Source organism: Lentzea sp. NPDC092896, assembly GCF_044754905.1.
GTDB lineage: Bacteria > Actinomycetota > Actinomycetes > Mycobacteriales > Pseudonocardiaceae > Lentzea.
In genome coordinates this window covers 334659-390137 of the sequence record NZ_JBIVPX010000010.1, presented here as the reverse complement: position 1 = coordinate 390137, position 55479 = coordinate 334659, and the positions used below count along the sequence as shown (strand labels likewise).

Sequence of the window (55479 nt, the reverse complement as noted above, 5' to 3'; positions counted from 1 at the left end):
CGAACGGCACGTGGTCGACGTGCTGGTCCGCGCGATCGCGGGCGTGACCGACGTCGAGTTCACCACCGAAGCCGTGCGCGCGGGGAGCTGACGATGGCAAGGAAGAGGTGGAGTGATCTCACCCCGTTGCAGCGGAGATCTTTCACGTGGCCGGCCGTCTTGCGGGTGACGGTCGCGCCGGCCGAGTGGGCTGTCCACATCGGAGTGAGGAGTTCGCCATCAGCGTGGAAGCAGCCGGACCACCGGCCGCGACGCGCCCGGTTCGGGAAGCGACCGGCCACGCCCGTCCAGATTCGGCCTGCCTGATGCGCATCGTCGTCGCACTCGGAGGCAACGCCCTGCTCATGCGCGGCGAACGCGCCGACGCCTCCGTTCAGCTCCACCACGTCGAAACAGCGGCACGAGCACTCGCACCGCTGGCCGAAGAACACGAACTCGTCGTGTGCCACGGCAACGGCCCCCAGATCGGCCTGCTCGCACTCGAGAGCGAGGCCGACCTGTCGTTGAGCCGTCCTTACCCGCTCGACGCCCTCGGCGCCGAGACCCAGGGCATGATCGGCTACTGGCTCGCGCAGTCGCTGCGCAACGCGGGCGTCCGCAAACCGGTCCTCGCCGTCGTCACCCAGACCGTCGTCGACGCGTCCGACCCGGCGTTCTCCGCGCCGACGAAGTTCATCGGCCCGATCTACGACCGCGCCCAGGCCGACCGGCTGGTCGCGCGGAACGGCTGGACCGCGGCGGCGGACGGTCCGCACTGGCGCCGCGTCGTCCCATCGCCCGAGCCGTTGCGGCTGGTCGAACAGGAGTCCGTCGAGCAGCTCGTGAGCAGCGGGACGATCGTCGTGTGCGCGGGTGGTGGGGGAGCGCCGGTGGTCGACGACGGCCGGCTGCACGGTGTCGAGGCGGTGGTGGACAAGGATCTCACCTCGGCCGCGCTGGCGATCTCGTTGAAGGCGGACCATCTGCTCCTGCTCACCGACGTGCCCGCCGTGATGTCCGACTACGGCTTGCCGACCGCTGAGCCGTTGCGCCACCTGGACGTGGCGGAACTCGGGGACCTGAGCTTCCCCGCCGGTTCGATGGGACCGAAGATCGAGGCGTGCCGCCGGTTCGTCGAAGCGACGGGATCGACCGCCGCGATCGGGGCGCTGGCCGACGCCGAAGGACTCCTGCGGGGCACCGCCGGCACGACAGTCGGCCGGCGAGCACACCGCGGTTGACGGAGTCGTAGAGTGTCGAATTGAAGAATTCTTCAATTCGACAGGTCGTGGTCTCGTGAACGAGTTCGAGGACAGTCTGCTCATCCGCGTCGAGCAGGCGGAACAAGCGGTGCGGCAGGCGGTGGAGCAGCAGGACGAGTACGCGGCGGACGTGCACCGCGCGGATCTGGCCAACCTGAGGCGCCTGGCGGCCGAACACGGCGTGTCGGTCGACGCTCCAGAGGAGGGCTGAGCGGTGCCGGTTCCGCTGTACCAGGCGAAGGCCGAGTTCTTCCGGATGCTCGGCCACCCCGTGCGCATCCGGGTGCTGGAGTTGTTGCAGGACGGCCCGAAGGCGGTGCGTGATCTGCTGGCCGAGATCGAGGTCGAGGCGTCCAACCTCTCCGCGCAGCTGGCCGTGCTGCGCAGGTCCGGCATCGTGACGGCCACCCGTGACGGTTCGACGGTGGTGTACGCGCTCGCGGGCGCGGACGTGGCCGATCTGATGAAGGCGGCGAGGAGGATCCTCACGGAGTTGCTGGTCGGGCAGAACGAGTTGCTCGCGCAGCTGCGCGAGGACTCCGCATGAGAGCTTTCCTGCCCGCGAAGGCCGACTGGACGGCCGCCAGGCCGAGAGACGTCGTCGCGGGTCTGACGGTCGCCGTCGTGGCGTTGCCGCTGGCACTGGGATTCGGCGTGGCGTCGGGCCTCGGCGCCGCCGCGGGACTGGCGACCGCGATCGTCGCGGGCACCCTGGCCGCCGTCTTTGGCGGCTCCAGCCTGCAGGTGTCCGGGCCCACCGGTGCCATGACGGTGGTGCTGGTGCCGATCGTCGCGACGTTCGGGCCGGGCGGCGTGCTGACCGTCGGCCTGCTCGCGGGCGTGCTGCTCCTCGCGTTGGCGGCGGCCCGAGCCGGGCGCTACATGCGGTACGTGCCGGCTCCGGTGGTCGAGGGCTTCACCCTCGGCATCGCCGCGGTCATCGGGCTGCAACAGATCCCCGCGGCACTCGGCGTGCCCACACCCGACGGGCACAACGTCGTGGTGAACGCCGTCCGCGCGTTCGGATCCGGCCCCGCTCTGCCCGCCGTCGCCCTCGCCGGCGGAGTCGTCGTGATCATGCTCGTCGGCGCGCGCTGGAAACCGGCGATCCCCTTCTCGCTGCTCGCCGTCGCGGCGGGCACGGTGGCGGCGGAGATCTGGTCCCTGCCCGTGCCCCGGATCGGCACGTTGCCCGCGTTGCTCCCCGCGCCGTCACTGTCCTTCCTGGACCTGAGCGCGCTGTGGTCGCTGCTGCCGTCCGCGATCGCCGTGGCCGCGCTCGCCGCCCTGGAGAGCCTGCTGTCCGCGACGGTCGCCGACGGCATGAGCGTGAACCAGCGGCACGACCCGGACCGCGAGCTCTTCGGCCAGGGCATCGCGAACGTCATCACGCCGATGTTCGGCGGCGTGCCCGCGACCGCGGCGATCGCGCGGACGGCGGTCAACGTCCGATCCGGCGCGAGCTCGCGACTGGCGGCACTGGTGCACGCGGTGACGCTCGCCGTGATCATGCTGGCGGCGGCGCCGGTGGTCGGACGCATCCCGTTGGCGGTGCTGGCCGGTGTTCTGCTCGCCACCGCGGTGCGGATGGTCGAAGTCGGTTCGGTCCGGGTCCTGATGCGCGCGAACCGTTCCGACGCGGTGGTGCTCGCGCTCACCGCGATCGCGACGCTGGCACTCGACCTGGTCACGGCCGTCATCATCGGCCTCGTCGTCGCGGGAGCGCTGGCGCTGCGAGCCGTCGCCAGTTCGGCGAGGATCGACGAGGAACCGCTGGAGCCCGGCGACCACACCGCCGAGGAGCACGCACTGCTCGCCCAGCACATCGTCGCCTACCGGTTGGACGGACCGCTGTTCTTCGCCGCGGCACATCGCTTCCTGCTGGAGCTCACCGAGATCGCGGCGGTCTCCGTGGTGATCCTGCGCATGTCCCGGGTGTCCACGATGGATGGCACCGGCGTGCTGGTCCTGCGCGACGCCGTCGAGAGACTGGAGCACCGGGGCATCACCGTGCTGCTCTCCGGAGTGCGCGACGAGCACCGGCACCAGCTGGAAACCCATGGCGTGCGCGCGTTCGCCAGCACGCCCGAGGCCATCGAGCACGCGCGGAACCACCTGCGCCGCAACGGCACACTGCCGTGACGGATCCACTGCCCGGCTCAGTGAAGTGGACCCGCCAGAACGTCACTTCCTCCAGAACAGGTGGTGGGTCACACCGCTCGCACTGGGCACGACGTCGACGTGGAACCGGTCCAGCAGCTCGTCGGGCGACTTCCACAGCGGTACCCCGTGGCCGAGCTCGACCGGCGCCACCGCGACGTGCAGCGTGTCGATGAGGTCGGCGTCGAGGAACGCGCGGATGGTCGTGGCGCCGCCGCCGATCCGGACGTCCTTGCCCTGCGCGGCCTCGAGTGCGAGCGCGAGAGCCTCGGCCGGGTCGCCGTTCACGAAGTGGAACGTCGTGTCGGAGAGGGTGAACGACGGCCGTTCGTGGTGCGTGAGCACGAAGACCGGGGTGTGGAACGGCGGTTCGTCGCCCCACCAGCCCTGCCAGTCGTGGTTCTCCCAGGGGCCGCGGTGCGGGCTGAACTTGTGGGCGCCCATGATCTCCGCGCCGATGTTGTGCGCGAAGTCGCGGGTCAGGTAGTCGTCGAGGCCGCGGCTGCCACCGGGGTCGGTGCGGTTGGGCCAGCTCGCCGTGGCGCCCGCCCACGCGAACATGGTGCCGGGGTCGGCGTGGCCGAACGGCCGGTCGAGGGTCTGGTCCTCACCGGCACCGAATCCGTCCCGCGACACGACGAAGTTCTGGACCTTCACCAGCTGGGTCATGGGCTTCCTTCCGCTCTTGGTCGGCATGTGGACCACGGGGGCCGCGTGAACTCATCGGTCCCGCCGGAAGATCATGCTCCGGACGGACGGAAGCGGCGCGGTGTGAGACCGGCGCCGCTTCCGTTCGACGATCACCCGAGCGTTACGGCGTGGCCGGTACGGGGTGACCTTCCGACGCCTGCACGACGACGATGCCCTGACCCTGCAGCGCGAGCTGGTAGGCCTCGCCCGAGCCGCGGCCGATGACGGCGCCGAGCTTGGCCGTCTTGCGGATCGAGGACTGCAGCGAGGTGGACCACAGCACCGCGGACTGCATGTCGACGAACGTCGGCACGTCCACGTTCAGCACGACCGGCGTCCCGTAGGCGGTGACCGCCAGCGCGCCGGTGCCCGTGAACGTGGTGTTGAACAGGCCGCCGCTGAGCATCGACGCGCCCTCGGTGCGGTTGATGTCCCACTTCAGGCTGCTGTCGAAGGCGAGCACGTTCTTGCCGTTGACCGTGACGCCTTCGTTCTCCAGGTACAGCACGAAGATCTCGTCGGCGTCCTGGGCGAGGAACACGTCGCCGCTGCCCGACACCTTCATCAGCGACATGCCCTCACCGGTGAAGGCCTTCTTGAACAGCTTGCCGAGACCACCGCTGCCTTCGTAGGCGAAGTCGACGTCACCCTGGTAGGCCACCATCGATCCCTGCTTGGCGAAGAAGAACCCGCCGCTGCCGGTGAGGTCCACCTTGAGCATGCGTTCGTTCTGCAGTTGGAAGCTTCCCGGCTCGACGGGCCGTTCCGCGTGGTTGAACAGTGAGCTGCGCATGGACAGATGATGCAGGTGATCATGGCCTCACGCATCCGTGGGGGTGGTCTTCCGCGCCGGCGGCACCTCACGGGTCGACCTTGTAGTAGCAGTACCCGTCCTCTCTCGGGGTCCAGGTGGCGAAAGTGGGGAACACGGCGAACGCGAAGCCGCCCTGTCGTGTCTTCGGGCCGTACCGGCCGTCGACCGCGAGACCGGCGTTGTACCACTCGTTGAGCTTGGCCTGGACGTACTTCACCGCCTGCTCGGTCTTCGGGCCGAAGTCGCGGTCGTCGGCGATGTTCTGGCTCATGCACCGCCGCATCGACACCTGGATGACCCGGACGGCGTCGCCGAAGTTACCCCTGCCCAGATCGCAGTTGTAGGCGCCGGTGTCCCATCCGATCGTGGGCACCCGCATGAACCCGCCGGGGACGGAGTACGACGTGAAGCTGTTGCAGGACGCCGCCGCCTGCGCGACTCCCGGCGACGCCGCCGAGATCACCGCGGCCAGAACCGCTGTGGCGGCGAGTGTTGCTCGGATCGATCTCATCGGTCCCCCGATCAGTTGGCGAAGTAGAGCGAGGCGCCCTGGCACGAGTACGGGCAGTGCAGCTCCACCCGGTAGTTCCCGGGCGTCCAGTTCTTGCCCCAGAAGTCGTGTTCGTCCCCCCGCCTCTTGTTGTCGCGGAGGATCTCCGGATCGCCGGGGGCGTCGAGGTACAGGACGCGGACGAACGAGTTGATCGGGTCCGGGGTGCCCGGCTCGTACGGCGCCGTCCACGGGATGTTCGCCGTCGCGACGTGAGGGTTCACGCCGCTGCCGACCCACAGCGACGCGGTCACGCACGTCCACTGGGTGGTGACGGTGCACGACCTGACGGCCATCGCGCCCGGATCCGCGGTGGCCGGTTGCCCCGCCGCCAGAGCGGCGCCCAGTGCGGCCACGACCACGCCGGCGGTCCTGAGTTTGTGTGCGACTTTCCCCGTTCGCATGTAATTCCCCCTCCTGGTGCGTTGTCCCGCGCTCCCGCGGTTACGCCAACACCGTGAACCCGAGCGGTTTCACGACGGTTTCATCGGGCGTGGTGCCACCGTCGTCCGGCGGGAGGCGACCATGAAGACGGCGTTCGGCGTGCTCGGCCCACTTCGCGTTGCGGTGGAAGGGGAAGACGTCGATCTGGATCAACCGATGCTCCGACGTCTGCTGGCCCTGTTGCTCTGCGCCGCCAACTCTCCGGTGTCCGCCGAGGCGCTCGCGGACGCGTTGTGGGAGACGAAACCGCCCGCGTCCGCAAGGAAAACCCTGCAGCTGTACGTGCATCGGCTGCGCAGGAAGCTCCGGGATCCGGCGCGGATAACGCACGGCCCCGCCGGTTACCGGCTCGTCGTGGAACCGGGCGAGTGCGATGCCGACGAGATGCGGCGGCTGGTCGTGGACGCCCACGCGACCGTTGATCCGGGCCGGCGTGCCGCGGTGCTGCGCGACGCGTTGGCGTTGTGGCGCGGTGTGCCACTCGCCGAGTTCGCCGGTGTACCCGCCGTGCTGACGACGTCGGACGCGCTGACCGACCGATGGCTCGCACTGCTGGGGGAGCGCTTCGACGTCGACCTGGAACTCGGCCGGCACGACGATCTCGTGGCGGAGCTGACGGAGGTGGTGGCGCGGCACCCGTTGCACGAACGGTTCCGCGCTCAGCTGATGGTGGCCCTGTACCGGTGCGGCCGGCAGGCGGACGCCCTGGCGACCTACCACCAGGCGAGGGAGGTGCTCAGCGACGAGCTGGGAGTCGATCCGTCCGACGCCCTGTGCGCCCGGTACCAGGAGGTGCTGCGGGCTGATCCGGCACTGGACCTGCCGGCGCGGCCGAGCCGTCCCCGGCCGGCGCAGCTGCCCGCCGCGCCACGCGACTTCAGCGGACGGGTGGACGAGCTGAAGGAGCTGGACGACGTGGTCGCGGGCGGAGCGGGGCTGGTGACGATCTCGGCGATCGCGGGTGCCGCCGGTGTCGGCAAGACCGCGCTGGCACTGCGATGGGCGCAGCAGAGGCGTGACGACTTTCCCGACGGCCAGCTCTACGTCGACCTGCGCGGAGCGGCCACGGCGCACCCGGTCGACGCGGCGCACGCGCTGGGGGAGTTCCTGCGCGCACTCGGCGTTCCGGCCGAACACGTTCCGCAGGAGCTCGAAAGCGCCGCCGGGCTCTACCGGTCGCTGGTGGCCGACCGCAGGATCCTCGTGCTGCTGGACAACGCGCACAACGTCAACCAGGTCCGGCCGCTGCTGCCCGGCACGTCCACGACCGTGACCCTGGTGACGTCGCGGAGCCGGCTCGCCGGTCTGGTCGCGATCAACGGCGCACGCCGCCTCCTGCTGGCTCCGCTGCGCCCGCAGGAGTCACACGAACTGCTCGTGACCCTCCTCGGCGGCGAACGGGTGGACGCCGAACCGGACGCCGCGGCCGAGATCGCCCAGGCCTGCGGCCACCTGCCACTGGCACTGCGGATCGCCGCCGCGAACCTGCTGGACCAGCCGCGTCGCCGGCTCGCCGCCTTCGCAGCCGACCTGGCCCGCAACCGGCTGAGCACGCTCACGGTCTCCGACGACGACCAAGCGGCCGTGCGGTCGGTGTTCGCGCTGTCGTACGAGCGCCTCGTACCGGCGGCGCGCAGGCTGTTCCGGCGGCTCGGCCTGGTGCCGGACCTCGACGTCACCCCCGAGGCCGCCGACGCACTCGACGCCGAGGGCAGCACTCGCCTGCTGGAAGTGCTGCACGACGCGCACTTGCTGGACTGCCGGACACCCGGCCGTTACTCCTTCCACGACCTGATCGGGTTGTACGCCAGGGAACTCGCCGAGGCGGAGGAGGACCGGCCGGGCCGTGAGGCGGCGCTCGACCGGCTCTGCGCCTGGTACGTCGGCAGGCTGGCCGCGGCGGACCGGTTGCTCGTGCCCTACCGCCCGGCCGTGGTCGATGCCGATCCGGTGGCGCCGTTCGACACCGCGCTGGACGCGTTGGCGTGGCTGGACGCCGAGAAGTCCAGCCTTTCCGCGGTGGTCCACCACGCCGTGTCGACGCGGCGGCACGAGGCGGCGTGGCAGATCCCGTTCCTGCTGAGCGGCTACTTCGAGCACCGCGGCACGTGGTTGCTCGGCGTGCGCCTGCTGCGATTCGCGGTCGACGCCGTCATGGAGTTCGACGACCCCGACCTCGAAATCCTGGCCAGAGCGCAGGTCTCGATCGCCCTCGTCCACGCGGGACGGGTCGCCGAGGCGGTGCGGGAGCAGCAACGGTGCCTCGCCATCGCCAGGGAGGCCGGGAACACGCGACGGGAAGCGGCGACGCTCAACAACCTCGGCTGGATGCACCACGAACAAGGCGACACCGCCGGCGCGCTCGCCTCGTACGAGGCGGCGTTCGCGCTGTTCGCGTCCCTCGACGACCGCGGCTACATGGCCATCGTGTTGCAGAACATCGGCGACGCGAAGTCGTTGCTCGGTGACTTCGCCGGGGCGGTCGAGCACCACGAACGGTCTCTGGCCATCGCCCGCGAGGACGATCTCGTCGGCCAGCAAGGGGATTCCCTGCTGTCCCTAGGCCAGGCGCACGCACGGGCGCAGCGGCACGACGAGGCGGTCCGGATCTTCCGTTCCGCGCTGCCGCCGGTCGTGGAGGCCGGCAACAAGATGAGCGAGGCCCTCGCACACCGCGAGTTCGGCCACAGCCTGCGCGCCGTCGGCGACACCGCCGCCGCGGCCGACGAGTTCGCCCTGGCCGCCAGGCTCTACCACGACACGGACGACGTGCACCTCGCCGTCGCCGCCTATCTGGACCTGAGCGGCGTTCGCGCCGAGGCAGGTGACCGCTGTGCGGCACAGCGAGCGTTCGACTCGGCACGGCAGCTGCACCTCCGCGCCCCCGACCCGATCAACGCCCGCCGGCTCGACGCGATGTCGGTGGAGCCGGCGTCGAGGATCGAGTAGTCGGCGTGATCACGCCCGCACGCCGTCGAGCACCGGCGCGCCCGTCCTCGCCACCACGTCCTCGACCGTGCTGCCCGGTGCGAGCTCGACCAGGTGGAAGGCCCCGTCCGCGACGTCGAGCACGGCCAGGTCGGTGATGACGCGGGAGACGACCCGGCGTCCGGTCAGCGGCAGGGTGCAGGTGGCGACCAGTTTCGGGTCGCCGGCGCGGGAGACGTGGTCCATCAGGACGATGATCCGGCGGGCGCCGCTGACGAGGTCCATCGCGCCGCCCATGCCCTTGACCATCGCGCCCGGCACCATCCAGTTGGCGAGGTCGCCGTGCGCGGAGACCTGCATGCCGCCGAGCACGGCGGTGTCGATGTGGCCGCCGCGGATCATCGCGAAGCTGGTGGGGGAGTCGAAGAACGAGGCTCCCGGCAGCACGCTGACGGTCTGCTTGCCCGCGTTGACGAGGTCGGGGTCCACCTCGTCGTCGTAGGGGAACGGGCCGACGCCGAGGATGCCGTTCTCCGCGTGCAGCGTGACGGTGGAGCCGGCCGGCAGGTGGTCGGGGATCAGCGTGGGCAGGCCGATGCCGAGGTTGACGTACTCGCCGTCGCGCAGTTCGAGCGCGGCGCGGGCGGCCATCTGGTCGCGGGTCCAGGCCATGTCAGTTCGCCTCCTGGCGGGCGCGGGTCGTGCGCTTCTCGATGTCCTTGCGGGCGGCCTGGTCCGGGGTGAGCGCGACGACGCTCTGCACGAACACGCCGGGCAGGTGCACGTGGTCCGGGTCGATCTCGCCGACCTCGACGACGCGTTCGGCTTCTACGACGGTGAACCGGCCCGCCATCGCGGCGGCCGGGTTGAAGTTGCGGGCGGCGGCGTGGAAGACGCAGTTGCCCGCGCGGTCGGCGATCGCGGCGCGCACGAGTGCCACGTCGGTGACGATCGACTCCTCCAGCACCATCTCCTTGCCGTGGAAGGTGCGGACTTCCTTGGGAGGGGAGGAGAGTGCGACGGTGCCGTCCGAGTTGTAGCGCCACGGCAGGCCGCCCTCGGACACGAGCGTGCCGACGCCGGTCGGCGTGTAGAAGGCGCCGATTCCCGAACCTCCGGCGCGCAACCGTTCCGCGAGTGTCCCTTGTGGAGTGAGTTCCACGGTCACTTCGCCCGCCAGGTACTGCCGGGCGAACTCCTTGTTCTCGCCGACGTAGGACGCGACGACCCGGCTGATGCGACGGTGTTCGAGCAGCAGCCCCAGACCGGCGCCGTCGACGCCGCAGTTGTTGGAGACGATCGTGAGGTCGTCCGCGCCCTGCTCCAGCAACGCCTCGATGAGGAACCACGGGATGCCCGCGAGCCCGAACCCGCCGACCGCGACGCTCGCGCCGGACCGGATGCCCGCCACGGCTTCGGCCGGTCCGCCGGCCACCTTGTCCAGGCTCATGAACGGCTCCCCTTCGTGAGGTGGTCGACGAGCGCCGCCGTGACGACGTCCGGCTGCTCGGCGTTGGCGAGGTGGGCGGCGCCGGGGACGACGAGTATCCGACCGTCCTGGACCGAGGTGGCGATCTCCTCGAGGTGGTGGGGCGGCGTCGCCGGATCGTCCGCTCCGGCGATCGCGAGCGTCGGCGCGCTGATCCTGGCGAGGTCCGCGCGCTGGTCCATGGCGGCGATCGCCTCGCAGCAGCCCGCGTAGCCCTCCGCCGGGGTGGCGGACACCATCGCCTCCCACCGCGCGCGGTCCTGGTGCGCGGGGGTGAACCAGCGCTCGACGACGGCCTTGGCGACCGCCTTCGTCCCCTGTGCGCGGACGAGGGCGGCCCGGTCGGTCCAGTTCGCCGCCGGTCCGAGGCAGGCGCTGGTGCACAGGACCACGAGCCGGTCCACGCGTTCGGGAGTGCGGGCGGCGACGCGCAGCGCGGTCATGCCGCCGAGCGACAGCCCGACGAGGTGCGCCTTCTCCACACCCAACCGGTCGAGCAGCCCGACGAGATCGCCGGCCAGCGCGTCGATGGTGTGCGGGCCGGGCACGACGGGGGAGCGGCCGTGGCCACGGGTGTCGTAGCGGACCACCCGGAAGTGCTCTTCGAGCGCGCCGGCGTTGGCGTCCCACATCTCCAGCGTCGACCCGAGCGAGTTGGACAGCACCACGACCGGGCCGTCCGGCCTGCCCGTGACGACGTGGTGCACCATCAGCGCACCGCCTCGAAGACGGCCGCGAGTCCCTGGCCGCCGCCGATGCACATCGTCTCCAGCCCGTAGCGGCTGCCGCGGCGGCGCATCTCGTGCGCGAGCGTCGCCAGGATCCGGGCGCCGGTCGCGCCCACCGGGTGGCCGAGCGAGATGCCGGACCCGTTGGGGTTGAGCCGTTCGTCGCCGGCGTCGACCTTCCACTCGCGCAGGCAGGCGAGCACCTGGGCGGCGAACGCCTCGTTGAGCTCGATCACGTCCACGTCGTCGAGGGTGAGCCCGGCCCGGTCGAGCGCGGCGGCCGTGGCGGGCACCGGTCCGATGCCCATCACCTCGGGCCCGACCCCGGCGACGGCCCACGACCTGAGCGCGAGCACGGGCCGCAGCCCGCGCTTCTCGGCCTCGTCGCGAGTGGTGACCACGCACAACGCGGCGCCGTCGTTCTGACCACTGGCGTTGCCCGCCGTGACCGTGGACTCGGGGTCGAGCTTCAGCCGGACCGGACGCAGCGCGGCGAGGTCTTCGAGCGTCGTGTCCGGTCGGGGGTGCTCGTCGCGGTCGACTGAGACGTCAGGCTTGCCGCGGCGGCCGGGGACGGTCACCGGCACGAGCTCGTCGGCGAACCTGCCCGCCTGGTCGGCGGCACCCCAGCGCTGCTGCGACCGCACCGCGAACTCGTCCTGCTCGGCCCGCGAGATGCCGTACTCGCGGCGGAGGTTCTCGGCCGTCTCCAGCATGCCGCCGGGTACCGGGTGGAACCGGCCACCGGCCGTCTCCCTGGCCCGGTCGAGCCGGTCGACCAGCTGGATGCCGCCGCTGCGGACACCCGTGCGCAGCCCCAGCGCGTAGTGCTCGACCTGCGACATCGACTCCGCGCCGCCCGCCACGACGACCTTCGCCGCACCGGTGGCGACCTGACCCGCCGCGTAGAGCACGGCCTGCAGCCCGGATCCGCAGCGCCGGTCGATCTGGAGGCCGGGAACGCCGACGCCGAGGCCCGCGTCGAGCGCCGCGATCCGGCCGATCGCCGGTGACTCGCCGTTCGGGTAGCTCTGGCCGAGCACGACGTCGTCGACATCGCCCTCCCTCAGCCCCGTGCGGCGCACCAGTTCCGTGAGCACGGCGGTGGCGAGGTCGGCGGCACTGAGCGAGGCGAGCGCCCCGCCGAACCGTCCGACCGGGGTCCGGAGGGGTTCGCAGATCACGACGTCGGTCATGCCCTCGACACTAGGGCGGTCCGGTGATATCGAGAAATACTCATTTCACGTCTACTGAGACTCTGGGAGTATCAGTCGGTGGAACTTCGTCATCTGCGGTACTTCGTGGCGGTCGCCGAGGAACGGCACTTCGGGCGTGCCGCCGAACGCCTGCACATGGCGCAACCACCGCTCTCGCAGCAGATCCAGCAACTGGAGGCCGAACTCGGGGTGACGTTGCTGCACCGCACCACCCGCAGGGTCGACCTCACCGACGCCGGGCTGGTGTACCTGGACCGCGCGCGAGCCGTGCTGTCCGCTGTGGACGACGCGGGGGCGGAGGCGCGGCGGGTGGCCGAGGGCAGGCAGGGCCGGCTGGTCGTCGGGTGCGTCGGCTCGGCCACCTACAGCCTGCTGCCCGCGTTCGCCCGAGTCCTGCGCGACGAGCTACCGGCCGTCGACTTCGTGTTCCGCGGCGAGATGCTGGCACCGGACCAGCTGGAATCCCTGCTCGCCCGGCGCATCGACCTCGCACTGCTGCGCCCGCCGGTCGAGCACGCCGGGCTGCGGGTGACCGCGGTGCGCCGCGACCGGCTCATCGTGGCGTTGCCCGAGGACCACCGCCTCGCCCGGCGGAAGCGGCTGAGGATCGAGGACCTGCGCGAGGAAGACCTGATCGTGCACGCGTCCCACGGCCGTTCGGTCATGTACGGGATCGTCACGGACCTGTGCCGCTCGGCGGGGTTCGAGCCGCGGATCCGCCACGAGGTGGCGGAGACCTCGACCCTGGTCACGTTCGTCGCCTCCGGGCTCGGCGTGGCCGTGGTTCCGGAACCGGTGGCGGAACTCGGCGTGCCCGGCACGACCTACCGTCCGCTGGCCGGAAAGCAGGGCATCGACCTCGTGGCCGCCGTGCGCGCCGACGACGACTCGCCGGTGCTCGCGAGGGCGCTCAGGTTGCTGGCGCGGTGGCAGGAACGGGTGCTCTGACTCAGGTCTCCAGCCACTCCGGCCGGGTGGACGAAGCGGGGTCGAGCCGGTCGAGGATGCGTTCGTGGGCGGCGTGCAACTGGTTCAGCTGCTTGGCGTCCAAGGGATCCACGACCAGCTCGCGGACCAGGGTGACGTGACCGGGCGCGGCCTGCTCGACGGCGGCCATGCCCGCGTCGGTGAGGACCGCGCGGCTGGCCCGGCCGTCGGCGGGATCGGGCTCGCGGCGCAGCAGGTCGCGAGCCTCCAGGCGCTTCACGACGTTCGACAGGCGCGAGAGCGAGGAACTGGTCAGCTGCGCGAGGCGGCTCAGGCGCAGGGCGTGGCCGGGAATCTCGGAGAGCATCGACAGCACGTGGTACTCGAAGAAGGTCAGCCCGGCGTCGCGTTCCAGCTGGGCGCCGAGCGTCGCGGGCAGCCGCGTCAGCACGCGCACCATGTCGAGCCAGGCCAGCCGTTGCTCCGCCGTCAGCCAGCGCGGTTCCTGCGAGTCCGGGGTCACACCCCCAATTTACTTGACGCTTGAACCATTCGCTCCTAGTGTCGGCGCCAGAAAGTTCAAACTTGAACTATTTGGAGGCTGTCATGCGCGTCGCGATCATCGGTGCGGGCAACGTCGGATCCGGGCTCGCCGGCGCTGCCGTCGCCGCGGGACACCAGGTCACCGTCGCCGCCGCCCACGAGGAGAACGCGGTCAAGGTGGCCGAGCAGGCAGGCGGAACGGCAGCGGCGTCCGTCGTGGACGCCTCCCAGGGTGCGGACGTGGTGGTCCTCGCGGTGCCCGCCGGCGTCGCGGCCGACGTGCTGGCCGAGATCAAGGGCACGGGCGCGGTCGTCGTGGACGCCACCAACCCCCTCAACGAGACCTACAGCGACCTGACGACCGGCGGCACCAGCCAGGCGGAGCAACTGGCCTCCGCAGTGCCGGGAGTGAAGCTCGTCAAGGCGTTCAACACGCTCTTCGCGTCCCGGCTGGGTGCCGCGAGCGAGGACGGCCTCCCGCTGGACGGGTACTACGCCGGCGACGACGAGGCGGCCAAGCAGGTCGTGGCGGAACTGCTGACCTCGCTGGGCTTCCGGCCGATCGACGCGGGCGGCCTGCGGATGGCCCGGTCGCTCGAGGAACTGGCCTTCCTGAACATCTCCCTCAACGCGCGCAACGGCTGGACCTGGCAAAGTGGCTGGCGTCTGACCGGGCCGACCGTCTGAAAAGGACGACCGACTTCCCGTTGCGGCTGAAGGAGAACCATGTTCGCGTCCTGGTACGACCGGCAGGGCTCCGCCGCCGACGTGCTGCACGTCGGCGAGCTACCCGATCCCGAGCCCGGCCCCGGTGAGGTGCGGGTCGAGGTGCGACTGTCCGGGGTGAACCCGGGCGACACGAAGAAACGGCGTGGCTGGCTGGGTTCCTCGATGCCTTACCCGAGGGTCGTCCCGCACAGCGACGCCGCCGGAGTGGTGGACGCGGTCGGCGACGGTGTCGACAAAAGCCGGCTCGGACGGCGCATGTGGGTCTACGGCGCGCAGTCCTACCGGGCGTCCGGCACGGCTGCGCAGTACGTGGTCGTGCCTGAGCATCTGGCCGTGCCGCTGCCCGATCACGTGAGCGACGAACTGGCCGCGAGCCTGGGCATCCCCGGCATCACGGCCCACCGCACGGTGTTCGCCGACGGACCGGTCGACGGACGGACCGTGCTGGTGCAGGGCGTGCTCGGCGGCGTCGGCTCGCTCGCCGCGCAACTGGCGCGCTGGGGCGGCGCCACCGTCCTGGGAACCGTGACCAGGACCAGCGACCTCGACCTCGTCGACCCCGGGTTCGTCTCGCACGCGGTGGCCCTCGACAGCCCCGGCGCGGCCGACGAGATTCGCGCGAACGCGCCGGACGGCGTGCACCGGATCATCGAGGTGTCCTTGTCCGACAACGCGGACCTGGACGTCGCCGTCCTCGCGAACGACGGCATCATCGCCGCCTATGGCACCCGCACGGACCGCACGGAGATCCCGTTCTGGCCGCTGCTGTTCGCCAACGCCACGGTCAGGCTGTTCGGCAGCGACGACTTCCCCGCCGCCGCGAAACGCGCCGCGGCCCGCGACCTCACCGCCGTGGCCGCCGTGGGCGCACTGCGGGTGCAGGTCGGACAGCTGTTCCCGCTCGCCGAGATCGCGGCGGCCCACGACCGGGTCGACGCGGGCGGTCGCGGCCGCGTGCTCGTCACCGTCCCGTGAGCCCCGAACGCGGGCAGGCTAGTTTGCCCCGGTGAGTCTCCTCGACGACGTGGCCGAACGCGACGGCTGGCGATGCTGGGTGTGCGACGAACCGGTCGACCCGGGAATGTCGGTGAACGACGCGCGCGGGCCCAGCGTCGACAGCCGGACCGCCGACCGGAAGGCGAAGATCGCCGAACGGCTCGCGCACCGCGGGTGCAACAGCCGCAAGGGCGCGGTCAAGGTCGTCATCGCCTGGCCGGACCGCCTGCACGTCGCCGAACCCGCGCCCCTGATCACCGTGGCCGGCCGGCTGGAGCGCAAGGGCGGCCGCGAGATGGTGGCCCGCTGCCCGACGAAGCAGGACGCCCAGGAGACGGCGGACTGGCTGGCGGACCGGTTCTCCCGGCTGGTGCCGGGGCTGCCCGTGACCGCCACCGTCGAGGCGGGCGGCGGCCAGTTCCTCGTCGTTCTGGCCACCGGACGTCGTTGAGCAATTCCTCGTGGGGCAATTCCCAGAACTCCCGCTGCGCATTCCTGTGCGCGTGATGCGCATCACCTATCGCCGAAGGTCGGAACGGGTTTCCCGGCCTGAGGGGTAAATCAGGCGGAGGTCAGGGGAAAACCCTGATGGCACGGCAGCTGAACACGGGCACGCTGGAAGTCGTCAAGGGGATGTCCCAGTTCGAGGAGAGACATGAGCGAATCCAAGTCCGAGCCCACCCGCAACCCCGTCGACTCGGTGGTCGACGCCGTGCGCGGACTGGTCAGCGAGGGCCTCAACCGTCGTGTCGTCGTGCGGGACAGCAAGGACGACGTGGTGCTCGAGGTGCCGGTGGCCCTCGGGTTGGTGGCGGCGTTCGCCGCCCCGGTGGCCACGACGATCGGTGCCGGTGTCGCGCTGGTCGGCAAGTGCGGAATCGCGCTGGAGGACCGCAGGACGCCCAGCAGCGCGCCCGCGCCCGCGACGAAGGTCGACGCCGAGCGGGTGTAGTCAGCAGCGGGGGACGCAGTGGGCCGGCGCCGTCACCAGGGGGTGGCGGCGCCGGCCCGCGTTTCGGTGCCCGGCTTCAGGGTCGGGGTCTCGTTCTTCGGACGGATCTGCGGCGGCCCTTGCTCTCGTACGATGACGTCGTGTTCGCCTATCTGCGGTCGGTGTGGGACGAGCCCCGGCCGCCGCGCGGGGCGGCGCGGCTGTGGTGGGACTGGGCGCTGGTCGCCGTGCTCCTGCTGGTCGCGGTGCTCGAGACGGTGCTGCGGACGGACCTGGGCTCACGAGTCGGCTCGCTGGTCGTCGCGGCGGTGCTGCTGCCTCTGCTGTTGCTGCGCCGGAGCAGGCCGCTGCTCGCGGTCGCCGTCGCGTTCGGCGTGGCCGCGGTCGCCTCGCTGGTGTTCGGGGGCGAGCCAGAGCTCAACGTGACGGTGTTCATGGTGCTCTTCCCGTTCTCGCTGTTCCGGTGGGGTTCCGGGCGTGAGGCGGTGCTCGGGCTGGCGATCATGCTCGGCAAGGTCGGGCTGTCGGCGGTGCTCGGATTCATCAGCGCGGGCGAGGCGGTGGGCGGGATCGCGGTGCTGGGAACGGCGTGCGCCGTCGGAGCCGCCGTGCGGTATCGGGGACGAGCGCGGGCACGGGAGCTCGACCAGGTCAAGCTGCTGGAACGGGAACGGCTCGCACGAGATCTGCACGACACGGTGGCGCACCACGTGTCGGCGATGGCGATCCGGGCCCAGGCGGGGCTCGCGACGGCGGCGTCGCGACCGGAGGCGGCGACCGAGGCACTCGGCCTGATCGAGTCGGAGGCGTCGCGGGCGCTCGCCGAGATGCGCACGATGGTGCGAGCCTTGCGGCACGACGAGTCCGCGGACCTGGCGCCCAGCCCGACGGTCGCCGACGTCGCACTGCTCGCGAGTCCCGGCAGGCCGGGGCCCGAGGTGGAGGTGCGGATCGACGGGTCCGTCGACGACCTCCCGAAGTCGGTCGGAACCGCGATCTACCGGCTCGCCCAGGAGTCGGTCACCAACGCGCGCCGGCACGCCCGGCACGCCACGCGCATCGAGGTGTCGGTGGTCGTCGGAGACTCGTCGGTGCAGGTGAGGGTGAGCGACGACGGCGACACCGGTGGTACCGCCGTGCCCGGCCACGGGTTGATCGGCATGATGGAACGCGCCGACCTGCTCGGCGGCAGTTGTGATGCGGGCCCGAACGCCGGCCGGGGCTGGACCGTGACCGCCGTGCTGCCGCTCACCGGGGCGCGCCGATGAGCGTCCGCGTCATCGTCGCCGACGACCAGGAGATCGTCCGAACAGGACTCTCGATGATCCTCGACGCCCAGCCCGGCATCGAGGTCGTCGGTGCGGCACCGGACGGACGGCAGGCCGTGGAACTGGCCCGGCGCCTGCGGCCCGACGTGTGCCTGTTCGACATCCGGATGCCCGGGATCGACGGCATCGAGGCCACCCGCCTGCTCGCGGGACCCGGCGTCGCCGACCCGATCGCCGTCGTCGTGATCACCACGTTCGACCTCGACGAGTACGTCTACGCCGCCCTTCGCGCCGGTGCCAGGGGATTCCTGCTCAAGGACGCCGGACCCGCGCTGCTCGCCCAGGCGGTCCACGCCGCGGCCTCCGGTGACGCCCTGATCGCCCCCAGCGTCACCGCCCGGTTGATCGAGGCGTTCGCGGACGTCGAGCCCGCCGGCCGCGTCGTGCAGCCGATCGAGCCCCTCACCGAACGGGAGGAGCAGGTCCTCGCCGCCGTCGCGGGCGGGCGCACCAACAGCGAGGTCGCCGGGGAGCTGTACATCACGCTGAGCACCGTGAAGTCCCACATCGCCAGCCTGATGGCCAAGATCGGTGCCAGGAACCGGGTCGAGATGGCCATCTGGGCCTACGAGACCAAGCGGGTCAGGAGCGGATTCCGGTCGCGGTCAGCCGAAAGTACGACGAGCGCACCGGACCATCGGCCAGGCTGATCGCGGCCCTTCTTCCGATGAGGTGGCACCACCGCGAGCGCCACGATCTGGTGCATGACCTCCTCGACCAAGTGGGACAGGCTGATCCCGGCCGCGATCATCGTGTTCAGCGTGATCCCGGTGCTCGGTGGCGCCCTTCGGCTGGGTGAGCTCGGCGGCGGCGCGGAGATCACGCCGGACAACGCGCGGTTCTTCGCCTCACCCGTTCCCGTGGTGATTCACGCCGTCACCGTCAGCGTGTACTGCCTCCTCGGGGCGTTCCAGTTCGCTCCGGGCTTCCGCCGCCGCAGACCGGCGTGGCACCGAGCGGCAGGGCGCATCCTGGTCCTTTGTGGACTCCTGGGGGCGCTGTCGGGCCTGTGGATGACCGTGTTCTACCCCAAGCCCGCCGACGTCGGCGCGCTGCTCACCGGCATCCGGCTGGTGTTCGGCACGGCCTGGGCGGCGTTCATCGTCCTCGGGTTCACCGCCATCCGCCGCCGGGACGTCACCGCGCACCGCGCCTGGATGATCCGCGGTTTCGCGATCGGGCTCGGCGCCGGCACCCAGGCGGTGACGCTGAGCGCGTGGCTCGTGGCCGTCGGCCCGCCCGACCGGCTCGCGAAAGCGTTGCTGATGCTCGCCTCCTGGCTCGTCAACCTCGCCGTCGCGGAGTGGATCATCCGTCGCCAGGCGAGACCGTCCCGCGCGACCGTCCAGGTCGGCGCCACGCTCAGGGAGACCCGATGAAGGCGATCGTGCAGGACCGGTACGGATCACCGGACGCGCTGGAGTTCCGCGACGTGGAGCCGCCCTCGGCCTCGGGCGACGAGGTGCTCGTGCGGGTGCGCGCGGCCTCGGTCAACGCGTACGACTGGCACGTCATGCGCGGAGATCCTTACCTGGCAAGGCTCACCGGGGTCGGCGTCACCGGTCCCGGCAGGAAGATCCGCGGCCGCGACTTCGCGGGCACGGTGGAGGCGGTGGGCCGGGACGTGCGGCGCTTCCGGCCCGGTGACGAGGTGTACGGCGACCTGGGCACGGCCGACGGGGCGTTCGCCGAGTACGTGTGCGCGCCGGAGGACCTCGTCGAGGCCAAACCTGCCAACCTGACGTTCGAGCAGGCCGCCGCGGTGCCGCTGGCCGGTCTCACCGCGCTGAAGGGGCTGCGCGACGCCGGAAAGCTCCAGGCGGGACAACACGTTCTGGTCAACGGAGCGTCCGGCGGCGTCGGCACGTTCGCCGTGCAGATCGCGAAGTCCATGGGCGCCACGGTGACTGGTGTGTGCCGCACGAGGAACGTCGAACTGGTGGCATCGCTCGGCGCTGACCACGTCATCGACTACACCGAACGCGACTTCACCAAGAACGGCAAGCGCTACGACCTCGTCCTCGACCTGGTCGGCAACCACTCGCTGACCGGGCTGCGGCGCGCGCTCGCCCCCGGCGGGACGATCGTGCTGTCCGGCGGGGGAGTGTTCCGCGGCGGCAGCCTGGTCGGGCCGATGTGGCTCATGATCAGGGCGAAGCTGCAGGCGCCGTTCGTCCGCGACCGGCTGCTCGTGCTCACCACGGCGCCGGACGGGGAGGTCCTCGCGACGCTGCGGCACCTCGCCGAGTCAGGAGGCTTCACGCCGGTCGTCGACCGCACCTACGCGCTGGCCGAGGTGCCCGACGCGGTCCGCTACGTCGAGACCGAGCACCCCCGCGCGAAGGTCGTCATCACCGTGTGACCCCGCGCTTCCACACGCCGGCGATGTCGCGGCTGGCGGTGATGTCCTCGAGCGGGCTCCGGTTGAGCAGCAGGAGATCCGCGCGTTTGCCCTCGGCGAGAACGCCGCGGTCGTGCAGCCCGAACACCGCCGCGGCACGAGACGTCGCGGCGGCGAGCGCGTCGGCGGGGCTGAGTCCGGCGTCCACGAGCAGGGCGAGTTCCTCGTGGACGGCGCTGCCGTGGGCGACGCGGGCGGGTGAGGTCTCGTCGGCGTTCGCGTCGGTGCCGAGGACGATCGTCGCGCCCGCGTCGTTCAGCGCCGCGGTCGAGGCGAGCGTCTGGCCGAAGTGCAGCGACTTCGGCCGGAACGGCATGCGCAGGTTCTCCAGGACACCGCGCATCATCACGAGGGTGGGGGACACGGCGGTGCCCGAGGAGGCGACCCGGCCGGCCAGGTCGGCGGACAGCGTGGCGCTGACAGGCGCGTGCGTGATGACGTCGGCGCCCGCGTCGAGCGCGGTGGCGTAGGCCTGCGGTGACGTGGCGTGGACGACGACCTTCTTCCCGGCCCGGTGCGCTTCGGTCACGAGGGCGGCGACCGTGGCGGGGCTGAGAGGCTTCGGCTGGAACGGCAGCACCTTGTCCTCCAGCACGATCTTGAGGTGGTCGGGTTCCTGGCGCAGCCGCTCGGCGACCCACCGCGAGGCGTCCTCAGGCCCGCTGACCGCCGTGGAGGCGGGGAAACCCATCTTGCGCACGGCCCGGCCGCGGACCGCGCACGCCGGGTAGGAGACGCCGCGGACGTCGGCGCGGTCGTCGGACTCGTTGTCCCGCAACGCGCGGAGCTCGTCCCAGCGGGTCGTGGCCATGTCGAGCATCGTCGTCACGCCCCAGCGGAGTCCGGCGGCGAGCTCGTCGGCGTGCCCGATGTGGACGTGGGTGTCGATGAGTCCGGGAAGCAGGTAACCGCCCCGCCCGTCGACGACCTCGCCGCCGGTGTCGTCGGTGATCACGCCGTTCTCGACGCCGATCGAGGTGAGCGGCCCGAAGGTGTGCTCAGGGGTGAACAGGTGGACGTTGGCGAGCGTGAACCGCGACATGTCACACCTCCCGGCCGTCGAGTGGCTGCAGGACGGCGGCAAGTGCTGTCACGGCGGCCTCGACGTCCGCGTCACCGGCCTTGCCCAGCAGTGCGTGCTGAGCGGCGACGACCTCGCGGACCACTCGGTCCGCCACGTTCTTGCCCTCGGCGGTCAGGGCGACACGCCTGCTGCGCCCGTCCGACGCGTCCGAGGTCAGCGAGGTGAGACCGCGGCGCTCCAGCGACCGCAGCACGTTGCTCAGCCCGCCGGTCGTGAGCAGCAGCCGGGACGACAGCTCTGACGGCTTCAGGTGCGGGTCGCCTGCTGTCAGAAGCGTGCCGAGCACGTCGTACTCGGCACGGCTCAGGCCGAAGCCCGTCAGCACGGCGACCGTGACCCGGTCGGTCAGGGCGTGCATCCGCGCGACGCGCTTCGTGAACTCGATCGTCCGCAGCGGCAGCTCAGGAGCGTGTCGTGCCCACCACGCCACCACTCCGCCGACCAGGTCTGTCTCCTCGCGTTCTGCCACCAAGGCAACCTAGCTTTGGAGATAGCTTTACGTAAAGGCATCTCCTGTGATCGGGAGCACCGCCAGTTTTGTTGAAGTTTCAATACTGAAGTTGCACACTCATATGTGAAAGTTCAACAACGCGGAGGCCCGGATGACGAGCACGGAGCTGAAGGCGACGGTGCGCACGCAGGTCACGGTGCCGCTGGAGTTCCCGGACGGGTACGCCACCACCGCGGAGGTGTTCACCTTCAGCGGTCTCGCTGACGGCCGTGAGCACCTGGCGCTGGGACTGGGCGACTGGCGGACCGCGGTGGCCGGCAGCGCTGCAGGGGAGACGGCGCCACTGGTACGGCCGCACAGCGAGTGCCTCACCGGCGACGTGTTCGGCTCCCAGCGCTGCGACTGCGGTCCTCAGCTGCGCGAGGCGGTGGAGCGCATCGCCGACGTCGGCGGGTTCCTGCTCTACCTGCGGCAGGAAGGCCGCGGCATCGGCCTGTACGCCAAGCTCGACGCCTACGCCCTGCAGGACGCCGGCCTCGACACCTACGAGGCGAACCTGGCCCTCGGGCGCGGCGAGGACGAACGCGACTACTCGGCGGCGGCGCAGATGCTGCGCGCGCTGGGCGTCGACCGGATCCGGTTGCTGAGCAACAACCCCGACAAGGCGCTGCAGCTCGACGCGCTCGGCGTGCAGGTCACCGACCGCGTGCCCACGGGCGTGCACCTGACCGGCGCCAACGCCGCGTACCTGGCCGCCAAGGTCAGCCACACGCACCACACCCTCGACCTGCCGCTGGCCGGCTGACCCTCCCGAGAGGACTGACATGAGCACGCTGGAATCCACTGTGGACAAGGCCGCGTCGACGGTGGTGCCACTGCATCCGCTGCTGGCGCGGCGATGGAGCTCACGAGCGTTCGACCCGGACCACGAGGTCACGGACGAGCAGCTCACCGCGTTGCTGGAAGCCGCTCGCTGGGCGCCGAGCGCCTCGAACACCCAGCCGTGGCGGTTCGCCGTGACCAGGCGCGGCACCACCGAGCACGCCATGGTGCTCGACACCCTGGCCGGCGGCAACCAGACGTGGGCGCGGGACGCGTCGGCGCTGGTCGTCGTGGCGGCGCGGACCACGGGCACCGATGGCGCCGCCCAGCCGTGGGCGGTCTACGACGCCGGTCAGGCCGTGGCGCACCTGTCCGTGCAGGCCCAGGCCGAGGGGCTGGCGGTGCACCAGATGGGCGGCTTCGACCGCGACCGCCTCACCACCGTGCTCGCGGCGGCCGACGTGACCCCGCTGGTCGTCGTCGCCGTCGGCCTGCGCGACGAGCCCGCCCGGCTGGCCGAACCCTTCGCCCAGCGCGAAACCGCCGAACGCGTCCGCCTGTCCGTCGGCGAACTCCTGCTGCCGGTGCGGCCGCAGGAGGGAGGATGACGTGGTGACCGAAGCCCGACCTCTGCCCGACACCGCCGCGGAACCACGATGGCTGACCGCCACCGAGATGAACGCCTGGTTGAACGTCACGCAGGTGCTGATGCTGCTGCCGACCGCGCTGGACCGGCAACTGCGTGACGACGCGGGCCTGACGCACGCCCACTACCGCATCCTGGCCATGCTCAGCGCCGAGCAGGACGGGAGCATGCGCATGACGCGGCTCGCCCGCAGCACGGGCACGACCACCACCCGGCTCTCGCACGCGGTGTCCGTGCTGGAGGAACGCGGCTGGGTCGAGCGGTCCGCCTGCCCGACCGACAAACGCGGCCAGGTCGCGCGGCTCACCGACGAGGGCTGGAGCTTCCTGCGCTCCGCCGCCCCCGGTCACGTCGCCGAGGTCCGCCGGCTCGTCTTCGACCACCTGACCGACGACGACGTCGCCCGCCTCCGCGAGATCACCGCCAAGATCCTGCCGTCCCTCACCGACCGGTGACCACGGCTATCGTCACGCCGTGCCCGACCTGACGAAGATCCAGGAGCGCGAGCTCACCGCACTGGCCGACGACCTGAGCACGCTCGACCCGTCGCAGTGGCGCACGGCCACGTTGTGCGGCGACTGGGACGTCGAGGAGACCCTCGCCCACCTCGGCGCGGCAACCAGGCTCAACCTGCCCAGGTGGATCCGCAGCATGGCCGGCGCCCGGTTCAACGCGGACCTGCACAACCGGCGGCGCCTCGAGGAGTTCCGCGGCGCCACCCCGCAGGAGACGCTCGAACGGTTCCGGCACGTCGGGACGATCGCGCTGCCGGTCAAGTCGTCCCCGGCCGGGCTGGGCGAGGTGATCGTCCACGCCGAGGACATCCGCAGACCGCTGGGACTGCGACACGTCCCCGATGCTGACGGCCTGCTCGCCGTCGCCCGTTTCTTCGCCTCGAAGGACTTCGCGGTCAACAGCAAGACCCTGGTCAAGGGCCTGACGCTGCGGGCCACCGATGCCGGCTTCCAGGCGGGCAGTGGTCCCGAGGTGCGCGGGCCGTTGCTGTCGCTGGTCATGGTGATGGCGGGGCGCGACGCGTTCCTCGCCGACCTCAGCGGTGACGGAGTCCTTCAGTTGAGTGGCCGGCTGGCTTCCTGAACGAGGGTGCCCCGGCGCCAGACGGCCCGCGTGTTGAGGGTGTCCGAGATCGTGGTGGTGGGGTCTCCGTCGACGAGGAGCAGGTCGGCGCGCAGCCCTTCGGCGATGCGACCGCGGTCGGACAGCGCGAACCGGCGGGCCGTCGTCGCGGTGGCGGCGCGCAGTGCCTGCTGCGGGGTGAGTCCGGCCTTCACCAGGTACTGCAGTTCGTGGTGGACGCTCGCGCCGTGGGCGAGGCCGCCGAGGAACGGCACCGGAACGGACGCGTCGGTGCCCACCAGGAGGTCGACGCCGGCGTCGCTGAGTGCCTTGACCGTCGCCAGGACGTCCTTGATCTCGCCCTGCGGGTAGCAGCCGAAGCTGGAGCGCAGGGTCCTGTCCCAGTCCTCCGGCAACCGGGAGGACACCCGCGGGTCGTCGGCGAGTTCGCCACCGGTGATGCCCATGAGCGAGGCGTTGAGGACCGCGCAGGGCACGACGAACATGCCGGAGTCCTCGATCAGGGCGATGATCTCGTCGTCGTGGGGTTCGACGAACAGGTGCGCCAGGCCGTCGATTCCGGCCTCCAGCGCCATTCTGGTGGCGTCGACGGTCAACGTGTGGGCGACCGTGAGGACGCCGTACCGCTTGGCCTCGGCGACGCCCGCGTTCAGGGTGGACTGGTCGATCATCGGCAGTCCCGGGTGCCCCTCGACGCTGCCGTCGTCGATCATGAACTTGACGTAGTCCGAGCCGTGGGCGAGCAGCCGGGGGATCGAGGCCGTGGCGCCCTCCGGGCTCGTGGCGTCCGGCTGGAACGGTGGCTCGCCCGTCCGATCTCCACCGCCGCCGGGGGTGAAGCCCGGCGGGAACAGTTCGCTGGGATGCCCGCCGGGTGGCGTGAGGCCGAAGCCCGCCGAACGCACGTCCGCGAGCGCGTCGTTCTCGCTGATGGCGGCACGCCGGTCGCGGGTGTTGACGCCCTGCATCTCCAGTTCGGTGGTCACGCCGAAGCGCAGTGCCAGCGCGAGGGCTTCCGGTCCGGTGTGGACGTGCGCGTCGATCAGGCCGGGCAGCAGTGTCGCGCCGGTCCCGTCGACCACGTCGGCTCCCGCGGGGACCTCGCCTCCGACCTGAACGATCTTTCCGTCCTCAACGGACACGGTGGTGACGCCCAGGGTCTTCTCGCCGTCGAAGACCCTGGCGCCGGTGATGGTGGTCGTGGTCATGACCCCACTGAATCACATACCTTCAGTCATGTAAATATCCTTAGGTATGTAGATGCTTTCTGGTGTGCAGTTGCTAGGGTGACGGGATGAGCGACTCGCCCCGGCCTGGGGACGACGAAGGCCTGCTCGACCAGGTCGGGCCCGCGCTGTCCCGGCTGCGTCGCCGGACCGCCGGTGGACGCGGGGACCTCACCCGCAACCTCGTGCTGAACGTGGTCCACGACGATCCCGGCGAGATGACGGTGGGCGGGGTCGCCGCCGAGATGGGGGTCGCCCAGCCCGTCGCCAGCCGGACCGTGGCCGCCTGCATCGCGGACGGCCTGCTCCGGCGCGCGGTCTCGCAGGAGGACGGCCGCCGCACGGTCCTCGAACTCACCGAGGCCGGCGAGACCGAACGCGGCCGCTTCGCCTCTGAGCAGCGCGAGGCCTTCGAGTCCATCACGGCAGGGTGGACGGGTGCCGACCGCGACCAGTTCGCCCGATACCTGATCCGCTACAGCCAGGACAGTTCTGACTGGTCGCGCGGGAAGGGCCGCAGAGCCACTGGATCTTGAGGAACTCGGCCAGGACTCTCAGGTGTGCTGCGTTTGAATCGTGGCCATGACCCTCGGTTCACCGCGGCCCATCGACCGCTCGGTGCTGACGCAGTGGTGGACCGACGTGACGTTCCTGCACTGGCGGGTTCCTCCTGGTGCGGTGGAACATCTGCTGCCCGCGGGTACGAGGCCGGACGTTGTCGACGGCGACACGTTCGTCGGGCTGATCGCGTTCCGCCTGTGCCCGCTGGGCTGGCCCGCGCTGACGGACCGCTGGAGCTTCCCGGAGACCAACGTCCGCCTGTACACGATCGACGGTCAGGGCCGGCGCGGCGTCGTGTTCCTCTCGATGGACGCCTCGAACCTGCCGTTCGTGCTGAGCGCACGAGCCCTGGCGGGACTGCCGTACATGTGGTCGGACGCGACGGTGCGCCGCGACGGCGATGAGGTCACCTACACCTGCAGGCGCAAGTGGCCTCATCGCCCCGACGCGACGAGCACGTTCACCGTGCGGCCGGGGGAGAGGATCGCCCGGCCGAGCCCGCTGGAGGAGTTCCTGACGGCCAGGTGGGGACTGCACACGTCCTGGCTCGGCCGGACCGCGTACCTGCCGAACGACCACGCCCCGTGGGACCTCCACCGCGCCACGATCGTTCGTTGCGACGACGACCTGGTGGCCTCGGCGGAGATTCCGGTCTCCGGCGAGCCGATGAGCGTCCTGTACTCGCCAGGAGTGCGAGCCAGGTTCGGCGTTCCGTCGTGCGCGGCCTCCTGACCACCGCGACCTAGCGGATGGTCTTCAGCACCTCGTCGACGGCACCGGCGATGATCTCCGGGCGTTCGGTCACGATTCCTTCGTGCGTCGTGTTCTCGGCGAGCACGTGCTTCCGGTTCGGCCCCTGCGCGAAGCGGACCTGGGCGTCCCGCCACAGCTGCGCCGCCTCGGGGGAGTCGGTGAACGGGGTCCCGGACGCGACGATCGCGGTCACCGGCACGTCCTTCGGCCAGGCGAGCTGGTGGAAGACCCGGTGGACGGGCGCGTAGTCGACCATCACGGCGAGCAGCTGCCGGTTCTTCTTGGTCGAAGGCTGCGTCAGCAGGGCGGCCCGCTGCTTCTCGATGACCGGTTCGAACGCCGTCAGCATCTCGTCGCTGAAGAAGTCGGGCACGTTCGCGTCGACGAGCACCGCGCCGGACACCCAGCCGGGGTTCTTGTTCACGAAGTTCGTGGCGACCTCACCCGCGATCGAGTGCGAGACCAGCACGACGTTCTTCGTGACGCCCAGTTCCCTGAGCCCGGCCTCCAGGTCGGACACCGCGTTCTCCACCCTCCACGGCCCAGAGACCTCGGCGCTCTCACCCTCGCCGGCCCGGTCGTAGGTGATGACCTTCGACCCGGTGGCCTTCGCCAGCCGCGGCGCCAGCTCCTTCCAGTACGACGAACTGAGCCCGCCACCCGCGTCCAGGACCAGGGCGGGCAGCTTGCCGTCGACGACGTGGAAGACGAGTTCGTGCTCGGCGTTCGTCACCTTGTGCGTCTTCGACGCCGGTGCGGCCGGGGCAGGTGCGGACGTGCCGGACGACGGGCTGCTCGCCGCGTTGGGCGCCGAACACGCCAGCAGCGACGCGGCGACGACAACTCCGGTACCAAGTGCGATCGCCTTGCGGCACAGGGGATTCAGGTGCTTGACCATGGCGAGAACCCTAGGAATTCCCCGGCCGCACGACGATCAGGCCACCCGGCCGATCCTTGCTGGTGCCGGCCACACCTCGGCAGTGGGGGAGGCCCCCGTTCTCGCTCGGAACCGCGTCTTGGAGGCCGGAGCGTTCATGCCAATCCCAGTGACTCGCGGTGCTGCCAGGACAGGCTCAAGCACGCTTTTGCGCCGCTGCGAACGTCCGGGCTCTCGATGTACGCCGTGACGGTCTCCGCGTTGAAGGGTTCGAATATGATCTTCCCTTCGTAGTTCTCCTCGATGTCAGGAAAGATGCTGTCGAACGTTTCTGCTTCGAAGACGGCGATGGTCAGCAGTTCGGGTTTCAAGCTCAAGGGGTCCAGTCCTACACCGAAAGCTGATATCGAGAGATTTCCGCTTTCGCAGGCCTCCTTGAGGGAACGGTATGGCTCGGAGTTGTTGTAGTCTATCGTGCGGCTTCCGTCTCCCTGGGCGTCCTGGTGGTTCAGGAACTCTTCGGCGTACTCCCTGAAGATGTTCTTTCTGAGGTGGAAGTCGTTGCGCACTGAAGTGAGGCTGATGTCCGAGGGTGTGAACTCGCCGGCGGGTACCACGTGGTACAGGTTGGACGCGAGAACCACGTCGACAGATCTTCTGTGCATGAGGAAGATCGGACTCTGGGCATGCTTGACTGTGGTGAGCGTGAGAATTCCCAGGCTGGCGACTCGGTTCGTCAGGTCGAACGGGTTCGCAAGCTCCTTCCTGTACCTCGATTGGCCACGTTCTTCGAGTTCCTTGTACGCCAGTACCTCGCTGGTGTCGAGGTAGTCGAAGTACCCTGCCAGGTGAAACCCCATGGCCAGTGAGCCATCGGCCACGTCGATGCTCGTGGGGCGGTATATCTGGCCATTGGTGAAACGTGTCATTTTCGCGACGTTGACTATTGCGTCGCTGTAGGTGATGGGTCCCCGCAGGCTGAGGTCCTTCAGCAGGGCGTTTGCGTCAATCGTTTGTTCGATTGTTTTGTTGGTGAGCTCTGCTTCGATCTTGAGGACTGGGATCGGGATGGGGAAGATCCAGCCCTCGAGAGTGAACATTGGCAAATCGTAGTGCTGGAACTGGCTTGTTCGTTTGAGCACGTCCAGGCTGAGCGCGGTCTGCTTCTTCTTCACTTCGTCGAATCGCGCCTTGAAGTTGGCGATGCCGCGGTCCACTTTTGCCGCATTGCTGGTGATCACGGCAGGCCTGATCACCGCTATGGCCGCGGCCAAGGCTGCCGCGGTGAGCAGTAGACCGGCTATCGCCACGTCCATGTGATCTTCTCCTGGTGATGATGGTGGGAGAGCTGTGCGGCGTGGGTCGCTGGCTGACGCTACTTGGTGGAGTCATGTCGCCGCATCGTCCACTGTGGACGCGAGGCTGTCGGCCCGGCGTCTCCCCGTATCGTCGGCCGGAGTTCGGTTGTGACCGTTCGTGCGGAGGTTCACTCGGCCGGCTCAACGGGATCGCCTATGTAACGAGTACGCGTTGGGGCGCAATAAAAGGGGGCCGATGTCCGCAGAACGGAGGCCCGCCGTGGCGACAACCATGAGGTTCTCTGGTCGTTTGGCGATCGTCGTGATCGTTCTGCTCGTCCTGGCCGGATGTGACGCCCTTCCGCAGGCGCCGTCGACGCCTGAGGTCGAGGTCGTCGCGCCCGGTGTCGAGGTGCACACGCGAAGTCTGGGCTCGGGCGAACCACCCGCTCCGGACCTGCGTTTCATCTCCGCCGTCTACGAGCTGAGCCCGTCCGGTGTCCTGCCCGCGCAGGCGACGGTGACCGTGCGGATGCCGGTACCGATCGCGCAGATCTACGTGGCCGTCGTCGTGACGAGGTCGAGCACCGCCGATCCGTGGGAGTACCTGCCGGCCGTTGTGGCTGCCGATCGCACGTCGGTCTCCTTCACCACCACCAGGTTCGGCTACTTCGGCGTTCTGGAGTACGACCTGGACCAGGCCGTCGAACGCTTCGAACGCGACTTCGTGGACGGCCTCGCCGGTGGCGTGCCCCAGATCGCCGGCGCACCCTCCTGTGACAACGAGCAGGGTGCGCGCGGCGAGGGCTACTCTGCTGCTTCCGGTCCTGGTGACGCCTTGGCGTGGTGCCTCGGCGAGGGCAACGCAGGCATTCGCGTCCTCAAGGTGACGAACCGTCGTGGCTATCCGCTGCTCGCGTCCCACCGCGGCATGGACGTGATCGAGAACGCCGTGGACTGGGCTCAGTGGCCTTCGTTGAGCCGGATCGCGGTGGGCGACAAGGCAGTCATCGCTCCAGGTGGAACGGTCGCGTTCAACGCCGACCTGGCGGCTGGAGCTAGTGCTGCCATCACCACGGAGGCCGATGACATCGGGCACTCGCTTTACGCGTTGCACGCGACCGTCACCGCGCTGGTGCAGGCTCTCACTCGATTCGCCGCGGGATCAGGCGTGCGGGCGGCCGAGATCACCAACAAGATCCTGGCCGTTCAGTCGTGCGCCGGAAGCCTCGGCAAGGGCAGCGGTGATTTGGTCGCGGGTTGCCTGAACGCCAAGATGATCACGGATGTGTTCGGTCCCAGAGGGTTCCTGCTGGCACCGATCCTGGCCGCCGAACCGGTCGTCGCGTACGTCGCCGGCCAATGGAAGGCGATCGTGGACCGGTTCAACGGCAACAGCACGTACCGCGTCGAGATCGCGCGCGCCAAGCCCGCGGTGGACCTGTCCGTCTTCGCCGGAGACTGGCTAGGACACACGCGTTCGCTGACCATCACCCCCGACGGACACGCGAAGGAGCACGTGGGCGATGGCTGTTGCCACCCGATCGTCGACCTGGCGTTCACGGTGTCCGCTCCGCAGGGCACCCGCGCCGCGGCGACCGCGACCATCACGGTCACCTCGGTCACCCTGCACGACTGGGTGTTTCCGCAGTCCCCGCCCAAGATCGGGCAGACCGCCACGATCAAGCTCGCCAACGGCGTCATCACCGAGCCGCTCGCAGGCGGCACCTACTGCGATCGCGCCGCGTCGATCGCGGGCATCTGCGGCGCGTGATCGCGCACATCGCTGGGGAAGGCCCCCGTCACTCGCCGCGCAACGACTTGCGGATCTCCTCCAGCCGGTCGCGGCCCGCCTCCTCACGCCGGTCGAACTGGTCCTGGGTGTTCTGCGGATCTCCGGCCAGTTCGGTGGCGGCCTCGCTGGTGAGGTTCCGGCCTTCGATCTTGTCGCGGACATAGTCGAACGTGGGCACGCCGTCTTCGGTGTAGTCCGGTTCAGTCATGTCCCCATCATCCCTTGATGTGCGCGCTATGGTGAGAACGCACCGGGGCACGCCCTGGGGAACTCGGGGGAGTTCGGCGTAGGCCGCTGGTGCGGTTGCCGTAGGGGGATTCGTGCGATTAGCAAGTTCTCTTTGTGCTGCAATGATTCTGGTGGGTTCCGGGGTGGTGGCGACGCAAGCGGTCGCCGCACCGGCCAAGTGTGAGATCCGTTGTGTGCATGCGAAAGCGGAGCTGGACAGAGCGCCTGGGGTCGGTGAGACCGCGCAGGTCAGCTTCGAAATCACGTCCGATGTGGACTTGAAAGGCGTCCGGATCGACGCGGACGTGCCGGGAATCGCCGGCTGGAGCGCGGTTCCGGACGGGTTGTCGGTGAGGGACGTCGCCTCGGCGGTCCCGACCGACTTCGGCAAGGTCGGCCGTGCCACCACGACGACGGACCTCTCCGCTGGGCGGACGGTGCGGTTCAAGGGTGCGGTCAAGGCGGTGAGCGCCGGAACGTTGCTGGTCACCGTACGTGCGGTCGCGCCGGTGAGTCCCGAGCTGAACTCGGACACGTTCGTCGCGGCGGCCACGATCGGCGCCGACGGCAAGTCGTCCTACCTGGGCAGTCGTGCGGAAACCGGTGCCACGACGCAGATTCCCGCCGGAGTGGTATCGACGCGGGCCACGCCGTGGCTGGCGCCGGCCGCCGCGGCGGTGCAGGCGCCGAAGCCGCACAGCGACGACCCGCCACGGGCGCAGGCCGCGCCGGTGTGCGCGACGGGCAGCTGGAACTACCGGGATCACACCGGGACGTTCCGCACCGCGGCGAACTTCCTGGTCGAGGCGTGGGACGACGACAACGGGCCGGATGACCTGCTCGGCACCGCGCTCACCGACGGGAACGGCGCGTTCCGGCTGTGCTTCCCGAACGACGACTTCTCCGGTGGCGCCGACGTGTACCTGAAGTTCGTGGCGCAGAACGGTTCCTGGGGCGTCGAGTTCGACGACGACCCGTACAACTTCCGCACCGCGACGATGAACGACGTCGGTGACGGGCGCACCCTGTCGTTCGGCGCCCAGCAGCCGACCGACCCGCGGTACATGCGGGCGGTGGAGGCGTTCGACGAGATCAACACCGCGTCGGACTGGACTCCGAGCGACTGCTGGGACGCGGACGACCACGACTGCCGGCGCGTCGACTTCAACTGGCGCTGGGACTACAACCCGACGAACAACCACTACGACCGCGATGACGACGAGGTCCACCTGCGCGCCAACGCGCCGGACTTCCGCAGCATCGTGGTGCACGAGCTCGGGCACGCCGTGATGGACGACGTGTACAACAACGGCTTCCCGACCTCCAACTGCCCCTCTCCGCACTTCATCACCAGGGAGAGCGGTGCGAACTGCGCGTGGACCGAGGGCTTCGCGGACTGGTACCAGGCCGCGGTGTTCAACGACCACGAGTACCGCGGCGACGGCTTCACCGTCGAGCTGGAGAACGTGACCTGGGGCGATCCGAACTGGGACAACGGTGACGGCGTCGAGGGCCGCGTCGCGGGGGCGTTGCTCGACCTCGTGGACGCGAACAACGAGCCCTACTGGGACTCGCGGACGGAGAACCCGTACACCGAGATCTGGCAGACGTTCCTGCGCTACCGGTCGTCCAACCTCGCCGAGTTCTGGCGCCAGCGCGGGCAGGCGACGTTCGACGTCGGCCCCGGTCCGCTGGCCGCGCTGTACCAGAACACGATCGACTACGGGTTCCGCGAGCCGCTGGGTGACTACCAGACGCGCACCCGTCCCGCGCCGGGGCCGAACCAGCCGCACCGGTACCGGGTCGACACGTCGGTCGCGTTCTGGTCGGTCGTCGCATTGCGCCCGCCGGCCAACGCCGACTACGACCTGCGTCTCTACGACGATCCCGAGCTGCGCCAGCAGCTGGCCGCGAGCGTGGCGGGCCAGGGCGAGGTGGACTTCATCGCGATCGACACGAACCAGGGAGGCCGCCCCGCCGGGGACTTCTACCCGGAGGTGACCCACGTGAGCGGGGCCGGCGACTACCGGATCCAGTTCGCGAACGGCACGAACCAGTTGCGTCCGGAGGAGAAGTTCGCGATGGGCGACGACAACGTGGTGGTCGTCCGCGACCACTGCGTCGAGGCGGGTGTCAAGTTCACCGTCACCGCGACGCCGGACAACGCGAGCCAGGACGCGCAGCTGTTCGTCATGTCGTCCGACGGCAGTCGTCCGGTCATCGCGTCACGGGCTCAGGCCGCCGCGTCGTCGACCGGCCACGGACCCGGTGAGGCGGAACAGATCGAGTACACCACGCCCGGACCTGCGCTGGACTGCTACAGCGTGGTTCTGGTGAACAAGGCGGGCAACGGAACGTACACGCTTTCCGTCTCCTGACCATGAGGGGTTGCCCCAGGCCCGTCCTGGGGCAACCCCCGAACAGGGGGAAACGTGATGCGGTGGTTCCTGGCGTTGTGCGCGATCGTGCTGACCGGGTGCGGGGCGGACGCTCCCGCGTTGCCGGACGGGCTCGCGCTCCAGGCGAAGCAGCTGGTCGGCATGCCCAGCCCTCGGCCCGCCGAGCTGCCGGAGTTCAGCCTCTACGGCGACGGCACGGTCATCCGGCCGGGCCAGGCGGCAGGCGCGCTGCAGACCGCCGAGACGGTCCACATAGGACATGAGAAGGCGGCGGACTTCTACGAGGACGCTCACGACGCGGGACTCGACCGAGATCAGGACATCCACAACGACTCGGTGATCGACGGGTACACGCAGGTGTTCGTGCTGAACTCCGGCGGTCACCGGTTCGTCACCAGGGCCGCGAACCCGGAGGGCGAGCTGGCCGCGTTCCACTCGACGCTGCACGTGGACGGCACGGCGACGCCCTACCGCCCGACGAAGATCGCCGCCGTGGCGTGGGGGCCCGCTTCGTCACCGGACGCGCGCCCGTGGCCGTTCGCACCACCGGAGACGAAGATCGACGCCGGCTCCTGCGTGGTGCTGGACGCCGCGCAGGTGGAGGGGTTCGCGGGCGACGTGCCGAAGGGCACGGTGTTCCGCATCGGCACGTCGTCGTTCGTCGTGGTGTTCCGGCCGTTGCTGCCGGGCGAGTCCGGATGCGGTGACGTCTAGGGCGTGACCAGCTGCCTGACCGTGTCCACGACGACGCGGCGCCGTTCGGTCTCCGCGACCAGGCCGCGCACGTCCTCTCCCAGCCGCTGCCACATGTTGGCCACGGTCAGGACGAGTGCGAGCAGCTCGGCCGCGCTCCGGTCGCCGGTCACGACCCCCCGGCGTTGCGCGTCCTCGATGGCCGCGGTCTTGGCGGCCATGGACTTGGCGACGCTCGGCCGTTCGGCCTGGCCGGAGTCACCGCGTTCCAGGGCGTACCAGGCGACGAACCGCATCACCTCGGGATGCTGGAGGCCGGCGTCGTACAGGCCGCCCGCGTACTCGGGGAGGTTGTCGGCGTCGATCGGGATCGCGGTCACGGTCTGCTCGACGATCGAGTCGTAGACGGCCTCGAACAGGCCCTCTTTGTTCTCGTAGAACGAGTAGACCAGGCCCGCGCTCACTCCGGCCCGTGTGGCGATGCGGTCCACGCGCGCCCCGCCGATGCCGTGCTCGGCGAACTCGGCGAGCGCGCCTTCCAGGAGCTGCTGCCGCTTGCGTTCGGGGTCTCGGGTCCGCACCGCACCACTATCCCTAGTGAACGTTCATTCGACAAACGGGCTCAGCCGGGCAGCGTGACGGCACCGAGCTGGACGAGCATGCCCAGGGCGTCCTCGCCGAACCACGCCTCGGCGATCTTGCCGTCGCGGACCGCGTAGATGCCGATTCCGTCCCACGCGGCGTGCTTGCCGCTTGCCTCGACGCCGAGGAACGGGCCGTTGTGCGTGCCGCTGTTGGTGAAGCGCAGCACGACCGTGTCGCCGTCGACCAGTGTGTCGTGGACGGTCAGGTGCATGCCCGTGAACGCTCCGTCGACGGCGGCCCGCAACGAGGCCCGGTAGTCGTCGATGCCTTTGATGTCACCGATGCTGCCCGCGTGCCACTTCAGGTCGTGGTGCCAGAACCGGTCGACGGCATCGATGTCGCCGCCGTTGAGAACCTCGTTCACGAACCCGTGCACGACCGCTGCGGGATCGTTGCGCGGCACGCGGTCGAGGAGGGCGTTGATCCACGAGGTGGTGCGGTGCGCCGCGACCTCACCGAGCGGGGTGCCCATGTTGGTGAACGCGTGCGCGCCCTCCGGCCACACGTCCAGGTCGGCCTCGGAGCCCGCCAGCCGCAGCCGGGCGGCGAGCAGGATCGAGTCGTCCAGCAGCGGATCCAGTTCGCCCACGGTGAGCAGGGCCGGAGGCAGGCCGCTCAGGTCGGCCAGCGCGGGGGACAGTGCCGGGTCGCGGCGCTGGGCGAGGGTGTGGTCCGGCAGTCCGAGGTCCAGCAGGCCGTCCAGCCACGACCGGGTCAGCACCAGGGTGTCGTCGGTCGCGGCCGCGGCGCTGGGGGACATGGCGAGGTCGTAGGGACCGCAGTCGAGCACGGCACCGGCGAACTTCCCGAACACCGGATCACCCATGTCCCGCAACGCGAGCAGGCTCGTGACGGCGAGGTGGGCTCCGGCGGAGATCCCGCCGATGAGGAGGGTGTCCGTGCCGAACTCGGCCTCGGCGTGCCGGCCGAGCCACCGCGCGCCCTCGACGACGTCCTGGATCTGCTCCACGACGGTGACCTCGGGGGTCAGCCGGTAGTCCGGGCTCACCACGACGGCGCCGGTGGCGCGGGCGATGAGGTCGTTGAGCAGGTCGTCGTCCTCGGGGGAGCCGGCGGCCCACCCTCCGCCGTGGACGCGGTACAGCACCGCGCGCGGCTGTTCCGGAACGAACACGCGAAGGCGGACCAGGCCGTCGACGTGGCGGTCGGCCGGTGTCAGCTGGGGTGTACCCAGGTTGTGCGTGGTGCCGGTGCGCAACGCGGCGAGTCCGTCCGGCGTGCGCACGTCCGGGTGGGGCATCGTCGCGAGCGCGGCGTTGATGGCGCGTTGGGCGTCGAGGACGGTGGGATCGATGCCGGTGACACGTGAGCCGATGGCAGGCATGGCGTGAGTCCTTTCGGGATCAGATGGTGAAGCGGATGCCGGTGAGTCGTTCGCTCTCGTGCCACAGACCCGCGCCCTCGGCCGGATCGCCCGCACCGCGCGGGAGCTTGACCTGCTTCGGTGCGCCGGACGTCTGATCGGTGCCGGCCGGCCCGTAGTAGGCGCCGTTCACGACCTCGGGAGAGGTCGCCGCGTACAGCGACGGCCAGGCCGCGCCTTCGGGCGAGCCCATGGCGACGCGGCGCAGCAGCGCGACCCCGGCCCTGGCCAGCAGGCCCTCGCTGTGGCGTTGCAGGTTGGTGACGGCCGAACCGGGGTGCACCACGGCGGCCGTCATGGAGGTGCCTTCCAGACGCCGTGCGAGTTCCTGGGTGAACACGACATTGGCGCGCTTGGACTTGGCGTAGGCGGTCATCGCGCCGTAGCGCTTCTCGCTCATGAGGTCGGTGAGCTTGCCGTTCGGCCAGGCGGCGGCGAGCGCGCTGACCGTGATCACGCGGGCGGACTCGGCCCGGCGCAGAGCGGGCAGGACGCCCGCGGTGAACGCGAAGTGCCCGAGGTGGTTGGTGCCGAAGGTCAGCTCGAACCCGTCGGTGGTGGTGCGGCGGCTGGGTACGTTCATGACACCGGCGTTGTTGAGCAGCAGGTCGACCGTCTCGGTTGCGGCCAGCCGCTCCGCCGCCGCGGCGATCGAGGCCAGCGATCCCAGGTCGAGCACGAGCGTGTCCAGCCTCGCGCCGGGCTGGTCCGCGAGCAGGGAATCGGCCGCCGCGCCCAGCTTGTCCAGGCTGCGCCCGGCGAGGAGGACGCGGGCGCCGTGACCAGCGAGGACGCGGGCGGTCTCCAGCCCGATCCCGCTGTTCGCGCCGGTGATCAGCGCGGTCCGGCCGCTCAGGTCGCCGATGTCGTCGGGGGACCACCGCGTCGTGGCCCGCTGCGTCGTGGAGTGGCTCATGTCTGCCTCCTAATGAACGTTCATTCATTTACAAGGTGACACGAGGCGACGGCGCTGTCAAATGAACGTTCATTCAGTAGTTGAGTGTGAGCGTATCTATAACTTCAGTTCAGGCTGAAGTCAGGCCGACGCGCCACAATGGACCGGTGCTCACCACCTCGTCCCGGCTACTGCAGCTGTTGACGGTCCTGTCGTCCCGGCAGAGCTGGACGGCGGCGGAACTGGCCGGCCGGGTCGGCATCACCGAGCGCACGGTGCGCCGCGACATCACCAGGCTGCGCGACCTCGGCTACGACGTGCGCTCCGATCCCGGCCGCTGGGGCGGCTACCAGCTCGCGGAGGTCGTCCGGCTGCCCGCCACGGCGATCACGAGACTCGGCGCGATCGACGACGCGGTGGAGCAGACGACCCCGGTGGGGGAGGTCTCGCTCAGCACGCTCGCGGTACTGGCCATGGCGTGCCGCAAGAGCGAGCGCATCCGACTGTCCTATCGGGACATGAACGGCCGCGAGAGCGTTCGCGAGGCCGATCCACACCGCCTGGTGCACACCGGCCACCGCTGGTACCTGGTGGCGCGCGACGTGTCGAAGGACGCGTGGCGGACGTTCCGCGCGGACCGGGTGACCGAGGCCCGCCCAACGGGCCGCGTGGTGCGCCTCGACAACCCGCCGGACGCCGCGCAACTCGTGGCGAGCACCCTGACGAGCGCCTATCCGCTCTACGCCACCGTGCGCATCCCGCGACCGCTCGCCGAAGTGATCACCCTCATCCCGCCCACAGCGGGCGAGCACCGCGCGGACGGTCCACGAGCGACGATCGTCGAGATCGGCGGCACGGACGCCGGTTCCATCGCCGGATTCCTGGTGCGCCTGGGCATTCCGCTGTCGGTGCTGGCTCCGGACGAGGTGCGTGCGGAGGTCCGGCGGCGCGCTCTGGAACTCGCCGAGCACAATGCGGACCGATCGCGTCCGGATAGGGATCTACCTTCGGGGACATGACGCTTGACCACGTGTTTCTGACGGTTTCCGACATCGAACGCTCGATCGGCTTCTACGAACGCGCACTGGCCCCGCTGGGCATCGGCCACCTCGTCGACTACGACGGTGCAGACGGCCCGGCCGGGCACCCGGACCTCAAGGGCTTCGGCCGCGACGGCAGGTTGTTCCTGTGGCTGCGCGAGGGCGAGGCCGACGCGAGGGCGGTGCACGTCGGGTTCGTCGCGACGAGCCAGGACGAGGTGAACGCCTTCCACATCGCGGCGATCGAGGCGGGGGCGAAGGACAACGGCCCGCCCAGCGCCCGCGAGTACTACGACCCGCGCTACTACGCCGCGAACGTGTTCGACCCGGACGGCTACAGCCTGGAAGCGGTCTACAAGAGCTACCAGCACTGAAGATCGCTAATCTGGACGGGGTGCGCATCCTCTTCTCGTGCCGCCCCGCCTACGGGCACCTGTTCCCGCTGGTTCCGCTCGCCCGTGCGGCACAGCAGGCCGGACACGAGGTCGTGTTCGCGATCGGCCCGAGCTTCGTGGAGAAGGCGCGGGAGCTGGGTTTCGAGGCCCACGCGTCGGGCATCTCGATCGGCGAGGCCGAGACCGAGGCCCGCCGGCGGCACGGCGACGCGGAGGTGCCGCGACTGCTGATCACGATGTTCGCGGACGTGCTGCCGCGGGCGACGGTCCGGGACCTCGGCGTCCTGCTGCCGCGGATCAAGCCGGATCTGGTCGTCTACGAGCAGAGCGACACCGGTGCCGCGAAGGCCGCCCGCGACGCCGGGATCCCGTTCGTCTCGCACGTGATCGGACGGTCCATGCCGCCCGCGATCCAGCGGATGGCGGCGGGGGAGATGGCCTGGATGTGGGACGGCGCCGCGCCCGCCGACCTGATGATGGGGGACGTCGCGATCGACCTGTGGCCGGACACCGTCCGCGATCCGGTCGTCGCGGCGCTGCCCACGGTGTTGCGGCAGCGGCCGACGGCGTTCGACCTGGACGTGCCGATGCCGGAGATCGTCACCACGAAACCGTTGGTGTACCTGACGCTCGGCACGGTGTCGTTCGGTGAGACGGCCGTGCTGCGGCGGGCGATCGACGGCCTCGCCCGGCTGCCGGTCACGGTCCTGGTGGCGGTCGGACCCGGTGATCCCGCGCTGCTGGGCGACGTGCCGGCGAACGTGCGGGTCGCCGGGTTCGTGCCGCAGGCGGAGGTGCTGCAGCAGGCCGAACTCGTGGTGCACCACGGTGGAACGGGCACGGTTCTGGGCGCGCTCGCGGCCGGCCTGCCGCAACTGGTGCTGCCGCAGGGCGCCGATCAGTTCGTCAACGCCGACGTGCTCGCCGAGACCGGCGCGGGGGCGAAGCTCGTCGGCGAGGAGATCACCGCTGACGCCATCGCCGCGAAAGCGGGCCATCTGCTCGACGACCCGGCCGCGCGGGAGGTCGCCGCGGCCACGGCGGCCGAGATCGCGGAGATGCCGGCCCCGGCCGCCGTGGTCGCACGTCTCAGCGAACTGGTGCAGGGGTCCTGACGTCGGCCTGCGCCTCCAGGTGTTCGGGCAGGGAGGCGCGGTAGATCGGCATGGCCGCGGCGGTGGTCACGATCGCGACGGCGACCAGGATCGCGAACATCTCGGGTGTCACCAGGTCGTAGGCCAGGCCGATGTTGATGAAGATCAGGATCATCAGGCCGCGGGCGTTCATCAGGCCGCCGACCGCGGAGGCGTAGCGCCACGAGTAGCCCTGGGCGCGCACCACGAGCCCGCAGCCCAGGTACTTGCCGGCGAACGCGGCCAGCATGATCACCGCGAGCGGGAACCACAGCGCGCCACCGGAGCCGAAGCCGTCGACGCGTGTGTTGAGGCCGCTGAACGCGAAGAACACCGGCAGCAACAGGATCGAGTTCAGGTCGGAGAGCTTGGCTTCGAGTTCCTGGCGCACGATCGTCGACTTCGGCATCGCGAGACCGGTGATGAACCCGCCGAACACCGAGAACACGCCGATGAGGTCGGTGTACCAGCCGGCGAGCAGGACGAGGAGCAGGATCACGGCGACCATGTCGCGGCTGAGCTTGCCGTCGCGTTCGGCGCGTTCCCCGAGCTTGGCGAGCAGCTTGCGGCCGACGGTGAGCATGAGGACGGCGAAGATCGCCGCGCCCAGGATGGTGCGCAGCGCGCCGGACGGGCTGCCGGACGTGCCGACGGCGATGATCAGCGCGAGGAAGCCCCACGCCACCGCGTCGTCGATCGCGGCGGCGACCAGGGTGAGGCCGCCGATCGGGGTGTTCGCGATGCCGCGTTCCTGCAGGATCCGCGCGAGCATGGGGAAGGCGGTGATCGACAGGGCGCCGCCGATGAACAGCATGAACACCCAGAGCTGCGTTCCCTCGGGGCTCAGCGTGTCGAAGAAGAGCACCGCGGCGCCGGCGCCGAGCAGGAACGTGGGCACGATGCCGGAGATGGCGAGGATCGATGCCTTGCGCGCGTTGGCACCCGTGGTGAGTCCGTGGTCCAAAGAGGACCCGACGAGGAACATGTAGAACGTGAGCCCGATCGTGCTGAGCACGTAGAGGGTGCTCTTGACGTCGGCGGGGAAGATCTGGGCCTGCACGCCGGGGGCGATGGCGCCGAACAGCGCGGGGCCCAGCAGCACGCCGGCGACCATCTCGCCGACGACCCTGGGTTGTTTGATCAGCATGGCGAGTCGTCCGCACAGCGTGGTCGCGGCGAGCACGAGCGCCAGCGCGGCGAAGACCTGCAACGCGAAGTGGATCTGGTTCACCGGGCATCTCCTGTGGTCAGTGCCGGACCGGGCAACCCTGCGTGTCGTGCGTGTCGAAATAGCGCCCGGCCGGCCGGAGCCGGTGGGCGTGCAGCACCATCGCGGTGCCGAGCACGAGCTGGACGACGCTGCGCCAGACGTCCTCCCAGCGGTCGCGCACGCGCATGAGCGCCAGACGCCGTCGTGGCGTTGCGCCGTCGCGGACGAGCAGGCACGGCCCTCGGCTGGGCAACGAGCGGGTGTGCGTCACCGAGGAGTGCAGCGAGACGCGGCGCAGCACCTCCCGTGCTGACGCGCGCATCGCGATGGGGGAGAGCCGCCAGGCCGGGCAGGGGCGGTTGGCGGCGACGCCGAACGGGATGTGGTGCTCGTTGCGCGCCGCCGTGTTCTCCCAGCGGCCGGGGTCGAACTCGTGCGGGTTCTCGTAGCCGGTGGCGTGGTAGGCGGGATAGCTGAAGCACAGCACCGAACCCGCCGGGAACGAGGTGTGCTCGTCCAGGTCGATGTCCGCGGTCGTGATGCGGTGGGCGATGCCGAACAACGGGAAGAGGCGGAACGTCTCGTCCAGCACGTGGGCGAAGTACCGGTCGTCGTCGACCCGTCGCGCCGCTTCGGGATGTTGTGCCAGCGCGAGCAGCAGGTGCGCCATCGCCTCGGCCATCTGCACGACGGCGGTGTTGAAGTAGGTGCCCTGCAGGTAGTGCACCTTTTCGGCCTCGGACAACGTCTCGGGCATCGGATGCCGGACGTCGGCGAGCCGCACCTTGAGGTAGCGGGTGAGGCGGTCGCGGCGGGCCGGGTGGCGCAGGCTGGTGCACTTCAACGAGTTCACGACGTCGGTGGCGTGTCCGACGATCAGGTCCCGTGCGAGGCGGGGACAGGGTTCGCCGAACACCAGCTCGTAGAAGTACTCGGCCCACACCGGCATCATCAGGTCGCGCAGCCGCACGGCGGTGACGCGGCCGCCGAGCACCTCGTCCAGCACCTTCGCGGTGCAGCGCGTCGCCGCCGCGGCCAGCGCGTCGCTCGGACCGGCGAGGAAAGTGCGGGTCGCGCGGGCCACGTCGTCGTAGCGCGGCCCTGCCTCCAGGTGCTCCTGGTGCACCTCGGGGCCGGGGGAGAGCCAGTACCAGAACAGGTCCGAGAGCCCTGCGCCCCGGCTGCGGCCGTTCGCGGCGGGGTGGCTGTAGAGCTCCTCGAAGCGGTCGGGGCCGACCTGGGCGTTCGGGAACGTGATGGCGTTGTCCCCGTTGACCTTCTCGAACACCTTGGCGCGCAACGCGACCACCCGTGCGGGCAACCAGTTCAGCACCGGGCCACCACCATGTCGCGGGTCAGTTCGCCGCCGCACATCGCCACGACGTGCAGGAACTCGTCGCGCAGCACGTCGAGCACCCGTCGCACGCCCTGCTCGCCGTCCGCCGCCAGCCCCCACAACACGGGCCTGCCGATCCCGGCCGCCGACGCGCCCAGTGCCAGTGCCAGCGCGATGTCCCCTCCGCCGCGGACGCCACCGTCGAGCACGACCGGCACCCGCCCGGCCACCGCGTCGACGACGGCGGGCAACGCGTCGAGCGCCGCCGGCACGAGGTCGAGCTGACGGCCGCCGTGGTTGGACACGACGATCCCCGCGACGCCGTGCTCCATCGCGATCACGGCGTCCTTCGGGTGCAGAACCCCCTTGACCCACAACGGAAGCGCGGTCATCTCCCGGATCCGGTCCACGTGCCTCCACGAGATCGCCGTCGACATCTCGATGTTCCGCAGTGCCTCACCGGCCAGATCCCGCATGTTCTCGGCCGTCAGCCCGGCGGGCAGGTCGTGGAAGCCGTGCGCGATGTCCCGCCGATGCCGCCCGAACACGGGGGAGTCGACCGTCACGACCAACGCGGCGCACCCGGCCCGTTCCGCCCGCCGCACCAGCGCTTCCGTGACGTCCATGTCGGGCTGCACGTACAGCTGGAACCACACCGGTCCGGTCGCGGCCGCCACGACGTCGGCGATCGGCACGGTCGAGGCCATGCTCGACACCAGCGTCGTCCCGGACAGCGCCCGTGCCGTCGCCAGTTCGCCGTCGGGATGGGCGAGCCGGTGGAACGCGGTCGGCGAGATCAGCAACGGGAAGTCGTCGCTGATCTCCCTGCCCCGCAACACCCTGGGCAGCAGGGCGAGGCGCCGGAACGCGGCCTCGTTCTCCACGAGCACGACCTCGTCCCCGACCCCGCCCGCGAAGAAGTCGTAGTGGACGGGGTCGAGGACCGCGCGTGCCTTGTCGTGCAGTTCCGCGAGCACCGGGTTCACCGCAGGTACTCCCGCAACGGTGCTTTGTGGACGGTCTCGCTGTCCCACTCGTTCTCGAGGTTCTCGGTGATGTGGTGCTCGTCGAGCAGCTCACCGGCGCGGAACCGCCGCACGACCGGGTGCAGGTAGCGGCCGTCGAGCCCGCTGGTGTCCTGCTGGGAGTTGCGGCCGGCGCTGATGTCGAACGGGTTGACCTTGTCGTGGTCCGCGCCGTACTCCAGCGTCACCGTCAGGTACGACTCCACGTCGCCGAACTCGCCGCGCTCCACCGCTTCGTGCAGGTGCGCGACCGGCACCTCCTCGACGTAGCGGACCGTGCCGTCCCGCAGCGTCAGCACCGCGTCCGACATGAACGCGAACAACTGCCACAGCGCGGAGGTCCGGTTGACCCGTTCGATGATCGCGTCGGTGACGTCCTCGACCGACCGGCTGGGCCAGTCCACACCGTGGTAGCGCTGTTCCACGATCCGGTGCAGTGCGCGGACGCCGTAGCGGAAGCCGTGGATGAACCCGCTGGTCGACTTCTTGAAGTCCCTGGCCTGCGTGATCGTGCCCGCGAAGAACAGGTCCGGCACGTTCACCGACTCCCACGCCGCCGTCTGGTCAGGGAATCGCGACTTGATCGTCAACTGCGGCCGGCACTCGGGCGCGAAGATCGAGGCGTCGAACCGGAACCCGGTCGCGAGGATCACCCGGTCGTAGCGGATCTCCTTGATCACCTCGTTGACCCGCTGGAAGCTGACCTTCACCAGGTAGTCGTCGCCGTCGCGGCGGATGCCCGCGATGTGCCCGTCCAGCACGGCGTTCTGCGACTTGAGCTGGTAGGTGTCGAGGAAGTTGTTGTTCACCGCCCGCAGGTGGCCGACGAAGTGCGTCTGCCAGGCCAGCTTCAGCGAACCGGGCCCGGCGACGTGGATGACCGACGCCGTCTCGACCAGTGCGTCGGCGGTCTCGAACGCGGAGTTGCCGCGCCCGATGATCAGCACCTTCTTGTTCGCGAACTCCTGCGGCTCAACTGACACGTCGTAGTAGTGCTCGGCGTGCTCGACGCCGTCGATGTCCGGCACGTACTGCTGCGAGACACCCGTCGCCACGATGATCCGCTTCGCCCGGTAGGTGATGCCGTGCTGGTCGCGCACCACGAAGTCGTCCGGCCTGGTCACCGACACGGCCCTGGTGTCGTAGCGGACGGGCAGGTCGTTCTTGACCGCGAAGTCCCCGAGGTAGCGGACCATGTCGTCGGCGTGGGGGAAGTAGCGCGGGGTGTAGCCGGTGAACAGCAGCGCGGGATCGTCGGACAGCAACGAGTTCCAGTCGACGCGCAGGTTCAGCTCCGGGTCGTCCCAGCCCGTGTAGACCTTGTTGATGGAGATCAGCTGCCGGTGCCGGGGGAAGCGGGTGAAGAACGTCCCCGCCGCCTCACCGGCCTCCAGCACCAGGTGCTCGCGCCCAGCCTGTTTGAGCAGGTAGGACGCCTGCAGCCCCGCCGGACCGGCACCGATCACGAGATACTCGGTCGAAACCTCGCTGGACACGACGATCTCCTTCACGCAGTCAGCTGACGCTTGTCGGGCTTGCCGCTCGGGGCGACGGGGATCTCGGCGATGGCGGTGACCTTGGCGGGGGCACAGGCCGCGCCGAGCCGTTCGGTCACGAGCTCGCGCAGTTCGTCGAGTTCGGGGACGCGATCGGATTTGGGGACCACGAAGGCGTGCACCGCCTCGCCGGTCTCGTCGTCCGGCACCGCGACGACGTAGGCCTCGGCGACGTCCGGGTGCTCGGCGACGACCTGTTCGATCGGGCCGATGTAGTGCAGGTTCGCGTTGACGATCACGACGTCGCGGACCCGCCCGGTCAGGCGCAGGAAGCCGAAGGCGTCGAACCGGCCGAGATCACGCGTGCGGACCCAGCCGTCCACGAACACCTCGGCCGACTCCTCCTCGTTGCCCCAGTACCCGCAGGCCTGTCCGGGCGTGCGGACGAACAGTTCGCCGTCGCGGACCTCCACGTCCACCGGCGGCTTTCCCACCGTGCCGGGAGGATCGGCCGGCGTGGCCATCGAGATCATGCCGGTCTCGGTCTGGCCGTAGCCGTGGAAGAGCACCGGTCCCAGGACGTCCAGGGCTTCGCGGTGCCGGTCAGGAGTCAAGGGAGAGCCCGAGACCAGCAACGCCTTCAACGTCGACAGGTCTGCGGGCTCGCGTTTCTGCGCGGCGACGAGCTTGGCCAGTCCTGGCACGGTGATCACGCGCGCGGTGGCCTTCAGACGGGTGATCGCGTCGGCCGGATTGCCGGCCACGACGATCGTGCCTCCCGCGGTCAGCGTGAGCACGGCGTACTCGAACATCACCTGGCTCGACAGCGATCCGAACACGAGGTAGCGGCCGAGTCTCGTGGCCAGGTCCCGGATCGCGGGAGGCCAGGCGTCGGGCCGGGCGGTCCAGGCGTTGGTCATCGACGCGTAGGTCTGCGCGCACGCCTTGGGTGCGCCGGTGCTGCCGCTGGTGTGGATGAGGCGGGCGATGTCGTCGGGTTTTCCCTGGCAGCGCAACGGTTCGGCTGGATGCCCGGTGAGGTCGTCGGTGTCGCGGACGACCAGCTTGACGTCCAGGCCGAGCAGGTGCTCCACCTGGGCGTCCGTCAGCCCCGGCCGCACTCCCACCACCCGCGCGCCCACCACGTGCCCGGCCAGGATCGCCGCGAACGCCTCCGCGTTCACCTCGAGCAGCAGCGCGAGCCCGTCACCCGGCCCGATCCCGGCAGCACGCAACCCGGTCGCGATCCGCGCGATCAGGTCGAGCATCTCGGACCCGGTCACCACGCGCGTGCCGTGCTCGAACACCGGCCGGTCCGCGGCGGCGCCGAGCACGTCGAGCACGGCGCGCGGGAACGGCTCGTCACGCGCCGGCAAGGCATTCCTTCACGAACACCACCAGCGGCTGCTGGTGCACCTCCGGCATGTCCCAGTGGTTCTCCAGGTTCTCGGCCAGGTGGTGCGTCGCGGCGAGCACGCCGTGCCGGTAGTAGCGGACCACCGGGTGCAGGTAGCTCGCGTCGGCCGCGTTGACCGGGTCGTTCTCGGCGACGCGCGGGATGGTGATGTCGAACGGGTCCACGGTGTCGTGGTCGGGCCCGTACTCCAGCGTCGCGACGAACCGGTGCTCGGCAGGGCCCAGGCCGCCGTCCGCCACGTACGCGACCGGCACTTCCTCGGTGTAGCGCGCCGTGCTGTCGTCGACGGTCACCACGTCGCCCATGACCGCGAACTGCTGCCACAGACAGGAAGACCTGTTCAGCCTGGCGATGAGCGCGTCGCTGATCGCCTCGGGCGAGAGCTCCAGATCCGCGCCGTGCCAGGGGGTGCCGTGGTTGCGTGCGCTCAGGACGCGGTGCAGCGCGCGGGCGCCGTAGCGGAAGCCGTGGATGAACCCGCTGGTCGACTTCTTGAAGTCACGCGACTGCGTGATCGTGCCCGCGAAGTACAGGCCGGACACGGTCGTCGACTCGAACGCCGAGGTCAGCTGCGGGAACCGGTCCTTGATGATCAGCGCGGGCCGGCAGTCGTCGGCGAAGATCGAGGCGTCGAACCGGAACCCGGTGCACGCGATGATCCGGTCGTACTCCAGCTCCCGCAGCTTCTCGACCGTGCGCGCGTACCGGAACTGGATCCGGAACCCGCCTTCTGGCCTGGGCTCGATGCGTTCGATGGATCCGTCGATGACCGCGTTCTCGCTCTTGAGCTGGTAGGTGTCGAGGAAGTTGTTGTTCACCGCCCGCAGGTGCCCGACGTAGTGCGTCTGCCACGCGAGCTTCACCGAGTGCGGTCCGGCGACGTGGATGACGGCCGCGGTCTCGACCAGTGCGTCGGCGGTCTCGAAGCCCGAGTTGCCCTTGCCGATCACGAGCACCCGCTGGTCGGTGAACGACTCGGGGTCCGTGTCGAAGGTGTCGTAGCGCTCGGCGTGCTCGATGCCGGGGATCGGCGGCACGTGCAGCTGGGAGACCCCGGTGGCCATCACGAGGTTCCTGGCTTGCCACGTCTGTCCACCGTGGTCCGCGACGACGAACCCGTTGTCGTCGCGGGAGATCCGCGTGACATCGATGTCGTAGTGGACGTTGAGGCCCTCGGCGCAGTCCTGGAAGTAGCGCACGATGTCGTCGGCGTCCGGGAAGTACCGGGGCGTGTAGCGGGTGAACAACAGCTCGGGGTCGTCGAGCAGCAGCGAGTTCCAGTCCATCCGCATCCGCTGTTCCGGGTCGGTGAACCCGGTGTGGACCTTGTTGATGGAGATGAGCTTGCGGTGCCGCGGATACCGCGTGAAGAACGTGCCGGCCCCGCTGCCGCGTTCGAGGACCGCGTAGTCGCGACCGTCCCGCTCGAGCAGTGCGGCGAGCTGCAAACCGGCCGGTCCCGCGCCGATGATCAGGTAGTCGTGAGCCATGGACGGGGAAGCTACCCACGCGATCTCAGAACTTTCTGAGATCGGCTGCCTACCGTCCGTGCGGTGACCACGACCGCTTCAGACACGTCCGTGGACCTGGGTTCGCCCCTGACTCCAGCGCACCTGCTGCGCGCGTCCGCGCCACTGGAGGTGCTCGTCGGAACCGGGGTCCGCGACCGGGTGGACCGCGGCCGCGCCTACCTGCGCACGGTGCTGGCCGACGACGAGCGCCCGGTGTACGGCGCCAAGACCGGTTTCGGCGCTCTGGTGGGCTTCGCGGGCCGTGCCTCGGAGGCCGACCAGTGCGACAACACCCTGGCACACCTCGGCGCGGGTCAAGGGCCCGACCTGCCCCTGGACGTCGCCCGAGCCGCGTTGCTCGTGCGGACCTGGTCGCTGGCACAAGGCTTGTCGGGAGTGTCCGCGCACGTCGTCTCGGGTCTGTCCGAGATGTTCGCGACGACGTTCGTCCCGGCCATCCCGCGCTATGGCTCGGTGGGCGCCAGCGGTGACCTCATCCCGCTCGCCTACGCGGCCCAGGCCCTGCGCGGCCGCGGCCACGCGTACCTGGACGGCGTCCGCCTGCCCGCCGCCGAAGCCCTGACCTCGGCCGGCCTGACGGCGTTGCAGCTGGACGGCCGAGACGCGCTGGCCCTGGTCAACGGCACCTCCGTCACCACCGCCGCCCTGGCGCTGGCCCAGTCGTCGGTCCGCTCCTCCCACCGCGCCCTGGCCGAGCTGACCTGCCTGCTGGTGGACGTCCTCGGCGCCGACCCCGGCTTCACCGACCCGCGCCTGATCTCCGCCTTCGGCCACACCGGCGCGGTCACCGTGGCGTCCTGGATGCGCTCCATGCTGGACGGCACCACGCCCACGGGTCTGCGCGCGTTGCAGGAGCCGTACAGCATCCGCTGCTCACCCCAACTCCTCGGCGCCGCAGAGGACGCCCTGCGCTACGTCGACGGCGTCGTGTCGGCAGATCTGGGCGGCGTCAGCGACAACCCGCTGTTCTTCCCCGGCGACGACCTGGTCGCCCACGGCGGCAACTTCTTCGGCCAACCGGCCGCGTTCGCCGCCGACGTCCTGGCCATGGTCACCGCCTCCCTGGGCAACCTGGCCGAACGCCAGCTCGACCTGCTCGTCGACCCGGCTCGCAACACCGGCCTGCCGCCGATGCTCGCCGCCGGCCCCGGTCAGCAACACGGATTGCAGGGCGTCCAACTGGCCACGACCGCGTTCATCGCCGAGATCAGGCGCGGCGTCCTGCCCGCCAGCACCCAGAGCCTGCCCACCAACCTGCACAACCAGGACGTGGTCCCGTTCGGCACCCAGGCCGCCCTGCGCGCCTACGACCTCGCGGAGCTGCTGCGCCTGCTGTGCGGTTCGCTTGCGCTGGGACTGCGCCAGGCCGTGCACGTGGGAGGCCGCCGCCCGACCGCGCCCCGGTGCGCCGCCCTGGTGGACGCACTGGCCGCGGCCATCGAGCCGGTCGATCCGGACAGGCCGCTGGACGTGGACGTCCGGGTCGCGGCAGAGGTGGTGATCTCGGGGGAGTGGTGAGGGGCGCGGTCGGCGGTGACGGCCGGCAGTGGTGGTGGCTCCCGCCGGCTGTCGGCGGGCGGGAGCCATCAGCCGTCCGTCGCGACGCGGCCCTTCACGAGGCGCGCACACGGTCAGGCGGTGGTGATCGTCGCGCGGTGCTGAGTGCCAGACCCGCGGCCAAGTGGTGGTGATCGCCGCGTGGTGCTGAGTGCCAGACCCGCGGTCAAGTGGTGGTGATCGTCGCGCAGTGCTGAGTGCCAGACCCGCGGTCAAGTGGTGGTGATCGTCGGGCGGTAAGAAGAGCCGGACTCACCGCCGAGCGGTGGTGATCCGCTCCCGCACCGCCACCACGTCCCGCTCCGGCACCGGAATCCGCAACGTGAACCGCGCCCCCAGCCCAGGCCGCCCCACCGCCTCCACCGTCCCGCCGTGCCCGGTCACGATCTCCCGCACCAGCGACAGCCCCAGCCCGAACCGCCCCTCCCCGGCGCCCCGGTGGAACCGGTCGAACAACCGGGACGCCTCACCCGGCTCGAACCCCGCCCCGTTGTCCTCCACCACCAGCTCCACCTGCCCGCCGACCACCCCCACGCGCACCGCGATCCGCCCACCCTCGGGCGTGTGCCGAACGGCGTTGGCCAGCAGCTCGTCCACGGCCCGCCGCAGCCCGGTCTCGATCCCGCTCACCACCACCGGATGCCCGGGATGGTCCAGCGACAGGGTGATCCGCCGTTCGGCGGCCCGTTCGGTCTCGCCCACCACCGCGGCTTCGGCGACGTCGGCCAGGTCGACCGGTCTGCCGTCGAGGCGCTGGTGAAGCTGTGCGGACGCCAGCAGGTCGTCCACGACGTCGGCCAGGCCGCGGATCGACCGGGCCAGCGCGTCGAGGTTGGTGCGCTGGTCGTCGGGCAGGTCCGCGGCGGCCGCGAGGAGTTGGGCGCGCAGGTAGGCGCGGGCGATCGGGGTGCGCAGTTCGTGGCTCGCGTCGGTGACGAACCGGCGTTGCCTCGCCAGCGCCTCCGCCCACGGGCCCACCGTGCGGCGGCTGACGCCCAGGCCGATCAGCGCCGCGACGAGCAGGCCGGCCAGCAGCGCGATCGCCAGTGCCTGCACCAGGTGCGAGCGGTCGGAGAGCTGGTAGCGCATGTCGAACACCGACTGCACCGTCGTGCCGTCCGCACCGGGAGAGGTGAGCACCATGTACTCGGTGTCGTTGGCGGTCACGTCACGGGACACGGACGCGCCGGACGCGTGCACGGCATCGATGTCAGAACGCAGGGGGAACCCGCCCGGCACCTCCAGCGGACCCAGGTGCAGCACGCCGTCCTCCAGCACGAACACCCACGCGCACCGGGGCGCGATGCCCGGCACGCCGTACTGGGCGTTGTAGCGGAGTTCGCGCGACACCTGGGTCTCCTGCGCGTGCACCATCACGACGTACGCGATCACCCCCACGAACGTGATCATCAGCGTGATCGCCAGACCCACCAGCACGCTGACCCGCAACCGCGCGCGCCGGACCTCCGCACGTTCCGCCTGCACCCACGACCTCACAGAGCCCCCAACCGATAGCCGATGCCCTGAACCGTCTGCACGACCGAACGTCCTACCTTCGAACGCAGGTAGTGCACATAAGTGTCCACAATGGATTGAGAGGGTGCGTCGCAGAACACCGTGCGCCGCAACGCCGCCCGCGTGTGCACGGTCTCGGGATGCGTGGCGAGCACCCGCAGCAGCGCGAACTCCCTGGTGGTGAGCGGTACCTTCTCGCCGTCGGGCAGCACGACCAGGTGTTGTTCGAGCTCCAGGCGGCCGGCGCCGATGCGCAGCACCGCGGCCAGTTCGGCGGCCCGCCGGCACAGCGCCCGCAGGCGCGCGGTCAGCTCGCGCAGGTCGAACGGCTTGGTCAGGTAGTCGTCCGCACCCGCGTCGAGGCCGTCGATCCGATCGTGCACCGACCCCATCGCGGTGAGCATCAGCGCCTGCGTCCGCACGGACCGGGAACGCAACCGGGACAACAGGTCCAGGCCGTCGATCACCGGCAGCGCGCGGTCGATCACCACCACGTCGTAGGGCCGGGTGAGCGCCAGGTGCAACCCGCGCTGCCCGTCGAAGGCGACGTCGACGTCATATCCCTCGCCGCGCAACACCGCGGCGAGCAGTTCCACCAGCTCCCGGTCGTCGTCGATGAGCAGCAACCGGAACGGATGGATCGGCCGGAACTTCGAAGAGGTCCGCACAGCGACCACGATCGCACGTGATCACAGCGCCGAACCAGGTGATCGCGGTGCGACAACAGCGAATGGACATGTTCACCGCCGGTCAAAGATAAACATGTGAACCGCGGGTCCCGTCTGACCTGCGGTCACACCACGACTGTGAACGGCTACCAGGCGGGCGCCACGGCGGACGTCGTGCGCAGGCCGCCGACCCAGCCCGCGGTCGCGACGGCGCGCAGCCCGTCGTCCCCCTCGGCGAGCTTGCCGTGCGGGCCCAGGACGTCCGTGCTGCCGTCGTGCCAGCGCACCGGCAGTTTGCCGTGCCGCTCCAGCAAACCGGCGAACCTCGTGGTCAGCTTGGCGGTACCGATGTGCACCCAGCGGCTCGGGAACAGCTCCAGCAACTCGATCGTCGCCGGGCTCAGTTCGGGCACGACGGTGATGCCGTGATCGCGGCCGTACTCGACGAGGTCGCGCAGTGCGTCCGGATCGCCTTCGGGGAAGACGTGCAGGACGTTGAGCTTGTAGGCGGCCATCCGGTCGATGGCCTTGCGCATCTCGGCGGGCGGCAGCAGCGCGCTCGACACACCACGCCACGCGAACGCGGGGGAGTCGCGCAGATCGGCCGCGCGGACCGTCGCGTCGCGGGTCATCAGCTGCCGGAACGACTGCACGCCGTGCCGCAGCCCTGCCTGGGTACCGGCGCGCAGCATCACCGCGTCGTTGCTGACCAGCAGCGCGTACCCCTCGGGGCCGAGCCCGCGCATCGCCGGGTCGTGCGACACCATCAGCATGCCGTCGGGCGACTCCGCCAGCAGGTAGCCGGTCTGCCGGAAGATGTGCTCGCGCAGCATCGCGGCCGCGGTGCGCGCCTGTCCGGTCACCCGGACGGTCACGTCTTCGGTCAGTACGAACGAGCCCGTGCGACGGGGCGCGCTCGTGGGCATGGGAACAATCACCGGTTTCCTCTCCAGCGAACTAACGCTGGGTGTATCAGCTGAGTTCCGGCAATCGGACGCGGAACGTGGTTCCGACACCTGTTGTGCTGGTCACACCGACCGTACCGTCGTGCGCCTCGACGAGCTTGCGGACGATCGCGAGACCCAGCCCGCTGCCGCCCGTGGTGCGGCTGCGCGACCTGTCCGCGCGCCAGAACCGGTCGAACACGTGCGGCAGATCGTCCTGCGAGATGCCCGAACCGGTGTCGGTCACCGTGAACACAACGGTGCCATCTCCTGCCGTGGCCTCGACCGTCACCGACCCGCCGGCGGGCACGTAGCGCAACGCGTTCGCGACGAGGTTGTCCAGGATCTGCCGCAACCGCAGGGCATCTGCCCGCACGGTCAGGGAGGGGTCCGCGGACATCGCCAGCGTGACGCCCGCCTGCGTGGCACGAACGTCGTGCGCCGCTTGGACCTGTTCCAACGCGCTCGCGACGTTCACCCGTTCGTGCGTCAGGCGCAGCGAGCCCGCATCGGCCACCGCGAGGTCCTGGAGGTCGTCCACGACGTGCTGCAGGACCAGCGCCTCCTTGAGCAGCAACGTGATCAGCGCCGGATCGAGGTCGCTCACCCCGTCCTCGGCCGCCTCCAGCCAGCCCCGGATGTTGCTCAACGGCGTCCGCAGCTCATGGGCGACGTCGCTGACCATCGCCTTGCGCGCCTGCTCGACCTGCGCCCTGGTGGCGGCCATCGTGTTGAACGCCCTGGTCAGTCCCGCGATCTCGTCCTGCCCGCGCACCGGCACCGGCGGGATGTCGCCCCCGCCGGACATGTGCTGGGCGGCCGCGGTCAACGCGCGCAGCGGCCGGGTGATCCGCGCTCCCGCGAACGCCGCCACCCCGATCGCCGCCAGCAGCACCGCCGCCGCGGCCCCCACGACCTGCCAGCCGTTGCCCGACAACGAGATCGCGGTCGTCGGCGTGCCCGTCGGGTTCGTCAGGTACAGCAGCACCGGCGGCGCCACGTACGGCGTGAGCTGCTCTTTCCGCGACGCGGCCACACAGGCCGCGACGGCGGGCTCGTCCGGCGGCGGCACGCCCGTGGACTGCTTGAGCGCTGGCGTGTAGTCGGGATCGAGGTCGACCGGCGGCAGCGACCGGCGCGCCAGGCAGGTGGCGACCAGGTCCTCCAGGTCCAGCAACGCGTAGAAGTCGGCCGCGGTGTCGAACGGCAGGTCCCGCTCCCGGCAGTCCAGCCGCGTCTGCTCCTTCTTGACCATCCGCAGGCAGAACAGCGATCCAGTGGGGTCCTCGCGGTCGCGGAAGTCGATCGGCGTGCGGAACGGCCCGAGCACGCGCTTGTCGATCCGGTCCGCGGGCGCGCCCGGCACCAGCACCGGGTCGACCGCCAGCGGATCCACCACGGCCGCCGCCTTCGCCGGCAGCTCACCGCCGTCCCCGCCGCGATCGGTGACCGTGCGGCCGTCCTTGGTGACCAGCACGAGCCGCCGGCCGGGGTGCTCGGTCATCAGCGACTCGACGTAACCGTCCACTTCGGACCAGTCGCGGTGCCCGGCCGCGTAGGCGAGCAGAGTCGTGTAGATCGTGTTGTCCGACGCCAGCTCGCGGCCCTGTTCACGGGCGATCGACGCCTTGGTCAGCTGCGTCGCCAGCCACGCCGTCGCGGCGATCGAGCAGACCGCGATCAGCACCACGACCACGAGCAGCCGCGTGAAGACGCTACGGCGCATCAGCGCGTCCGGCCGTGAGCTTGTAGCCGATGCCGTAGACGGTGACGAGGTGGGCGGGCACCCGCGGGTCGGTCTCGATCTTGCGCCGCAGGTTCTTCACATGGGTGTCGATCGTGCGCGTGGTCAGGAAGCTGTCGATGCCGTGCATCCGCTCCAGCAACTGCTCGCGGCTGAACACCCTGTCCACTTCGGACGCCAGCACCTCCAGAAGCCCGAACTCGCCCGGCGTGCACTCGACCAGCTCGCCGCGCACCCGCACCTCGTGCCGCGGCTGGTCGACCACGATCGGCCCGACCTCCAGCACCGGTGCCGGCTTCTCCGCGGGCACCCGGCGCAGCAACGTCCGCACCCGCGCCACCAGCTCGCGCGGGCTGAACGGCTTGGTCATGTAGTCGTCCGCGCCGATCCCGAGCCCGTGCAGCAGATCGTCCTCAGTGGACCGCGCCGTCAGCATCAGCACCAGCACGTCCGACCCGGCCCGCAACGCCCGGCACACGCCCAGCCCGCCCAGTCCCGGCAACATCAGGTCGAGCACCACCAACGCCGGCTGCCGATCGCGGACCACGTCGAGCGCGTCCCGTCCGTCGTGGACGACGAGCACACGATGATGGTCCTGCTCCAGGTACCGGCGCACCAGCTCGGCCTGGTTCTCGTCGTCCTCCGCGACCAGGATGAGAGCGCTCACCGGCCGATCATAAGGACGCCCTCACGGCGATCACCGGTTCGACACAGGATCCTCACAAGTGCCTCCGAAGATCCACAGCATGCGCAGGACAGTCATCGCGGCCACCGTGCTCGTCGTGGTCGTCATCGCCGTGGTGCTGGTGGTGCGAGCCCGGCCGCCAGAGCCCGCCGCGGCTCCGCCACCAGCGGTGAAGACCACGACCGTGCGAAAGGGAGACCTCACGAACACCCGCACGCTCCAGGCCCAGCTCGGCTTCGGCACCGCCCGCCCCGTCAAGGGCGCCACGGGCACCGTCACGAAGCTCCCGGCGACCGGCCAGACCACCGAACTGGGCAAGGAGCTCTACCGCGTCGACGACCAGCCCGTCGTCGTGTTCTTCGGCGCCACCCCGTTGTTCCGAGCCCTCGACGCCCCCGGCCTCAAGGGCTCGGACGTGGCCGTGGTGATGGACAACCTCGCCGCCCTCGGCTACTCGGTCGGCACCCGTCCCAACGACGCCGCCAAGGCCGAACTCACCCCGCGCGTGGTCGACGCCCTGAAGAAGTGGCAGAAGGCGCTCGGCGTCGACCAGTCCGGCGTCCTGGCCCCCGGCCGCGTGCTCGTCCTGGACCGCCCGATGCGCGTCGGCACCGTGAAGGCCCAGCTCGGCGAGCCCGCCACCGAGGAACTCTTCGAGGTCACGCCCACGACGCGGCTGGTCTCGGTGCAGGTGCCGGTCTCGGAGGCGGGCGTGCTGAAGACGGACCTGCCGGTCACGATCGTGCGCCCGGACAACCGCGCCGTCCCCGCCAAGGTCACCTCGGTGAAG

Annotated in this window: 59 protein-coding genes (2 of these 59 running past the window's edge); 29 read left to right on the top strand and 30 right to left on the bottom strand. The window is 70.3% G+C overall.

From position 1 onward, the window contains the following. The 5 genes from ACIQF0_RS38950 to ACIQF0_RS38930 all read left to right on the top strand — a co-directional run. Positions 1–91, top strand: the end of a protein-coding gene (locus tag ACIQF0_RS38950; RefSeq protein ID WP_401038506.1) for a CBS domain-containing protein. The gene continues 530 nt to the left of window position 1, outside the view; the window shows 91 of its 621 coding nt (coding positions 531–621); the start codon falls outside the window, past its left edge; the stop codon is at positions 89–91. Between the two features lie 214 nt (positions 92–305). Beyond that, positions 306–1220: a carbamate kinase gene (locus ACIQF0_RS38945; RefSeq protein WP_401038503.1), complete on the top strand. Its 915-nt coding sequence runs from the start codon at positions 306–308 to the stop codon at positions 1218–1220. Positions 1221–1275: 55 nt separating this feature from the next. Next, complete coding sequence (locus tag ACIQF0_RS38940; protein WP_401038500.1) at positions 1276–1452, top strand: hypothetical protein; 177 nt, start codon at positions 1276–1278, stop codon at positions 1450–1452. A gap of 3 nt (positions 1453–1455) precedes the next feature. After that, positions 1456–1788 (top strand): metalloregulator ArsR/SmtB family transcription factor, encoded by a 333-nt coding sequence (locus ACIQF0_RS38935; protein ID WP_360036146.1) that lies wholly within the window; start codon positions 1456–1458, stop codon positions 1786–1788. Continuing rightward, the gene (locus ACIQF0_RS38930; RefSeq protein WP_401038496.1) at positions 1785–3383 is read left to right on the top strand and encodes a SulP family inorganic anion transporter; all 1599 of its coding nucleotides are present in this window, start codon (positions 1785–1787) and stop codon (positions 3381–3383) included. Before ACIQF0_RS38935 ends, ACIQF0_RS38930 begins: the two co-directional genes overlap by 4 nt. 42 nt (positions 3384–3425) lie before the next feature. Here ACIQF0_RS38930 and ACIQF0_RS38925 read toward each other — a convergent pair whose 3' ends face one another. From ACIQF0_RS38925 to ACIQF0_RS38905, 5 genes are all read right to left on the bottom strand, one after another. After that, on the bottom strand, positions 3426–4070 hold the full coding sequence (locus ACIQF0_RS38925) for a dihydrofolate reductase family protein (protein ID WP_401038494.1): 645 nt from the start codon (positions 4068–4070) through the stop codon (positions 3426–3428). Between the two features lie 142 nt (positions 4071–4212). Beyond that, the gene (locus ACIQF0_RS38920; RefSeq protein ID WP_360036154.1) at positions 4213–4884 is read right to left on the bottom strand and encodes an AIM24 family protein; all 672 of its coding nucleotides are present in this window, start codon (positions 4882–4884) and stop codon (positions 4213–4215) included. A 67-nt stretch (positions 4885–4951) separates the two neighbouring features. Next, entirely contained in the window at positions 4952–5416 is a 465-nt protein-coding gene (locus ACIQF0_RS38915) for a peptidoglycan-binding protein (RefSeq protein ID WP_401038491.1), read from the bottom strand. Positions 5417–5427: 11 nt separating this feature from the next. Beyond that, positions 5428–5859: a hypothetical protein gene (locus ACIQF0_RS38910; RefSeq protein WP_401038488.1), complete on the bottom strand. Its 432-nt coding sequence runs from the start codon at positions 5857–5859 to the stop codon at positions 5428–5430. Between the two features lie 40 nt (positions 5860–5899). Continuing rightward, positions 5900–6052 carry a hypothetical protein gene (locus ACIQF0_RS38905; protein WP_401038485.1) on the bottom strand — a complete coding sequence of 51 codons (153 nt, stop codon included), beginning with the start codon at positions 6050–6052 and terminating at the stop codon, positions 5900–5902. Between the two features lie 3 nt (positions 6053–6055). On the opposite strand from ACIQF0_RS38905, the gene ACIQF0_RS38900 reads away from it, so the two are divergent. Continuing rightward, a complete protein-coding gene (locus tag ACIQF0_RS38900; protein ID WP_401038482.1) occupies positions 6056–8848 on the top strand; it encodes a BTAD domain-containing putative transcriptional regulator in 2793 nt (930 codons plus the stop codon). A 9-nt stretch (positions 8849–8857) separates the two neighbouring features. Here the strand turns inward: ACIQF0_RS38900 and ACIQF0_RS38895 are convergent, their stop codons facing one another. From ACIQF0_RS38895 to ACIQF0_RS38880, 4 genes are read right to left on the bottom strand one after another with little or no spacing between them, the layout of a single operon-like run. Next, entirely contained in the window at positions 8858–9499 is a 642-nt protein-coding gene (locus ACIQF0_RS38895; protein ID WP_401038479.1) for a CoA transferase subunit B, read from the bottom strand. Between the two features lies 1 nt (position 9500). Next, positions 9501–10277, bottom strand: a complete 777-nt coding sequence (locus ACIQF0_RS38890; protein WP_401038476.1) for a CoA transferase subunit A — start codon at positions 10275–10277, stop codon at positions 9501–9503. Further along, positions 10274–11026: a 3-oxoadipate enol-lactonase gene (gene pcaD / locus ACIQF0_RS38885; protein WP_401038474.1), complete on the bottom strand. Its 753-nt coding sequence runs from the start codon at positions 11024–11026 to the stop codon at positions 10274–10276. Before pcaD ends, ACIQF0_RS38890 begins: the two co-directional genes overlap by 4 nt. Next, positions 11026–12240: an acetyl-CoA C-acetyltransferase gene (locus ACIQF0_RS38880; protein ID WP_401038471.1), complete on the bottom strand. Its 1215-nt coding sequence runs from the start codon at positions 12238–12240 to the stop codon at positions 11026–11028. The genes pcaD and ACIQF0_RS38880 overlap by 1 nt, the downstream gene beginning before the upstream one ends. A gap of 78 nt (positions 12241–12318) precedes the next feature. On the opposite strand from ACIQF0_RS38880, the gene ACIQF0_RS38875 reads away from it, so the two are divergent. Further along, positions 12319–13209, top strand: a complete 891-nt coding sequence (locus tag ACIQF0_RS38875) for a LysR substrate-binding domain-containing protein (RefSeq protein WP_401038469.1) — start codon at positions 12319–12321, stop codon at positions 13207–13209. Position 13210: 1 nt separating this feature from the next. Here ACIQF0_RS38875 and ACIQF0_RS38870 read toward each other — a convergent pair whose 3' ends face one another. Next, positions 13211–13711: a MarR family winged helix-turn-helix transcriptional regulator gene (locus ACIQF0_RS38870; protein ID WP_401038467.1), complete on the bottom strand. Its 501-nt coding sequence runs from the start codon at positions 13709–13711 to the stop codon at positions 13211–13213. A gap of 38 nt (positions 13712–13749) precedes the next feature. On the opposite strand from ACIQF0_RS38870, the gene ACIQF0_RS38865 reads away from it, so the two are divergent. The 8 genes from ACIQF0_RS38865 to ACIQF0_RS38830 all read left to right on the top strand — a co-directional run bounded on the left by ACIQF0_RS38865 (position 13750) and on the right by ACIQF0_RS38830 (position 20098). Further along, positions 13750–14418 carry an NADPH-dependent F420 reductase gene (locus ACIQF0_RS38865; RefSeq protein WP_401038464.1) on the top strand — a complete coding sequence of 223 codons (669 nt, stop codon included), beginning with the start codon at positions 13750–13752 and terminating at the stop codon, positions 14416–14418. A 39-nt stretch (positions 14419–14457) separates the two neighbouring features. After that, on the top strand, positions 14458–15435 hold the full coding sequence (locus ACIQF0_RS38860; RefSeq protein WP_401038462.1) for an NADPH:quinone reductase: 978 nt from the start codon (positions 14458–14460) through the stop codon (positions 15433–15435). A 31-nt stretch (positions 15436–15466) separates the two neighbouring features. Beyond that, complete coding sequence (locus tag ACIQF0_RS38855) at positions 15467–15907, top strand: hypothetical protein (RefSeq protein ID WP_401038460.1); 441 nt, start codon at positions 15467–15469, stop codon at positions 15905–15907. Between the two features lie 204 nt (positions 15908–16111). Then, positions 16112–16408, top strand: a complete 297-nt coding sequence (locus tag ACIQF0_RS38850) for a DUF4342 domain-containing protein (RefSeq protein ID WP_401038457.1) — start codon at positions 16112–16114, stop codon at positions 16406–16408. 140 nt (positions 16409–16548) lie between these two features. Then, positions 16549–17676 carry a sensor histidine kinase gene (locus tag ACIQF0_RS38845; protein WP_401038454.1) on the top strand — a complete coding sequence of 376 codons (1128 nt, stop codon included), beginning with the start codon at positions 16549–16551 and terminating at the stop codon, positions 17674–17676. After that, positions 17673–18386: a response regulator gene (locus ACIQF0_RS38840; RefSeq protein WP_401038452.1), complete on the top strand. Its 714-nt coding sequence runs from the start codon at positions 17673–17675 to the stop codon at positions 18384–18386. The genes ACIQF0_RS38845 and ACIQF0_RS38840 overlap by 4 nt, the downstream gene beginning before the upstream one ends. Positions 18387–18440: 54 nt before the next feature. Beyond that, positions 18441–19115 carry a DUF2306 domain-containing protein gene (locus ACIQF0_RS38835; protein ID WP_401038450.1) on the top strand — a complete coding sequence of 225 codons (675 nt, stop codon included), beginning with the start codon at positions 18441–18443 and terminating at the stop codon, positions 19113–19115. After that, positions 19112–20098 (top strand): NAD(P)-dependent alcohol dehydrogenase, encoded by a 987-nt coding sequence (locus ACIQF0_RS38830; protein WP_401038447.1) that lies wholly within the window; start codon positions 19112–19114, stop codon positions 20096–20098. Before ACIQF0_RS38835 ends, ACIQF0_RS38830 begins: the two co-directional genes overlap by 4 nt. Here ACIQF0_RS38830 and ACIQF0_RS38825 read toward each other — a convergent pair. Next, a complete protein-coding gene (locus ACIQF0_RS38825; protein WP_401038444.1) occupies positions 20088–21179 on the bottom strand; it encodes an amidohydrolase family protein in 1092 nt (363 codons plus the stop codon). The genes ACIQF0_RS38830 and ACIQF0_RS38825 overlap by 11 nt on opposite strands. A 1-nt stretch (position 21180) precedes the next feature. Then, positions 21181–21690: a MarR family winged helix-turn-helix transcriptional regulator gene (locus ACIQF0_RS38820; RefSeq protein WP_401038442.1), complete on the bottom strand. Its 510-nt coding sequence runs from the start codon at positions 21688–21690 to the stop codon at positions 21181–21183. Positions 21691–21823: 133 nt separating this feature from the next. Here ACIQF0_RS38820 and ribA point away from each other — a divergent pair, with 133 nt between their 5' ends. Genes ribA through ACIQF0_RS38800 form a run of 4 tightly spaced genes read left to right on the top strand, consistent with a single transcriptional unit; the run spans position 21824 to position 24238 of the window. Next, positions 21824–22477 carry a GTP cyclohydrolase II gene (gene ribA, locus ACIQF0_RS38815; protein ID WP_401038440.1) on the top strand — a complete coding sequence of 218 codons (654 nt, stop codon included), beginning with the start codon at positions 21824–21826 and terminating at the stop codon, positions 22475–22477. Positions 22478–22496: 19 nt separating this feature from the next. Further along, positions 22497–23102, top strand: coding sequence for a nitroreductase family protein (locus ACIQF0_RS38810; RefSeq protein WP_401038437.1), 606 nt, complete (start codon positions 22497–22499; stop codon positions 23100–23102). Position 23103: 1 nt separating this feature from the next. Then, positions 23104–23595 (top strand): MarR family winged helix-turn-helix transcriptional regulator, encoded by a 492-nt coding sequence (locus ACIQF0_RS38805; protein WP_401038435.1) that lies wholly within the window; start codon positions 23104–23106, stop codon positions 23593–23595. 19 nt (positions 23596–23614) lie between these two features. After that, a complete protein-coding gene (locus ACIQF0_RS38800; RefSeq protein WP_401038432.1) occupies positions 23615–24238 on the top strand; it encodes a maleylpyruvate isomerase family mycothiol-dependent enzyme in 624 nt (207 codons plus the stop codon). Here ACIQF0_RS38800 and ACIQF0_RS38795 read toward each other — a convergent pair. Next, the gene (locus tag ACIQF0_RS38795) at positions 24211–25446 is read right to left on the bottom strand and encodes an amidohydrolase family protein (protein ID WP_401038430.1); all 1236 of its coding nucleotides are present in this window, start codon (positions 25444–25446) and stop codon (positions 24211–24213) included. The genes ACIQF0_RS38800 and ACIQF0_RS38795 overlap by 28 nt on opposite strands. A gap of 86 nt (positions 25447–25532) precedes the next feature. Between ACIQF0_RS38795 and ACIQF0_RS38790 the strand changes: the two genes are divergently transcribed. Both ACIQF0_RS38790 and ACIQF0_RS38785 read left to right on the top strand, forming a co-directional pair. Beyond that, positions 25533–26000, top strand: coding sequence for a MarR family winged helix-turn-helix transcriptional regulator (locus ACIQF0_RS38790; protein WP_401038427.1), 468 nt, complete (start codon positions 25533–25535; stop codon positions 25998–26000). Positions 26001–26046: 46 nt separating this feature from the next. Continuing rightward, entirely contained in the window at positions 26047–26757 is a 711-nt protein-coding gene (locus tag ACIQF0_RS38785; RefSeq protein ID WP_401038425.1) for a YqjF family protein, read from the top strand. Between the two features lie 10 nt (positions 26758–26767). Here ACIQF0_RS38785 and ACIQF0_RS38780 read toward each other — a convergent pair whose 3' ends face one another. Together ACIQF0_RS38780 and ACIQF0_RS38775 are read right to left on the bottom strand one after the other, a co-directional pair. Continuing rightward, on the bottom strand, positions 26768–27676 hold the full coding sequence (locus ACIQF0_RS38780; RefSeq protein WP_401038422.1) for an alpha/beta fold hydrolase: 909 nt from the start codon (positions 27674–27676) through the stop codon (positions 26768–26770). 134 nt (positions 27677–27810) lie between these two features. Beyond that, positions 27811–28971, bottom strand: coding sequence for a hypothetical protein (locus ACIQF0_RS38775; protein ID WP_401038419.1), 1161 nt, complete (start codon positions 28969–28971; stop codon positions 27811–27813). Between the two features lie 262 nt (positions 28972–29233). Here ACIQF0_RS38775 and ACIQF0_RS38770 point away from each other — a divergent pair, with 262 nt between their 5' ends. Continuing rightward, the gene (locus ACIQF0_RS38770) at positions 29234–30727 is read left to right on the top strand and encodes a hypothetical protein (protein ID WP_401038417.1); all 1494 of its coding nucleotides are present in this window, start codon (positions 29234–29236) and stop codon (positions 30725–30727) included. Positions 30728–30755: 28 nt separating this feature from the next. Here the strand turns inward: ACIQF0_RS38770 and ACIQF0_RS38765 are convergent, their stop codons facing one another. Then, positions 30756–30956 (bottom strand): hypothetical protein, encoded by a 201-nt coding sequence (locus ACIQF0_RS38765; protein WP_360036233.1) that lies wholly within the window; start codon positions 30954–30956, stop codon positions 30756–30758. 214 nt (positions 30957–31170) lie between these two features. Here ACIQF0_RS38765 and ACIQF0_RS38760 point away from each other — a divergent pair, with 214 nt between their 5' ends. Together ACIQF0_RS38760 and ACIQF0_RS38755 are read left to right on the top strand one after the other, a co-directional pair. Continuing rightward, entirely contained in the window at positions 31171–33354 is a 2184-nt protein-coding gene (locus ACIQF0_RS38760; RefSeq protein ID WP_401038415.1) for a hypothetical protein, read from the top strand. 57 nt (positions 33355–33411) lie between these two features. Beyond that, positions 33412–34089, top strand: a complete 678-nt coding sequence (locus ACIQF0_RS38755) for a hypothetical protein (protein ID WP_401038412.1) — start codon at positions 33412–33414, stop codon at positions 34087–34089. Here ACIQF0_RS38755 and ACIQF0_RS38750 read toward each other — a convergent pair. From ACIQF0_RS38750 to ACIQF0_RS38740, 3 genes are read right to left on the bottom strand one after another with little or no spacing between them, the layout of a single operon-like run. Next, positions 34086–34649, bottom strand: coding sequence for a TetR family transcriptional regulator (locus tag ACIQF0_RS38750; RefSeq protein WP_401038409.1), 564 nt, complete (start codon positions 34647–34649; stop codon positions 34086–34088). The two genes, ACIQF0_RS38755 and ACIQF0_RS38750, sit on opposite strands and share 4 nt — an antisense overlap. 41 nt (positions 34650–34690) lie before the next feature. Beyond that, positions 34691–36058, bottom strand: coding sequence for an alpha/beta hydrolase fold domain-containing protein (locus ACIQF0_RS38745; RefSeq protein ID WP_401038407.1), 1368 nt, complete (start codon positions 36056–36058; stop codon positions 34691–34693). 19 nt (positions 36059–36077) lie between these two features. Next, entirely contained in the window at positions 36078–37013 is a 936-nt protein-coding gene (locus ACIQF0_RS38740) for an oxidoreductase (RefSeq protein WP_401038405.1), read from the bottom strand. A gap of 146 nt (positions 37014–37159) precedes the next feature. Here ACIQF0_RS38740 and ACIQF0_RS38735 point away from each other — a divergent pair, with 146 nt between their 5' ends. Genes ACIQF0_RS38735 through ACIQF0_RS38725 form a run of 3 tightly spaced genes read left to right on the top strand, consistent with a single transcriptional unit; the run spans position 37160 to position 39542 of the window. Further along, complete coding sequence (locus ACIQF0_RS38735; protein ID WP_401038402.1) at positions 37160–38011, top strand: helix-turn-helix transcriptional regulator; 852 nt, start codon at positions 37160–37162, stop codon at positions 38009–38011. Continuing rightward, positions 38008–38406 carry a VOC family protein gene (locus ACIQF0_RS38730; RefSeq protein ID WP_401038399.1) on the top strand — a complete coding sequence of 133 codons (399 nt, stop codon included), beginning with the start codon at positions 38008–38010 and terminating at the stop codon, positions 38404–38406. Before ACIQF0_RS38735 ends, ACIQF0_RS38730 begins: the two co-directional genes overlap by 4 nt. A gap of 20 nt (positions 38407–38426) precedes the next feature. Then, positions 38427–39542, top strand: coding sequence for a glycosyltransferase (locus ACIQF0_RS38725; protein ID WP_401038398.1), 1116 nt, complete (start codon positions 38427–38429; stop codon positions 39540–39542). Here ACIQF0_RS38725 and ACIQF0_RS38720 read toward each other — a convergent pair. Genes ACIQF0_RS38720 through ACIQF0_RS38695 form a run of 6 tightly spaced genes read right to left on the bottom strand, consistent with a single transcriptional unit; the run spans position 39517 to position 47534 of the window. Then, entirely contained in the window at positions 39517–40791 is a 1275-nt protein-coding gene (locus ACIQF0_RS38720) for a cation:proton antiporter (RefSeq protein ID WP_401038395.1), read from the bottom strand. The genes ACIQF0_RS38725 and ACIQF0_RS38720 overlap by 26 nt on opposite strands. Positions 40792–40807: 16 nt before the next feature. Next, positions 40808–42103, bottom strand: a complete 1296-nt coding sequence (locus tag ACIQF0_RS38715) for a cytochrome P450 (RefSeq protein ID WP_401038393.1) — start codon at positions 42101–42103, stop codon at positions 40808–40810. Further along, positions 42097–43092: an alpha-hydroxy acid oxidase gene (locus ACIQF0_RS38710; RefSeq protein ID WP_401038390.1), complete on the bottom strand. Its 996-nt coding sequence runs from the start codon at positions 43090–43092 to the stop codon at positions 42097–42099. Before ACIQF0_RS38710 ends, ACIQF0_RS38715 begins: the two co-directional genes overlap by 7 nt. Then, on the bottom strand, positions 43089–44627 hold the full coding sequence (locus ACIQF0_RS38705) for an NAD(P)-binding domain-containing protein (protein ID WP_401038388.1): 1539 nt from the start codon (positions 44625–44627) through the stop codon (positions 43089–43091). The genes ACIQF0_RS38710 and ACIQF0_RS38705 overlap by 4 nt, the downstream gene beginning before the upstream one ends. A gap of 11 nt (positions 44628–44638) precedes the next feature. Next, positions 44639–46003, bottom strand: coding sequence for a class I adenylate-forming enzyme family protein (locus ACIQF0_RS38700; RefSeq protein ID WP_401038385.1), 1365 nt, complete (start codon positions 46001–46003; stop codon positions 44639–44641). Beyond that, positions 45990–47534 (bottom strand): NAD(P)-binding domain-containing protein, encoded by a 1545-nt coding sequence (locus ACIQF0_RS38695; RefSeq protein ID WP_401038382.1) that lies wholly within the window; start codon positions 47532–47534, stop codon positions 45990–45992. Before ACIQF0_RS38695 ends, ACIQF0_RS38700 begins: the two co-directional genes overlap by 14 nt. Before the next feature lie 63 nt (positions 47535–47597). Between ACIQF0_RS38695 and ACIQF0_RS38690 the strand changes: the two genes are divergently transcribed. Further along, the gene (locus ACIQF0_RS38690) at positions 47598–49094 is read left to right on the top strand and encodes an aromatic amino acid ammonia-lyase (protein WP_401038380.1); all 1497 of its coding nucleotides are present in this window, start codon (positions 47598–47600) and stop codon (positions 49092–49094) included. 291 nt (positions 49095–49385) lie between these two features. Here ACIQF0_RS38690 and ACIQF0_RS38685 read toward each other — a convergent pair whose 3' ends face one another. The 5 genes from ACIQF0_RS38685 to ACIQF0_RS38665 all read right to left on the bottom strand — a co-directional run bounded on the left by ACIQF0_RS38685 (position 49386) and on the right by ACIQF0_RS38665 (position 54671). Further along, complete coding sequence (locus tag ACIQF0_RS38685) at positions 49386–50618, bottom strand: sensor histidine kinase (RefSeq protein ID WP_401038378.1); 1233 nt, start codon at positions 50616–50618, stop codon at positions 49386–49388. An 8-nt stretch (positions 50619–50626) separates the two neighbouring features. Further along, the gene (locus tag ACIQF0_RS38680) at positions 50627–51316 is read right to left on the bottom strand and encodes a response regulator transcription factor (protein ID WP_360036277.1); all 690 of its coding nucleotides are present in this window, start codon (positions 51314–51316) and stop codon (positions 50627–50629) included. Between the two features lie 146 nt (positions 51317–51462). Then, positions 51463–52254 (bottom strand): glycoside hydrolase family 20 zincin-like fold domain-containing protein, encoded by a 792-nt coding sequence (locus tag ACIQF0_RS38675; protein WP_401038375.1) that lies wholly within the window; start codon positions 52252–52254, stop codon positions 51463–51465. A gap of 34 nt (positions 52255–52288) precedes the next feature. Then, complete coding sequence (locus ACIQF0_RS38670) at positions 52289–53986, bottom strand: ATP-binding protein (protein WP_401038372.1); 1698 nt, start codon at positions 53984–53986, stop codon at positions 52289–52291. After that, complete coding sequence (locus ACIQF0_RS38665; RefSeq protein WP_401038370.1) at positions 53976–54671, bottom strand: response regulator transcription factor; 696 nt, start codon at positions 54669–54671, stop codon at positions 53976–53978. Before ACIQF0_RS38665 ends, ACIQF0_RS38670 begins: the two co-directional genes overlap by 11 nt. A gap of 79 nt (positions 54672–54750) precedes the next feature. On the opposite strand from ACIQF0_RS38665, the gene ACIQF0_RS38660 reads away from it, so the two are divergent. Beyond that, positions 54751–55479, top strand: the 5' portion of a protein-coding gene (locus tag ACIQF0_RS38660) for a peptidoglycan-binding protein (RefSeq protein ID WP_401038368.1). The gene runs 309 nt beyond the window's last position; the window shows 729 of its 1038 coding nt (coding positions 1–729); the start codon lies at positions 54751–54753; its stop codon lies off the right edge, out of view.

Bases quoted from the DNA above. Each gene is read 5' to 3' on its own strand.
- ACIQF0_RS38945 (WP_401038503.1), top strand. From the start codon at position 306: ATGCGCATCGTCGTCGCACTCGGAGGCAACGCCCTGCTCATGCGCGGC.
- ACIQF0_RS38930 (WP_401038496.1), top strand. From the start codon at position 1,785: ATGAGAGCTTTCCTGCCCGCGAAGGCCGACTGGACGGCCGCCAGGCCG.
- ACIQF0_RS38925 (WP_401038494.1), bottom strand. From the start codon at position 4,070: ATGACCCAGCTGGTGAAGGTCCAGAACTTCGTCGTGTCGCGGGACGGA.
- ACIQF0_RS38920 (WP_360036154.1), bottom strand. From the start codon at position 4,884: ATGCGCAGCTCACTGTTCAACCACGCGGAACGGCCCGTCGAGCCGGGA.
- ACIQF0_RS38915 (WP_401038491.1), bottom strand. From the start codon at position 5,416: ATGAGATCGATCCGAGCAACACTCGCCGCCACAGCGGTTCTGGCCGCG.
- ACIQF0_RS38910 (WP_401038488.1), bottom strand. From the start codon at position 5,859: ATGCGAACGGGGAAAGTCGCACACAAACTCAGGACCGCCGGCGTGGTC.
- ACIQF0_RS38900 (WP_401038482.1), top strand. From the start codon at position 6,056: ATGCTCCGACGTCTGCTGGCCCTGTTGCTCTGCGCCGCCAACTCTCCG.
- ACIQF0_RS38895 (WP_401038479.1), bottom strand. From the start codon at position 9,499: ATGGCCTGGACCCGCGACCAGATGGCCGCCCGCGCCGCGCTCGAACTG.
- ACIQF0_RS38890 (WP_401038476.1), bottom strand. From the start codon at position 10,277: ATGAGCCTGGACAAGGTGGCCGGCGGACCGGCCGAAGCCGTGGCGGGC.
- pcaD (WP_401038474.1), bottom strand. From the start codon at position 11,026: ATGGTGCACCACGTCGTCACGGGCAGGCCGGACGGCCCGGTCGTGGTG.
- ACIQF0_RS38880 (WP_401038471.1), bottom strand. From the start codon at position 12,240: ATGACCGACGTCGTGATCTGCGAACCCCTCCGGACCCCGGTCGGACGG.
- ACIQF0_RS38860 (WP_401038462.1), top strand. From the start codon at position 14,458: ATGTTCGCGTCCTGGTACGACCGGCAGGGCTCCGCCGCCGACGTGCTG.
- ACIQF0_RS38850 (WP_401038457.1), top strand. From the start codon at position 16,112: ATGAGCGAATCCAAGTCCGAGCCCACCCGCAACCCCGTCGACTCGGTG.
- ACIQF0_RS38840 (WP_401038452.1), top strand. From the start codon at position 17,673: ATGAGCGTCCGCGTCATCGTCGCCGACGACCAGGAGATCGTCCGAACA.
- ACIQF0_RS38835 (WP_401038450.1), top strand. From the start codon at position 18,441: ATGACCTCCTCGACCAAGTGGGACAGGCTGATCCCGGCCGCGATCATC.
- ACIQF0_RS38830 (WP_401038447.1), top strand. From the start codon at position 19,112: ATGAAGGCGATCGTGCAGGACCGGTACGGATCACCGGACGCGCTGGAG.
- ACIQF0_RS38825 (WP_401038444.1), bottom strand. From the start codon at position 21,179: ATGTCGCGGTTCACGCTCGCCAACGTCCACCTGTTCACCCCTGAGCAC.
- ribA (WP_401038440.1), top strand. From the start codon at position 21,824: ATGACGAGCACGGAGCTGAAGGCGACGGTGCGCACGCAGGTCACGGTG.
- ACIQF0_RS38810 (WP_401038437.1), top strand. From the start codon at position 22,497: ATGAGCACGCTGGAATCCACTGTGGACAAGGCCGCGTCGACGGTGGTG.
- ACIQF0_RS38795 (WP_401038430.1), bottom strand. From the start codon at position 25,446: ATGACCACGACCACCATCACCGGCGCCAGGGTCTTCGACGGCGAGAAG.
- ACIQF0_RS38790 (WP_401038427.1), top strand. From the start codon at position 25,533: ATGAGCGACTCGCCCCGGCCTGGGGACGACGAAGGCCTGCTCGACCAG.
- ACIQF0_RS38785 (WP_401038425.1), top strand. From the start codon at position 26,047: ATGACCCTCGGTTCACCGCGGCCCATCGACCGCTCGGTGCTGACGCAG.
- ACIQF0_RS38780 (WP_401038422.1), bottom strand. From the start codon at position 27,676: ATGGTCAAGCACCTGAATCCCCTGTGCCGCAAGGCGATCGCACTTGGT.
- ACIQF0_RS38775 (WP_401038419.1), bottom strand. From the start codon at position 28,971: ATGGACGTGGCGATAGCCGGTCTACTGCTCACCGCGGCAGCCTTGGCC.
- ACIQF0_RS38765 (WP_360036233.1), bottom strand. From the start codon at position 30,956: ATGACTGAACCGGACTACACCGAAGACGGCGTGCCCACGTTCGACTAT.
- ACIQF0_RS38755 (WP_401038412.1), top strand. From the start codon at position 33,412: ATGCGGTGGTTCCTGGCGTTGTGCGCGATCGTGCTGACCGGGTGCGGG.
- ACIQF0_RS38745 (WP_401038407.1), bottom strand. From the start codon at position 36,058: ATGCCTGCCATCGGCTCACGTGTCACCGGCATCGATCCCACCGTCCTC.
- ACIQF0_RS38740 (WP_401038405.1), bottom strand. From the start codon at position 37,013: ATGAGCCACTCCACGACGCAGCGGGCCACGACGCGGTGGTCCCCCGAC.
- ACIQF0_RS38730 (WP_401038399.1), top strand. From the start codon at position 38,008: ATGACGCTTGACCACGTGTTTCTGACGGTTTCCGACATCGAACGCTCG.
- ACIQF0_RS38695 (WP_401038382.1), bottom strand. From the start codon at position 47,534: ATGGCTCACGACTACCTGATCATCGGCGCGGGACCGGCCGGTTTGCAG.
- ACIQF0_RS38670 (WP_401038372.1), bottom strand. From the start codon at position 53,986: ATGCGCCGTAGCGTCTTCACGCGGCTGCTCGTGGTCGTGGTGCTGATC.